The organism is Agarivorans sp. Toyoura001 (assembly GCF_005405585.1).
Taxonomy (GTDB): Bacteria; Pseudomonadota; Gammaproteobacteria; order Enterobacterales; family Celerinatantimonadaceae; genus Agarivorans.
In genome coordinates, this window is sequence record NZ_BJEQ01000002.1 from 403,700 (window position 1) to 450,582 (window position 46,883).

The following is a 46,883-nucleotide window of genomic DNA, read 5'->3' on the forward strand; positions in this document are numbered from 1 at the left end:
TGACCAGCTACCCACCATTCATCCAGATTGAATTTTTCCATATCTGTAGCAATGTTGGTTTTGATTACCCAGTTCATGTCGTTTAACACAAGACCATAATCAACGTGGAATTCAGCAAAGTTACCTTCGTTACCCAAACGACCCGTTTGAGCGTGAGGGTTACCTGCTGTTTCAATAATATTGAAACCGTTGTTGGCAAGATCTGAACGCAGACCTAAAACTTTATCTGTAGAAGTACCTGTACCGCCGCGGCCGTAACCCCAAAAGCGCGCGCCTTCTACAACTTGCGCACCTAAATAGTCTAAAGCAGACTCTTCTTGTGCGTGGGCCATACTGCAAGATATAGCCAAAGCAGATAGTGCAAAAATACGTGTTTTCATACGTTTACCTAACATCCTTATCTAAAATATAATTTTGATTACTTAAGCTGCTACTGTTTCTTGTTGATCTGTTGTAGTCAGCTTCTTGGTGGAACTTAGCGTGAACATTGCTAGCACTGTTGCCGCAGCAGCGAACACACCAAAATAGATATAACTGTGTGGGAATCCATGTTGGTCATACATCACGCCCATTACTGGCGCAGCAATCGCGGTCATTAAGTTGTTAACCACTTGGAAACCAAACATGTAAGTGAATGAATTTACTTTCTTGTCAAACTGCTCAGCCGTATAAGCAAACACCGACACAATGAGTAAGGGATTAACAATGCCGAACAGCAACTTGGCAACAATCGCCAAGTACAAGTTCTTCTCGCCAAGGCCAGCAAAGCCAATCATTAACAAGAATGAGGTAATACCCACAGCGGTAAGAATTAAGCTACCTTTCGCGCCAATTTTACGAATAATGAAAGGCACACCTGCACTGACAAAGAACAGGAATACAGCGGTTAAGCCGTCCATATTTGAGCTAAAAGAGATGCCTTCTTCTTGGGTGGGGAAAAAGCTAATAAAGTAACGCGTGAACTGGCTCATCGATGTCCAGAACACCACCGAAATTGTGCCTGCGTAGGTCATGAAAGCCCACATTTTCGGGTTCTTCAATAAGCGAATCACGTCTTCTTTTTGAATTTTGTCTTGCGATATTACGTCGTTATCAACGTCTTCTAAGTGGCTAACTCTAAGTGTCCAAGCACAAATCAGCATCAACAAGGCGGCAACACTACAGGCGTAAAAAATAAAGTCTGGATTAATATTGTACAAGTAACCCGCCAATACTGCAGATACACCCCAAGCAGCAATACCAAAACCGTTCACCAAACCGAAATCGTTTTCATGACAGCGCGCAAATCGGTCGCTGTAAGAAGCAATCACACCGCTTCCTGCTTGGAACAACATGCCTAAGTAAAGCGAGCCGGCAACAATGCCCAATACAAAGGTTGAATCATTACCCAATAACGGGCCGTAAACGTAGATATAAAACGGGCCAATCAATAAACTGAGGAAAGAGATAAAATAAATGAGATGTTTTTTAAGGCCTAACTTATCAAGAATGTAACCAAAAGCCGGTTTAAACAATACTGCTATGCCCGTTTGCAAACCAAACAACACGCCAATTTGAGAACCGTCAATGCCCACTTTGTCATTCAACCAAACTGCGAATAAAGAGCCAGAGCTTAATGACCAGAAGAAATTGTAAAAAAAGTACATAAGGCAAACTTTGCCCATGGCGACTCGGTTAGAATCGGTTTTCATGTTTACTCCATTAACTTTGCGATAGCTACTCAATGCTAAAACCACACTGGTAAACCAATATCTAAATAACTGGAGTAATCGTACATAATGATCAACCAATTTAAAGTGACACCGCTAACATTTCGGTATAAATCAGTACTTTGGTTGGCAGAAAGTCATACCAAAACAACAATTGGTTAATAGGTTAATAGCAGGTAAAATGCATGAGCCCTTTGGTGGCGGGGCTCGCAGGCCAACAAACTTGTCATACAAAACCTTTGTGTTTTTCACAATGGCTATTATGAAAGGTTAAAAGTAAGTTCTTAAAATGTGCTTTTGGTCACTTTTCTTTCATATTGATCCAAGAGAAACAGCAAGTTAATGTACCATTAGTTAAAATTGGTTTACCTTTTATACCAATATAGATTAAACACTTTAGATTAATGACGCATAGAGGTAGATATGTCAGGGATAAACAGCAAGCTAAGCTTGGCCAGTAAGCGCGCAATTGAACGCGGTTACGACAATAAAGGGCCAGAGTGGCTGATTGAGTTTGACGAGCAAACACTAAAGGGAGACTTTGCTTTTGAAGAAGGCGTTATTCGCCGCGACCCCACTGCAGTAATAGAAGTAGAGGGTGTTTATCATTGCTGGTACACCAAAGGTGAAGGCGAAACACTTGGTTTTACCGGCAACCCACAAGACAAAGTATTTCCTTGGGATTTAACTGAAGTGTGGCACGCTAGCTCTAAAGATGGCATCACCTGGAAAGAGCATGGTTGTGCTATTGCTCCCGGCGAAGCGGGTGCTTACGACGACCGCGCAGTGTTTACACCTGAAGTATTAGCTCATCAAGGTAAGTACTATTTGGTCTATCAAACAGTACAAGCGCCCTATACCAACCGCCAATTCGAAGAAATTGCCATTGCTTGGGCAGACAGCCCATTTGGCCCGTGGAACAAATCCCCAGCCCCCATTGTTAGCCCTGCTAAAGATGGTAAATGGCGTACCGAAGAAGACAATCGCTTTTTAGTGGAATCTAAAGGTAGCTTCGATAGCCATAAAGTTCACGATCCCTGCTTAATGTTTTTTAAAGGCGAGTTTTACCTTTACTACAAAGGCGAGACCATGGGAGAAGAAATGAACATGGGCGGACGAGAGATTAAACACGGTGTCGCCATCGCTAAAGATATTCTTGGCCCTTATGTGAAATCAGACTACAACCCTATTTCTAATAGCGGACATGAAGTGGCGGTATGGCATAAAGATGGTGGCATCGCCTCTTTGATTACGACCGATGGACCAGAAAAGAACACCGTACAATGGGCTGCAGACGGCATTAACTTTGAGATAATGTCGCAAATAAAAGGCGCTCCCGAAGCCTTAGGTATTTTCCGCCCTAACCAAGCCAGCGATATTGATTCACCCGGCTTGGAGTGGGGATTGTGTCACCAATATGATGCCTCTTGGAACTGGAACTTTATCTGCCGTTACCGAGTGAAAAAACAAGTGCTCGACGCCTCAACCTACCAAAACTCTAACTAACAAAAAACGGCCCACTTAATTGTGGGCCGTTTGTTTACATCTCAACATACCATCCTCTCAGTGAATCGCCTCGGCCACTAATAAACTGCGTCCATCAAACCACTTAGCCCGCAGCGCCTAAACGACTAACATACAAAAGTTCGTTTTCTGAATAACATGCTTCTAACTGGGCAACAAATGCTCCACGTACTTCTGCTTGCTCGGCAAACAAAAATGCCAAGGCTTGGCGTGCCATCGCCTCCACCGGATAAAACAGCGTACTGTAGCTGAGCTTGCCGCCAGGGGCATTATTTGAAGCGCCTATAAACTCAATCTGCCGGTTTAATTGCTCGGTTTGCTGTTGCACTTGTTGCCATATTGGCCAACTTAAGCGGGGTGATAAACACACCAGCGCCGAGCACTTATCAGAACCAACAACGCTCGATATACAATCGCTAGGGTCATGAGGCAAACAGTTCACCGTGAGCGTTGCCTGGCTAAAAGGGCTGTCAATGTTGACTAATTGTGGGCTTATTTCTTGATACTGCTGCGCATCACAACATACCGTAATATGGCTATGCCCACGCTCAACCAAAGATGTGATTGCCAGCCATAAACTGGCGATCAAGTCTAAGTGCAAACACTGACTAGCGAACTGACTTACATAACGCTTAGCCACCAATAAACGGGGATGCAAGCGCATAAACTCAGCTAGGCGTTGTTCGTCCATATGCTGACTTTCGAAATATAAAGCCTGAACACCTAAAGCAAGATAGTTTTCTAACAGGTGAATTTCCTGAGCTTCTGAGTGCGCGCCAGAGGCTAGGTGCAATGGTTGCGATAAACTTGATGCCCTAGCAGAAAGATCTTTCAGTAAACTGGCACTGAGTGGATCTTGGATTGATTGCACAATCATCCCAGGTCCAGTTTGTGGATTAACGGTGAGGTTTTGCGCATGGTAATTAGGCACAAAATTTAGTGCTTTAATCGCTGCCATTACCTTGGCCACTTTAGCCTCACTCACCGGCGTATTTTTATTAATAATGCGAGATACCGTTGCTACCGAGACACCCGCTTTGTTCGCAACATCTACAATTGTGGTCATCTGCTTCCCTACTTCGCGCTTAGTTATTTATTTTTATAATCGAACAGATAAAACAAAAGACGAGGCCAGCTCGTCTTTTGTTAATCAAGGTTTAGTGTTACTTAATAAGCTCCGGATAACGCTGTGAATACAGCGTTCGGTTTACTTCGGTTGCGCCTGCAACTAAGTTCTCGTAAGGAGAATCAGCTACCGTAACAAAGCCGTTATTGTAGTTTTCGCCATCCCAAGCTCGGCCAGTAGTTGGCGAGTCTAAGTATTGGAACCAATGAGCTCCCACAAAGTAAGGGTTGGCAATAACGCTATCCATGTAATGGGCGTATTTCTCTGCGCGACCTTGTTGCGTATCGGCGGCAACAAGACCGGGATGGAACATACCGCTATCGGTTGCCCCAAAGTGGAATTCACCAATAATGCTTGGCTTGTCTAACTCGGCTAAATGGCTCCAGTCGCCCTTCGACATATCATTGCCGTATAGGTTGTAGCTCATTACATCTACATATTGAGCTGCACTGTTGGCCGCTTCTGGAGTGATTCCCCACTCAGTAAAACGTGCCCCCAAATACAAGTGCTCAGGCATTACCTGCTTCATTTGCTGCTGTACAATGGCAAAGTAACGGTCGGAGTGATCGGCCAAGAACATACTGTAATCGGCTTTAATCGCGTCGTTCATTTCACCTTGATGTACATAGCCCTTAGCCAGCTCATCCCAAGAGGTAACTGCACTGCCCCACGCTTGGTTTAGTGCTGCGATATCTTTGGCATATTTAGCTTCTAATAAGTTAACAAACGCTGCTTTGGCATAGCTGTCTTTGGCATTACTCCGTAAAGCAGCAATCGCTAAGGCGTAGTGATTAGCCGCGAACTCGGTATTTCCCCAACTCATTTCGTTATCAACAAAGGTGCCTATACACCAAGGGTCTTGTTTAACTTCGGCGGCCACTTGTTCAGCCATGGCTTTTACCGAGCTAACAAACTCTGGGTCGTAAGGGTCGTGCATCGGTCCCCAGTAATCATTACCGGTATTAATCCGTTGGTGATCACCTACAATCCAGCCGTTGGCAACATAAGCCACTTTCTGGTTGCCATAAAAACTTGGATCGGCCCAGTTACCTAATGAGGTAAAACCCCAATCAAGCATTCGCGCTAAGGTGACATCTCGCCATACGCCAATCGCATCATCACGAGAATCCGGGGCGTATTTACGTTGTAAGTTAGCGCTGTAAAAACTAAATACTTCGCCATGCTCTAGTGGACCGGTGTGGATCATGGTGGAATATTGGTAATTTTGCGCTAAGGCATCACTGTACTTCGGCAACCAATTAAACATGCTGTTACGCAAATCAGAGGCAACCGAACGGGCGTCTTGATTATCGGTGTAACTGGCTTGCGAAATTTGACTGGGTCGCAAACTTAAGTCTTCAGACAACACCAAATCGGTAAAATTAACCCCGGTGGTAGTGTAGGTATCATCCATACGAATATTGTCTAAGCCGGTGGCAAAATATAAGTAACCACTTGGGTCAACCAGTGACCATTTACCGTCTACTTTCTCAGTTCTAAAATATCCAGTTGCGTCTAATTTAGGGCCACTTTTCCAACCACCGTAAGGCGTTCTGTCGGCCATAGGTTTAGCTGAGTCGATAAGCGCAACATCGGCTTTAGCATGCTTTTGTAATTCTTCTGCTGAATGAATTTTCTCGGCCCAGTCTTCATTAGTAAACTGGCCAAACTCATCCAACAAACCTTGGTAGCGACTGGTATCGGCGCTAAGATTTGGCACTAAACGAATGTTATCGATGACCAAGCTAAGGTCACTTTGTAGATCTTGCATGTACAGCTGAAAGCTCACGATATTAGCTAAATCTAGCTTGGCTTCACCCCAGCCAAAATTAATCGCTTGAGCTTGGTAAGACTTTTTGGGTGGCTCGCCACGCATGCCTGAGTCGAGGGTTTTGGCTAGCTCTTCAAGCGTAAAGTAGTAAGTACCCGCTTCGCCTGCAGGCAATTGTACGTAACCTGTTCGGCTATGAATTACGCCATTAGCGCTACCGCCTTGTTTTTCATTTACGTCATCATCAACGCGAATAAACAATTGTGCGCCTGCATCGCTCAGGTTCTCCACGTCAAAGGCTAAAGTAAAGTCACCATGCTCAGACCAATTCCACGGTTTATCAGCACTAAAGGTCACGCTTGGATAAGAGGCATCGGCAGCGTAATCAATTTTTAGACCTTTCCCCTCACCACGACTTATTGAAGTAAGCTTGGTGCCATGGGTATTACTGGCAATGCCTTTCGAACCATCATTAAAATCAGCTAAAGTGGCAATGGTTGGAATGGGCGCTGCAATCACTTCTGCTTCACGCGCCTCTGATTTAACAAAATCACCGGTGCGCTCAATAAAATTAATATCGTGAATAATCACTTCTTGCGCGGCGATAGGACCTACCGAATAAAACTGAATTTCGGCAATACTTTTTAGGTTAAGTTTACTGCCGCCTCGGTAACCTTCAATATTCATTTGAGTACCGTTAAACAAGAAATCTACGGTAGTGGTTTTGCCCGCAGGTAAAACAATTGGTAGATCAACTTGGTTATCGGCCGAGCCCATAATACCAATGTTATCGCTCACCTTCATTTCTATGCGAACGTCTGCTGCACCGGGGTTTTCTAACGCGACTTTCAAACCACCTTTGGTATTCCAATCCCATGGGCCAGCTTTGGAATGAATTTTCACGTTTGGCCATTTTGATTGCGCCTCCGCTTCGGAGATCGCATCAAAATTCATTTTCAATCCGTCTTTGCTTTGCTCGGCTGTTTTCTCTACTACAGAAAACTGACTATGACTGTGGGTGATTTTTTCTAAAATCGCCGCTTCAGTAAGATTAAGCGGGGTTGCCGCACTAGTCATATCACCCGATGTATTCTCGCTGGCGCTCGACTGCTTAGTGTCATCTGCCATAACCTTTGAAACTGAAACCCCAGCTAGTACAACAGACACTAGGATTGCTAAATTGTTCTTTTTAAACAGCACAATATTTCCTCCCTAAAAGGATAACCAAAACCAATATTATTGGACAACCACTAAGCAATATTGGATAACCAAAATAAAAGTTAGCATACCAATTAGAATTCTTATGTGAGCTATAGCGGTATTTTGGCAACAGAGATAAAGATAAAAACTCAATTAAATCAGTAACTAAAGAGATCAAAAGTACGCTGTAGTCAACGAAGAGCTACAGACATAAGGAAGGAAGAAACCTAGGCACTTGCGGAACCATTGCAGGATAGTACCTAGGCTAGTAGCAACACAGAGCGACACTATGCTGCTACCTTTACTGGTTTAGCTCACTAAGTAATCGTGAACTCCCTTGGCAACAGGGATCCCATTACGATCACACTCGGCGCGATAAGCCACTTGTAAATCGTTCGGTGCAAGCACTTTGTCAACACCAGGTACTGGCGGAACTTCGTGCAACTCTTTGACCATTGCAGCCATCATCACTGGGAACAACGCGTTACCCAGTTTAGTTGGGTCAATCACAATCACTAAGCTGGCCAGCTTACGCATTTTGTCGTAGTCGTCGTACATACGAACAATATGGTTACCGAAGTTAGCCCCCATCAACATGCCCGTTAGCGCATCAATAGCTAAGGCAATGCCAGAGCCTTTATGGCCACCAAATGGCAGCAAGTTGGCCACTTTATGAGGATCGGTTGTTTCGTTGCCTTCAGCATCAATGGCAAGGCCTTTACCAATCGACTGACCGGTTTCTTTGGCATGCAATAGCTTGCCATACGCGGTGGCACTGGTCGCCATATCAATAATCATTGGCGTAGAGCCCTCTACCGGGAAACCAAAGGCAATTGGGTTGGTCCCCAAAAACTTGGCCGCTCCGCCATGTGGGGCAACACATGTGTCGGTTTGCGTCATACCAATGGCAATCATACCTGCGCTTGTGGCTTGCTCCATAAAGTATGAAAGCGCACCACAATGCGAGGTATTCTTGACACTTACAAAACCTAATCCGGTATCAGAGGCTAGATTTATGGCGTGTTTAGTGGCAGCGATTAGCGCCGAATGGCCCATGCCATCATCTGAGTCAAGTACCGCCATTGAGGGTGATACCTGTTCAATTGAGAATGTAGCGGCGCGATTTAACCCGCCTTTAGCTAAACGCTGACAGTAATGCTCTACTCGCATAACACCGTGTGAATGCACACCGGTAGCATCTGCGTGTATTAATACTTCGGTGACTTCCTTGGCCGTTTGCTCGTCAAGGCCTGCAGCAATAAGTTTGTTTAGCGCAAGTCCTTTTAACTCGGCTTCCTTTACGTGTACTGTTGTCATAATTACCTGCGCGACTAAAAGTTGATAACGCCTTTAATAAGGCTTGAGTTGTTTACTACATCCTGTTGGTAAGAAAGACCTACAGTGTCGAAATCATAATCACGGTTTTTCATGATATTTTCGTCAATCTGGCCTTTGCTCATCAGCTCAATCACTCGCTCAAAGTCTTCGCGGGTTGCATTACGACTGCTTAACAAGGTGGTTTCTTTTTTGTGGAATGTTGGATCGTCGAGTACTAAATCACCGATATACAAACCAATAAATACGATTTTTCCGCCGTGGCGAATTAGCTCAACGCTGCGGCTCATAGAACCTTTATTGCCAGTAGCATCCATTAAGGTACAAGCTAATTTGCCACCAAATGCCGCTTTTAAATCCTCAACATAGTTCTCTGCTAGCGGGTTTAAGGTTTTAATGCCAAGCGCTTTTTCTACATGTGCGCGACGCTCGTCACTCACATCGGCTACAACTACTTCAGCGCCGTTCGCCTTAGCAATGGCTGCTGCCGCTAGGCCAATTGGGCCTGCGCCAACTTGCAGAACACGTTGTCCCGCTTTTACTTCAGCACGACGCACCGCATGGGCGCTAATCGCAAAACACTCGATCAGTGCGCCTTGGCTATCACTCACTTCTTCTGGCAATTTAACCAGGTTGCTTTCTAATACACTGAGGTACTCACTAAAGCCGCCATCTTGGTGAACCCCATATAAAGAGACATTTTCACAGCAGTTGGTTTTACCTTCTTCACAGGCGGCACACTCACCACATGGAATACAAGGGATCACAGAAAATCGCTCGCCCGCTTTGGCGCTAGAACAATCACTGCCAACCGCTTCAACAATGCCACTAATCTCGTGGCCTAATACGCGAGGATAACTAAAAAATGGCTGACGGCCGGCAAAGGCGTGAATGTCGGTACCACAAATACCTACGGCTTTTACTTTTAACAGTACTTCGTTAGCGGCAACAGCCGGCTTTTCACGCTCAACGTACTCAATGGAGAACGGTTCGTTACAGATTAGTGTTTTCATGTTGTTTCCTAATTCACTGCAATTGAGTCGATAACCGACGCAATGCCATATTCTTCAATAGATACAAAGGCTGATTCGACTTGCTGACTAAACTTGGCGTTATCGCTTGCATGAGTACCAAAAATTTTGTTTATTGCGAGCAGGGCTTTAGCTTGGGCTAAAGGCTCGGCTTGGCTATCAACGATGTGCTTAAACTCGTCTGCCAATGGGTCGACAATTTGCTCGCCCTTTTTCACTGCACCAATAATTGAGTGCATCCAACCGGCAATTAAAATAGGTAAGCAAGTCACTTTTAAGCCTTGCTTTTGCAGCTGCAACAAAGGATCAACCGCGCGCTGAGGAAGCTTTTGCGAACCATCCATCGCGATTTGTGCAGTTTTGTGTTTTACATTTGCGTTGCTAAAACGTTCGATAAGCAAACCGGCGTACTGCTCCAAATTTACGTTCAAATTCGGGCTTAAAGATTTAGCTTGCTCTTGGGTCATAAGCTTTAAGGTGGCGGCTTTAAATGTTGGGTCTTGCATACATTGGTAAATGTACTCGTAACCCGCTAAGGCACCGTTATAAGCCAAAAACGAGTGGCTACCATTTAACATGCGTAACTTCATTTCTTCGTAAGGCAAAACGTCGTTTACAAACATTGCCCCGGCCAAATCCCAATCTGGGCGACCCGCGACAAAGTTGTCTTCAATGACCCATTGGCGGAAGTCTTCACATACCACACCACAAGGGTCTGCATACCCCACTTCCACTTCAATGGCAGCAAATTCTTCAGCCGTCATCGCAGGACAAATACGATCTACCATGGTGCTTGGAAAGCTAATATTCTGCTCAATCCAGCTGGCCAATTGTTGGTCAAGTTTTGCGGCGTAAGCGAGTACCGCATTTTTGGTAAGGTGACCATTTTCTGGAATATTGTCACAAGACAGAATGCTAATTGGCGCTAAACCTTTATCACGTCTCACTCGTAAAGCTTCAGTAATTAAGCCTAAAGCAGAAACGGGAGCCTGCGGATTCGCTAAGTCGTGTTGAATTAAGCTATTTGCTTCATCCAGCAAACCCGACTGTGGATCAACGCAATAGCCTTTCTCGGTGATAGTCAGCGAAACAATGCTTACTTGTGGCTCAGCAATTTTGGCAATTGCTGCAGCTATCCCCGACACCGGTGTATGAATAGCCTCGGTAACGGTTCTCACTAAACGCGAACATACCGTGTCTTTAGATTTTTCGATAACCGAAAATAAGCAGTCTTGAGCAACTAAGTTGGCCACTAAATCTTCACTGCCAAACATGTTTATTTCGCAAATGCCCCAAAGCTCACCAGACGCTTGGTTAGTTAAATCGTTATATACAGCTTGATGGCCGCGATGAAATGCACCAAAGCCAATGTGAACAATCTTCGTGTCTAATTGTTCCCTGTTATATGTCGTTACTGCTTTAAACCTATCTTGAAACTGGCTTAAATGATTACTTACTGCCATTTACCCACCCAACTGTTCAACCAATATGGCATTTATACCGACAAAATAGCCAGATAGCCGTGATTACAATCACAAAATGGTAAACCAATTACCTTTAAATGGCTAACTAAAATAAGTAAATAGTTTATCCAAAGTGAGTTTATTATAATTAACCTTTTAATTAAAAAGCAATAAAATTCAAAAAAAACAATAAGTTAATAAGAATAAAAGACGCTTAATGAAATAATTGTATTTAAATATCCGTAAAACTCATTTTGGTTGACCAAAATTAATTCATCCCATACCATCGGTTTCATTAAGGGATTAGCCCTTCTATTAAGCAATCAAATAGGACAGGTCATGTTTAGCGAAATATTAAGTTTTGGCGAGCCGATGTATGAATTCAGTCAGATTAAGCAGTCTCAAGCGATGCAGCCTGACTTTCTAAGTGGTTTTGGTGGGGATGTTTCTAACTTTGCGATTGCAGCAGCACGCCAAGGTGCCAATGTAGGCATGATTACCCACCTAGGCGCAGATGAATTTGGTGAGCAGTTTAAAACGCTTTGGCAGCGCGAGTCGGTCGCTTTAGATCTAGTAGAAAGCAACGCCTCGGCGCATACCGGTGTTTACTTTATTACTCATAATGAAGAAGGCCATCACTTTTCATTCTTAAGAAAGGGCTCTGCTGCCAGCCTAATAAGCAAGCATCAGTTACCCGTTGAAGCCATTGCTAACGCTAAGTTATTACATACCACTGCGATTACCCAAGCAATTAGCGATACCAGTTGCGACGCGGTATTTGCGGCAATAGAACTGGCCCGCAAAACAGACACTCTGGTCTCCTACGACACGAATCTTCGCCTTAAGTTATGGTCGCTCAATCGCGCTAAAGCCATTATTAATGAAACCATTTCACAGGTAGACATCTGCTTCCCTAGCATTGATGAAGCCCAGCTACTCACAGGCCTAACACATGCAGATGAGATCATTGACCACTACTTAACATTAGGGGCAAAAATTGTGGTACTAAAGCAGGGTTCTGAAGGGGCAACTGTGGCAGACCAACATGCTCGCTTTAGCATTAAACCGCACAAGGTCACTGCGGTAGACGCCACCGCAGCCGGCGACTCATTTGCGGGGTCATTCTGTACTCACTATGTTCGCGGAGCAGAAATTCAAGATTGCTTAAAATACGCCAATGCCACAGCGTCTATCACTATTACGGGTTATGGCGCGGTCGCTCCTCTTCCTACTTTGGCGCAAGTTGAACAGCGTTTGAACCTTAACTAAATTCACAATGACTAAACGGATGTACCCATGGAAAATTTAAATGCACTACTAGAAAAATTCAAAGTGATTCCAGTTATTGCCATCGATAAGGCCAGTGACATTGTTCCGCTAGGCGAGCAACTGGTAAATAATGGTTTGCCCGTTGCCGAAATCACTTTTCGCTCAGCAGCTGCCGAAGAAGCAATTCGTTTACTGCGAGCCGCCCAACCAGAGATGTTGATTGGTGCTGGTACCATTTTAAACGAGCAACAAGTGGTAGCAGCTAAAGAAGCAGGCGCAAGCTTTATCGTGTCTCCGGGGTTAAACCCAAATACAGTAAAAGCCTGTCAAAAACACAACATTGCCATTGTACCGGGCGTGAATAATCCCTCGGGTGTCGAGCAAGCCTTAGAACTAGGCCTGGATACTGTTAAGTTCTTCCCGGCTGAAGCGTCTGGCGGAATTGCTATGCTTAAATCATTGTTAGGCCCTTACACCAACATTAAAGTGATGCCAACCGGTGGCATTAATCAAAACAACATTGAAAAATATTTAGCCCTACCAGGTGTATTAGCCTGTGGCGGTACTTGGATGGTGGATAAATCACTTATAAATAAAGGTGATTGGGATACCATTGGTAAACTGGTTAAAGAGATTGTGGCGCAACTAGCCGATTAAGAGAATACCCATGAATACAACAATTAAGTCTGTTAACACACGTTTGTTTAAGATCCCGCTTGCCGAGATCTTATCTGACGCTAAACACGGTGACCACGACCATTTCGAGCTAGTGACTACCACCATAACCTTAGAAGATGGCAGCCAAGGCACCGGTTATACTTATACTGGCGGTAAAGGTGGTTATGCCATTAAAGCCATGGTTGAACATGACCTAGGCCCAGCGCTAATCGGCAAAGACGCCAGCCAAATTGATGAAATCTATGATTTCATGGAGTGGCACATTCACTACGTAGGTCGTGGTGGTATTGCCTCATTTGCTATTTCATCGGTAGATATTGCTCTGTGGGATCTCAAAGGAAAACGCCTCAATCAACCTCTATGGAAAATGGCTGGCGGCGAAGGCTCTAGCTGTAAAGCGTACTGTGGGGGTATCGATTTACAGTTCAGTTTAGAGAAGTTACTCGGCAATATTCAGGGTTACTTAGATAAGGGCTACAACGCGGTAAAAATTAAAATTGGCCGCGAAAATGCCGAAGAAGATATTGCACGAATTAAAGCAGTACGCGAGCTGATTGGCAGTGATGTTACCTTTATGATCGACGCCAACTATTCGCTAACAGTTGAACAAGCGATTGCCTTATCTAAAGCGGTAGAGCAATATGACATTACCTGGTTCGAAGAACCCACCATTCCTGATGACTACCTCGGTTATGGCAGGATTGCCGACGCCACCAGTATTCCGCTGGCTATGGGTGAAAACTTACATACCATTCACGAATTCGAGTACGCCTTTGAGCGAGCTAAACTGTCATTTGCACAACCGGATGCGTCCAATTGTGGTGGTATTACCGGTTGGCTTAAAGCAGCTCGCTTAGCCAACCAGCATAACGTTCCAGCCTGCTCTCATGGCATGCAAGAGTTGCATGTTAGCTTAGTATCATCACAGCCCAACTCTGGCTGGTTAGAAGTGCATAGCTTCCCGATTGATGAATATACCAAGCGCCCATTAGTCGTAGATAATCACCGTGCTATTGCGCCAGATACACCGGGAGTTGGCGTAGAGTTTGATTGGGATAAGATTTCCACTTACGAGGTTTAACTCAGCCCATTTCTATCGATAAAACACCGCTGTCCTCAGCGGTGTTTTTTTAATCTTTTCTCAAGCACCACTTTCTCATGTTTGCTAATTAGCAATAAATTCATTAATAAACCTCACAAACAACGACCAATTTCAAATAAAGATCAACCAATATCGATCTTGATCGCCAAATTGGTTATCCAAAGGTGTTTAAATAGCTGTCGAATATTACCCCCTGAGGATAAGAAATGGACATAAAAACATGGAATGCCTATAAATATGCGTTAATCGTTGCTATCGGCGGCTTTGTATTCGGCCTAGATGCAGCCATTATTTCTGGCACAGTGCGCTACATAGCCTCTGAGTTTTCACTTAGCGACATTCAAATTGGTACGGTTGTTGGCGCGCCAAGCCTTGGCGCTATTATCGCGTTGTTTTTTGCAGGTAAAGCAGCCGATGCCTTAGGCCGTAAGAAAACACTGATTATTGTGGCAGTGTTGTATTTATTCTCGGCACTGATGTCGGCAATGGCAACCAGCTTTATGATGCTGACCATTGCTCGCTTTATTGGCGGCCTTGCCTTTAGCTCGTTGTCACTCGCATCAATGTACATTGGTGAAATTGCCCCCGCTAAACAACGCGGCAAGCTTGTATCGGCCAACCAGTTCAACATTGTGATTGGCTTATTAGCCGCTTATTTTATTAATTACTACTTAGTGACTCATGTCAGTGAAAACTCACTGCTGTTTTCGCCTAGCACTATTTGGCGGACAATGTTGGCCTCGGAACTTATTCCCGCTTTGGCTTGGGTAATCCTGTTATTTAGAGTGCCTGAATCCCCGCGCTGGCTGTCAATGAAAGGCCAACATGACCAAGCGCTAGTAGTATTAAACAAGATACTGCCGCAGCAACGAGCTATTGAAGTACAGGCAGAGATCCAACAGAACCTAAATGAGCATAAAGATACCGAAAGCGTTATCCAGCAACTTAAACTGTTGTTTTCATCACCCATGAAAACCGTTTTTGCGATTGGTTTTATTATGGCTGTGGTGCAGGGTATTACCGGCATGAATGCCATTCTTTTTTATGCGCCTACGGTATTTGAGCAAATTGGCTTTGGTCTCAATGCCTCATTTCAGCAAGCCATTTATATTGGTATAACCAGTGTTGTATTTACGGTACTGGCAATTTTCTTTATCGACAAAGTAGGTCGTAGACCGCTACTCATACTAGGTTTAGTGGCCGTGGTATTAAGCCATGCAGCCTGTTGGTACGGCTTTAGCAATGCCACTTATAGCGTTAACCAACAAACTATTGATAAGCTTGAAGAAGTGATTGATACCACCCCGCTCACTGCGCAAATAGGTAAGCAATTTGAAGACGACGTAAGCTTTAAAGAAATGCTCGCCAGCAACTACGACGCAAACACCTTAAGGTTAAACGAAGGGCACATTATTGAAGCAGCCATTAGCGTTAACCCAATGCTGATTTTGATTGGTATTTTGGCGTTTATCGCCGCTTTTCATATCTCAATTGGCCCTATTATGTGGGTATTGTTTTCGGAAATATTTCCCAACTCAGTACGTAGCGTAGCAATCCCAATGTTTGCTTTGGTGACCAGTATCGCGAGTTACCTCATTCAACAATTTTTCCCTTGGCAACTAGCAACCTTTGGCGCGGCCAATACTTTCTTAATGTATTCAATGTTTGGCTTAATAGGTTTAGTACTGTTGTGGCCCCTACTCCCAGAAACCAAAAACAAAACCATTGAAGAGATAGAAGGCACCTTGGTAGGCCAAAGCAAAAGGAATTCAGCCCCCAGTGAACAAGAAGAAGCCAGTTCTGGTGCGCCTGCTGCCTAGCTAGACGCAAGAAAAAATCATAAAAAAAGCCGCTAACGATTAGCGGCTTTCTTCATCTAAACAGGGCTAGCTTAATGGCTTTCAGTAAAGTTACTGTCGAACTCCATCGCAAAGAAATAATCGTCTAAATCCGTGTCGCTATTATCTGAGCTGGCAATTTTAAGTAGCTCTTGCTTACTGTTCTCTATGTGCTGCCATACCGCTTGTTTGGCATCTTCTGGGGAACGCTTTTGCAAGGCTAACAAAATACGTTTGTGGTCGTTAATCCACATTGACTGTAAACGCTCTTCATGTAGAAACTGGTGATTTAGCTCATTCCACAAAGGGTTGGTAGTACGTACCGTACTCCACATGTCTACCGCTTGATTTATTAATACTCGATTCTGAGTGGACTCAGCAATCAAGCTATGGAACTGCTGATCAAGCTCTTCAAACCTTTCACTATCGCCGTTAATTTCGCTTTCTTGTAACTGCAATACACGTTTTAACTCACGCAGTTCATTAAACTTAATCTGGGTGGCAGCAAACCCTGCAATACTGCTCTCAATAATTTGTCGAGCCTGCAGTAGTTCAAACGGCCCCACATCACTTTTTGGTAAAATGGTGCGTTTGCTGACTTTTTCCGGTGAATCGATAAAGTAGATACCCGCGCCTTGACGCACCACAACTAAACCTTTCAACTCAAGCATAATAACCGCTTCGCGAATGGTTGCCCGGCTCGTTTCAAAGCGCTCGCTTAGCTCTCGCTCCGATGGCAGTCGCTCGCCCGCTTTAAAAACTCCAGAAAACAACAGCTCTTCGATTTGAACGCCAATATCGTAATAGCGTCGCTTGGTATCCATCTTAGCCATAATGCAATTTAACCTTTGAAAAAAATTTAAACCACTTAGTTTTTGGTAAATCAATTCAACTAAGTTCTAGACCGAATCCGGAATAGTACCGCCTTTTAGCGCAAACTTGTAGTCAACCTTATCTACTCAGGTCTCATTTTGTCCGAAATTGTACTACTAATACAAAAATCTACATTAAACACATGATATTTCAAAAATACTTATCAAATCTCGGCGGGGCAAGTAGGCCATTGAAGCAAGATGTGACTCTCATCACTGAAAAGGTTAACCAGTTAAGCTTAAATACACAAATTGGTTTACCAGATTAATTCAACTAACAATCTAAAGGACGTTAGATGAACACAGTTTCACACAAAATGTTTATTGATGGCGAATGGCGAGTATCCGCAACAGGCAACACCATCGAAGTTGTTAACCCTACTAATGAGCAAGTAGTGGGTTATGCGCCGCAAGCCAGCCGCGAAGAAGCAGCACAAGCTTTACGTTCATCTGAGTTAGCCCAAAAAGAATGGGCCAGCTTACCCGCTCAAGCAAGAGCAGACTTAGTTAGCGCGCTAGCTGATGCCCTAGAAGCCGAAGCAGAACGCTACGCTGTAATGTTAACTCAAGAGCAAGGTAAGTTACTTAGCGATGCTCGCGGTGAAGTGGCAGGTTCAGTAGGCTTTTTGCGCTACGCAGCAGAATCAGCAAGACGTATCGAAGGCGAAATAGTTACTAGCGAAAACCAAGATGAGCAAATTTGGATCCAGCGTGTTCCATTTGGCGTAACCGTGGGTTTATTAGCCTGGAACTACCCTCTCGCACTGGCTGCTCGTAAACTCGGCAACGCTTTAGTCACTGGAAATACCATGGTAGTGATGCCGCCAGCAGACACGCCATTAACTGTATTAGAATTTTCTAAGTTGATTGCACAAGTCGGCTTCCCTAAAGGGGTGGTAAACATTGTCTCAGGTTTAGGCGGCGAAGTGGGTGACGAATTGGTTCGTAACCCTATCACCAAGCTTGTGACCTTAACCGGTAGCTCTGAAGTGGGCTCTATTTTGTACCGCTCTGCATCAGAGAACATCACCGCATTGAATTTAGAGCTAGGCGGCAAAGCTCCTTTCATTGTGTTGGACGACGCCAACGTAGATGAAGTGGTTGAGATTGCAGTTAACTCTGGCTTTGGCAACTGCGGCCAAATTTGTACCTCTAATGAGCGTATGTACATCCATCAGAGCATTTACGCTGAGTTCATGGATAAATTCATTGCCAAAGTTAAACAACTTAAGGTTGGCGATCCCATGCTTGAAGGCACTAATGTAGGGCCAAAAGTTAATGCTCGCGAAGTAGAAAAGCTCGTTGAAATGATCGCAAAAGCGAAGGCCGACGGCGCAACAATCGCCTGTGGTGGCAGCAAGCCTGCTGGCCAAGAGTTTACTAAAGGCTATTGGTTTGAACCTACCGTGGTGACCAATGTTACCAATGACATGGACATTATGAAGCAAGAGGTGTTTGGCCCAATAGTCGCAGCCATGCCTATCGATAGCCTTGAACAAGCGTTGCAATACGCTAACGATATTGATTTGGGTTTGTCTGGGTATGTATATACCAATGACATGCGCAAAATCATGCAAGTAGTAAATCAGTTAGAAGTGGGAGAAATATACGTAAACCGCCCGAACGGAGAACTACTAAACGGGTTCCACACTGGCTTTAAACGCAGTGGTATTGGCGGCGAAGACGGCAAGTACGGATTGGAGGGTTACCTGCAAAAGAAAACCATTTACTTGAACTACCAGTAAGAATTTCTATTCCTTTTTGACAATTGTTAGCACTTTGCCTTGGTAGTAATACCAAGGCCTTTTTGCTTTTAGCCCTCATGTTTAATGCCTGCTCCCATCAACAAAACCTTGTTTAGCTCACACCCACAAAAAAAGGTTAACAAAAACACAAAATTGATCGACCAAATCACAAAAATAGGTTAATAAGCATGCGATATTTGCTTGCACTTTAACCAGGGAGATAAACAATGAAAGGATTCACCAGACATTCAATCTTAATGGCGTGCAGTATTGGCTTAGCAATAAATGCAACAGCTGCTGATTGGGATAACATCCCCATTCCTGCCGAACTAGACGCAGGACAATCTTGGGAGTTACAACAAAACTATTCTGACTCTTTTAACTACTCAGGCAAAACCAGCACGTTTACCGGCAAATGGAAAGACAGTTACTTTCATAGCTGGACAGGCCCCGGCCTTACTCACTGGTCGAGCGATGAATCGTGGGTTGGTGACGGCAACCTCATCATTAGCGCTTCGCGTCGCCAGGGCACCAATAAAGTAAATGCAGGGGTCATCACCTCTAAAACCAAAGTAAAATACCCCATCTTTTTAGAAGCCAGTATCAAGGTGAGTAACTTAGAGCTTTCTTCCAACTTTTGGTTGTTAAGCGAAAACGACCAGCGTGAAATAGATGTATTAGAGGTATACGGTGGCGCTCGCCAAGATTGGTATGCCAAGAACATGTCGACCAACTTTCATGTTTTCTTCCGTAATAACGACAACTCGATAAAAAACGATTACAACGACCAGACGCACTTCACGCCCACTTGGGGAAACTACTGGCGTGACGGTTTCCACCGCTTTGGTGTGTATTGGAAGAGTCCAACAGACGTTACTTTTTACATCGATGGTCAAAAAACCACAAAAGGCGCTTGGAGCCAAGTGGTAATGAAAGACAAAGATTACACCGGTGCCATTCTTGATAAGAGCCGCTACAACATGGATCAAGAAGCCTTCATTATTATTGATACCGAAGACCACTCTTGGCGCTCTGAAGCAGGCCACATCGCCACTGATGCAGATTTAGCCGACAGTGATAAAAACAAGATGTATGTAGATTGGATCCGCGTATACAAACCAACGGGTGGCTCCACTACACCACCTACTGGCGATATTACGCCACCTAGTGGTTACACCAATTTACAACTGGCACACAGCAATCGTTGTGTTGATGTAATCAATGGCGCCTTATGGAATGGCAGTACTTACCAGCAGTATTCGTGTAACACGGGCAACAACAATCAACGGTTCAAGTTTACTAAAATAGCCAACAATCAATACAGCATTAATGCCAAGGTAAGTCAGCTTTGTATGGAGCTTGCGTCTGGCAGCTCGGCAAATGGCGCTAAGGTGCATCAATGGGTATGTAATCACGCCAACTCTAATCAAACATGGAGCCTAGAAGACAAGGGCAGTAATACGTTTGAAATTAGAAATAAACAAAGCGGAAAATGCTTAGAGGTCGCTAATAGTTCAAACGCAAATGGTGGACAGATTAGGCAATGGGCCTGCACTGGCGCGACTAACCAGCGCTTCAAGTTCTTGTAAGTACACTATTGCAAAATATTCACTACAAGCCACTCAACGTCATAAACAGGAGCGTTTGCCTCCTGTTTATGACGTTTGCTCAGCGCGTTAAGACCACATAACAATGTAACGCCCTTAGCAGCCAAACAGTCAGCTTTATCCCCTTAAACCAAAAACCTAAACAACAGGAAGTAGTAAGATGTTATTTGGAAACGTAAACAAACTCTCTTTAGTGAGTTATGTAAACCCGTCTTTTCCTAAGTGGATTGATGAGGCAATGGCCATTGCTCAGCAACAACCCGATGGTAAATATACCTTATCGGATGAATCAGTTTTTGTATTACTGATGTCCCCTGAAACTGAACCCTTTGAAAAACGTAAAGCCGAGATCCACAAGCAGTATCTTGATATTCAAGTGGTTCTAGAAGGTGAGGAAAACATTGGCTATACCCACGAACTTGCCGAAGACGCTCTGCACTTAACCGAGCTAGAAAATGATGTCGCTTTTTTTGAGCGAGCCAGTAACGAGCAATTGGTACATCTCGCAAAAGGTGATTTTGCCGTATTTTTCCCAAATGAAGTTCATCGCCCACTTTGCGCGGTATCAGCGCCGATGAAAGTACGAAAAGCCGTGATAAAAATTCCATTAACTGCACTGTAATACCTTGTATCTAGAGTCCCTCTTTAGCACCTCGCTCTAAATCTACTTAGAGCATGTGAAGATGCTTAGCTTAAACAAGCTAAGCGCTCTTTCGACTTATCTCGCATCCGCTTTTCTCAAAACACCACTGAAATAACTAACCCAAGATTCGCCTACAACGCGAGCCTTATTAAAGCCCATCAGTAGCGAAAACAACTCAAGCGGCTCGGTGTGAAAAACCAAGTCGTGCCTTGGTTCACAAATTAATAAAATTGGTTATCCAATTTTATTAATTTGGTTGACACAAAAGCCGTAAAAGCAATTAATAGACTCAGATAATTTTAATTCGCTTTAACGGCAGCACCTCAGCCTTAACAGTGACTAGCCTTGCGCTTATTATTGTTTAATCTTGTGGTTTAGTGACCACCTTAGGCCGAGCAGTAGCTTGCTTATATTACGAGGACAAGTAATGAATACACGCTTATCGGCTGAGGATGCTCGCGTTATCTCTGAGCACGAAACATCGATTTTGATTTATGATTTTGCCGATCAAATCCCTTCAGCATTTAGCTTCAGTAACGTAGACGTCGAGCTTGTTGGCAGCGGTCAAGGCGTTACCGCTGGCCAGCAAGCACTAAAAGTTAGTACACGCAGTAAAGAGAACTTCTACACCTCTATTTTTATTGAACCAGAACAGCCATTTGATTGGAGCCAATTGCCCCACTTTTGTTTTGCATTTGACGCCACAAACCTAGGCAAACGCTCTACGCAAATATTCATCAACATCTTTGATAAACAGGGGCAAATGCATAGTCGCAGTATTAACGTGCAAGGCAACTCATGTAAAACCTACCTTAATGAATTAAAAGGCGAATACCTTAAAGGTGGCCTTAATTATCAATCGGGTTTTCGCTCTAACCCTGCCTCTTGGGATACGCCATTTCACTACGCCACCTGGATGTGGGGAGAAATGAATATAGACCTCAGTGCAGTGGCTAAAATTGAATTAAGTATTCATGGCACTTTAATCGATCACCAACTGGTATTAGACAACTTTAGAGTAATTCTCACCCCCGATAGCAATCCCGACTTTCTTAAAGGCTGCTTAGATAAGTTTGGTCAAAATGCTGCAGTGGACACCGTAGAGAAAATTCATTCTGAAGAACAGTTACTCTCAGTCACTGCCGCCGAACTTAAAAGCTTAGAACAAGGTGCCATGCCGCAACGCTCTCTCTTTGGCGGTTTTACCGGCGGCCCGCAATTGGACGCTAGCGGTTACTTCCGCGCTGAAAAAATTGAGGGTAAATGGTCTTTGGTTGACCCGGATGGCTACCCTTACTTTGCCACCGGCTTAGATATTATTCGCCTAGCTAACTCATTTACCATCACCGGCGTAGATTACGACCACTCTACCGTTGCTGCACGCAGCAACGATGATGTGACACCTGAAGACTCAAAAGAAAAATTGGAAATTAGCCAGCAAGCTTTTGATTCTGCCTATGTCGCGAACCAAACCCGTAGAGACTTTTTTGAGTGGCTGCCAGATTACGATGACCCATTGGCGGAACATTACAGCTACATGCGTGAGCTGTTTGAAGGACCAGTAGATCGCGGTGAGATCTTTAGTTTTTACTCGGCAAACTTACAGCGCAAATACGGGCAAGATGGCCAAGACTACATGGCAAAATGGCGCGAAGTAACCATGGATCGCATGCTCAACTGGGGCTTCTCTTGCTTAGGTAATTGGACAGCACCAGAGTTTTACGATAATAAAAAAATCCCTTATTTTGCCAATGGCTGGATCATTGGTGAGTTTAAAACCGTCACCAGTGGGGATGACTTTTGGGCGCCTTTACCCGACCCCTTCGACCCAGTGTTTAGAGAGCGCGCCGAAGCCACCGTTAGCCAAGTTAACGCCGAGATAAAAGGTTCACCTTGGTGTGTAGGTATCTTCATCGACAATGAAAAGAGCTGGGGCCGCATGGACACGGTGAAAAGCCATTATGGCATCGCCACCCATACCTTGGGTCGCAGCGACCAAGACAGCCCAACTAAAGCGGTGTTCACTCAAGCTTTAAAAGACAAATACAGCAGCATTGATAAGCTCAACCAAGCTTGGCAAAGCGATATTAGCTCTTGGGAAGATGTGGCTGCGGGTCTCACCGACCTTGGCCATAACGAGGCTCAGCTTAACGACTACTCGATGTTATTAGAACTCTACGCCAGTGAGTACTTCAAAGTGGTAAATGAGTCCTTAAAAGCACAACTCCCAAATCACTTATACCTAGGCGCTCGCTTTGCCGACTGGGGGTGCAACCCTGAGGTAGTGAGAGCCGCAGCCAAACACGTAGACGTTGTTAGTTACAACTACTACAAAGAAGGTTTGCACCCTGAACCTTGGAAGTTCTTAGCCGAAGTGGATATGCCAAGCATTATTGGTGAGTTCCATATTGGCGTTAAAGAAGGCTTCTACCATGCTGGCCTAGTTACCGCGAACGATCAAACCGAGCGCGGGGAGATGTTTGAAGATTACCTTAATTCGGTGATTGATAACCCTTACTTTGTGGGCGCACATTGGTTCCAGTACATTGACTCCCCTATCACCGGTCGCTCGTTTGACGGCGAGAACTACAACGTAGGTTTTGTTGGCATTACTGATGTCCCCTACCAACCAATGGTAGATGCCGCTAAACGGGTAAATGGCAATATGTATCAACGCCGCTTTGGCAAAACCAAAGACTGAGAGCTGATTTAGGCAACAACAAAGAGGAGCTTGCTCCTCTTTTTTTTTTAGCTCGTTATATTTACTAGGGATACTGTACTGAGAGAGCTTTAAGGCGGAATTAGCAGCAATAAAAAAGCCCGGCACAAGGCCGAGCTTTTATCTGCTGAATGTTTGCGGCAAGAGGCTTAATTTATTGCACCAGCACCTGGCATCGCCTTACACACGTAAATGCTCTCTTTTAAACCGGTCACGGTTTGGTATTGCTGCTCCACTGCTTGGCATACCTCATCGACCAATTGAGGCGGCATAAGCGCCACAATGCAGCCCCCAAAGCCTCCGCCCGTCATGCGTACGCCACCTTGGTTACCCAGCACCTGTTTCACGATATCCACAATGCAGTTCACTTCCGGTACGGTGATTTCAAAATCATCACGCATCGAGGCATGAGATTGCTCCATCAGTACACTCAAGGTCGCCATGTCGTTGGCTTTTAGGGCCTCGGCTGCTGCTAAGGTGCGGGCATTTTCAGTTATCACGTGGCGGGCGCGTTTGGCCACCAATGGGTCTAGGCTGTGTTGCTTGTCCGCAAACAGGGCTTCACTCACATCTCGCAGTGAACTCACTCCTAAGCCTTTCGCGGCGGCTTCACATTGCTCGCGGCGGGTATTGTATTCACTGTCCACTAAACCGCGTTTTTTGTTGGAGTTGATTATCACCACCGCCATGTCTTCTGGCATGGCCACTGCTTGCGTCTCTAGCGAGCGGCAATCAATCAGTAGGGCATGATTGGCTTTACCTTCGGCGGAGATAAGCTGGTCCATAATGCCGCAGTTACACCCTACAAAGTTGTTCTCCGCCGCTTGGCCAATCAGCGCCAATTTCTGTTGCGAGACGGCTAGGTTAAACAGGGTTTTAAAGGTTTGACCAATTACCACTTCAAGGGCAGCCGATGAGCTTAAGCCAGCGCCTTGTGGCACATTACCACTCACCGCTAAATCGGCGCCGCCCAGGGTGAAGCCTTCTTTTTGTAGGCAATCAATGACGCCGCGAATGTAGTTTACCCACATGCAGTTTTCATCAAACTGTAGCGGTTGGCTAATATCAAACTCGTTCACTTGGTTATCGTAATCTACCGACACCACACGCACGATGCTATCGCTGCGCGGTGAAGCCGCTACCACGGCTTGGTAGTCAATGGCACAAGGCAGCACAAAGCCGTCGTTGTAATCGGTATGTTCACCAATTAAGTTTACCCGCCCAGGGGCTTGGATCAGCCTTGCTGGGGCTGAGCCCGTCATATTGATAAAGGCATTGCTGACCGTATCGATGAGGTGTTGTTGACGTTGGGTCATGCGCAGCTCCTTAGTCCTGTTGTTCTTTGTAATGCACGTCGCTAAGGTCGCGCAGTTTGCTGGCCGCTTGCTCAGCGGTTAAATCTCGTTGGCTTTCCGCTAACATCTCGTAGCCCACCATAAACTTACGTACGCTGGCTGAGCGCAATAGCGGTGGGTAGAACAAGGCATGTAATTGCCAGTGTTCGGTCGTGGTATCGCCCTCTTTGAAAAACGGCGCATAGTGCCAGCCCATGGAATACGGGAATGAGCACTGAAATAAGTTGTCGTAACGGCTGGTGAGTTTTTTCATCGCCAGTGCTAAATCATCACGCTGAGCGTCACTGAGCTCACTCATCCGGCGAATATGGGTTTTAGGCATGAGCATGGTTTCAAAAGGCCAAGCAGCCCAATACGGCACGACCGCTATCCAATGTTCAGTTTCCACCACGGTACGGCTGCCATCGGCTTGCTCTCGAGTGGCGTAATCCACCAGCAAGTTGCTGCCGTGCTGGGCGGTATAATCGCGCAAGTGTTGGTCTTTACGCTCAATCTCGTTAGGGAGAAAGCTGTTGGCCCAGATTTGGCCGTGTGGGTGAGGCTGCGAGCAGCCCATGGTTTCGCCCTTGTTCTCAAAGGCTTGTACCCACAGGTAGTCTTTACCTAACTCTTCGATTTGCTCATTCCAGGTATCAATCACGCCACGAATTGCCGTGGTGGATAACTCCGGCAGGGTTTTACTGTGGTCTGGCGAGAAACAAATCACCCTGCTTAAACCACGGGCTTCCATGCTGGTAAACAAGGGGTCGGTGGCAGTAGGTACACTGGGTGAGTCGGTCATCAGTGCAGCAAAATCGTTACCAAAGACATAAGTGCCCGTGTAATCCGGGTTTTTATCACCCGATACACGGGTATTGCCAGCACACAAAAAACAGCCGGCATCGTAGCTCGGCAAGGTCGCCGTAGACGGCGCTTCATCTTGGCCACTCCAGGGACGTTTAGCACGGTGCGGCGACACCAATATCCACTGTCCCGTTAAAGGATTATAACGGCGATGCGGATGCTCGGTAGGGTCAAAGTTTGTGTTTAACATGGGGTCTAACTCCGTTCAAAGCGCCCTTTTGAGGCGCTCATTATTTCTAAAATTCTAGTTGTCGTAACCGTTAGGGTTATTGGATTGCCAATGCCACGTATCTGCCGTCATATCTTCAACACTGCGGCTAGCCTTCCAGCCCAGCTGTTGCTCGGCTTTGTCGGTAGCTGCCCAACATTCGGCAATATCACCGTTACGGCGTGGGCAAATTTCATAGGCAATATCTTTACCGCAAGCGTTGCCAAAGGCCTTAAGCATTTCCAGAACAGAACTGCCTTTACCGGTGCCTAAGTTAAAGATGTGCAAGCCAGCTTGCTCGCCCACTTTGGTTAACGCGGCTACGTGGCCATCGGCTAAGTCCATTACGTGGATATAGTCACGAACACCAGTGCCATCAGGTGTTGGGTAATCATCACCAAATACTGATAGGCTTTCGCGACGCCCTACTGCCACTTGGGCAATAAACGGCATAAGGTTGTTAGGAATACCTTGCGGATCTTCACCCATTGTGCCGCTTGGATGGGCACCTACCGGGTTAAAGTAACGTAGCAAGGTAACGCTTAAGTCAGGTGCGGCTAATTGAATATCACGGTAGCACTCTTCCACCATGTATTTGCTGCGTCCGTAAGGATTGGTTACATCACCGGTAGGTGTGTTTTCATTAATGGGCATTTCGCTAGGTTCGCCATAAACGGTAGCTGATGAGCTAAATACAATGCTTTTCACGCCCGCTTTTCGCATTACGTCGATCAGCACTAAAGAACCATTTACGTTGTTATCATAATACTCAAACGGCTTTTGCACCGATTCGCCCACGGCTTTTAGGCCAGCAAAGTGAATCACCGAGTCAATCTTGTGCTCGTTAAATATCTTTTCTAGCACGCTGCGGTCTCGCACGTCACCTTGATAAAAAACCGGTTGTTGTTGAGTTAAGCTTTCAATACGCGCCAGCACTTCACTTTTACTGTTGCATAAATTATCCAGAATGATCGGAGTTAAACCGGCGTTAATCATTTGCACGCAAGTGTGGCTGCCAATGTATCCCATGCCACCAGTTACTAAGATCTTATTCATTTGCTCTCCTTATTGATTGAGCGCCTTACCCATACTTTATGGCCGCGTTATACGACCGTTCAGAACCAACTAACAGTATTTAATCACAAAAAGGGAAAACGTTTCCACAACTATTCAATGAAAAGTCAACGAATCCCACCATAAACTTGATCTTCTGCACAAATACACCTCACCAAAAAGGGAAAACGTTTACCCAAAAAGTCACAGTATTAAATAAAAACGGTAAGAAAACCGTGTTAGTGCTGCTCTTTGGTGAATCAGAATGATTATCCAACACCCACAATTAACCGTTTATCTGAGTTAATCCCCCTTTATCGCATTTACCCTGAGCTTTGCCAGCAGCGCTTTATGCTAAGGCTAAAAGGAATTGACCTAGGACGCATTTTGCTTGGTATTCGAATATGTAGTTACTGCTTTGCTGCTTTGATAAGCCTTAGTGCCCATGCAACTTGGCTGCAACAATGGCAATTAGAATTAGACAGCGGCTATGCTCAAGCGTCGACTAGCCCGGTATTTGCCAGCCAAGACCAATGGTTTGCCGATGCCGCCTTACGCTGGTATCCACAATACCATAATCTGCAAGGGCAGCTGGTCGCACTGAGTCAGAGCAAACAAAAACAAGACAATCAACATGACTTGATTCTTGCTGAGTTATTTTGGAAAACAGAACTGGCCGAACGTGACTTACTCGTTGGCAAGCAACGGATCGACTTAGGGGTGAGTTATGGATTCCGCCCGCTAGACATGTTTTTACCCTACCGGCGCAACCCTGTCGCGATTCAAGTAGAAGAAGGCGTAGGCGTGTTAAGCCTAAGCCAGTTTAGTGGCAATGGCGAATACGCTCTGTTTTACACTGATTCCTATTTGGCGACAGGTTCAGAAGGTTTACAACAACGCGGAGCAGGCTTGCGTTGGTACCAACTTAGCAATAATAGTGAATGGCAAACCCTTGCTTACTACGATAACCAACGGGCACTAAACTTAGGCGGCAGTTGGGTAAGCACCTTTGGTGATGCCTGGGAAGTGCATGCCGAGAGCCGTTACCAGCAACATTACCGGCGCATGGTAAGCCACTTAACACAAAACAACATTGGCCAAGTCGCCCCCATCTCTGAGCAAGAGTTTGATGATGGCATACAAGCGCTGCTGGGAATGACATGGGCAAACTTAGCCGGTGACAACCTAATAGTGGAATATTGGTTTGATAACCGCGCATTAAGCCAGCAGCAGTGGCAACAGGTAGCCGATGTTAGCCACTATTTAGCCCAACAGGATGGTGGTTTGAATCAACTACGCTATTCGCAGGGCGCAGTGTTTAACGGACAGAATATAATGCAACACAATGTGATGCTGCATTGGCATCGCGATATAGAAGATTGGCAACCAGCCTTTGATGTAATGTTAGCGCCTGAAGATGGCGGCGTGATCGCCACAGCAAGGCTGGACTATGAATTTATCCAAGGATGGACGCTTGGTGCAAGGCTGCGTTATCTTGGAGGTGCTGACAACGCCGTTTACCAATTATTACCAGAAAGTAGAGTTGGCTTAATAAAACTTGAGGGACGCTTTTGAAATCGAATTGCTATAAATCACTAAGGCGTTCACTAGCCATATGTGCATTGTTTTCTATTCCCATAGCATACCTTACCAATGCGATTTGGGGCGGCCCATACTGGATGCACTTTATTATTGCCTTAGTATTTGGCTGCGTGGGCACCATGGCCACCATGCTCATCGACTGGCTTTTCCCCAAACTAGATACCTTTTGGAGTTTTGTACTCAGCGCCCCTATCACTTTAAGCTTAGGCAGCGCCCACACTTGGTATTGGATCAGCCCTTATTACGACAATTTTAATTGGCCATTAATGTTAAAAGTTGTTTTGATTGGCCTGCTATTTTGCGCGGCAATTTACTACTACTTTTTTAGCCGAGAACAAAACCTTGAAATGTCCTCTGCCCTACAAACCGCCGAGTTAGAAAAGCTTAAAGCAGAGCAAGCACTTACCTACAGCCAGCTTCAGTTATTGCAAAGCCAAATAGAACCGCATTTCTTATTTAATACCTTGGCCAACTTAAAAGCCCTCATCGCAGTAGAACCCAAACAAGCTGAGGTGCTTTTAGATAAGTTTACCGAGCTACTCAGGGTCACCCTTAAAAAGAGCCGCCAAGAAAGCATTCGCTTAGAAGATGAAGTAGCAGGAATTAGCGCTTATTTGGCGATTCAGCAAATTCGCTTAGGCGAGCGCCTGCAGTTTAGTGTTGAACTAGATAGCCCTAATCTCACGCAACAACAAATCCCCCCCATGTTGTTACAACCGCTAGTAGAGAATGCAGTTTTTCATGGTATTGAACCCAAACCTGAAGGCGGCGAAGTGAGCGTTCACATAGCGATGCAAGACCAGCACTGGAAGATAACGATTAGTGATACAGGCATCGGTTTCCAAGCATCACCGAAGCAAGGTAATGGTATGGCATTGACCAATATTCAGCAGCGCTTGGCTAGCCTTTACCCTAATCAGGCAAGTTTGAGCATAAGCCCACAAGCAAGCGGTGGCACCCTAGCTACCTTGGAGTTTCCATGCGAGCAATAATTGTTGATGACGAACCGCTATTGCGCTTTCACTTAGACAAAATGTTAGCTGAATGCTGGCCAGAACTAGACATAGTAGATAAAGCCGGCGATGGACCAAGTGCACTTACCGCCGTGGAACAGCTCGGCGCCGACATTGTATTTTTAGACATTCGCATGCCCGGCATGACAGGCATAGAAGTCGCCCAAAAGCTTAATCAACTTGAGCAACCACCGCACATTGTATTTACCACCGCTTTTGATGAATACGCCGTACAAGCCTTTGAGCAGCAAGCAATTGATTACTTGCTAAAACCGCTTGATGAACAGCGTTTATTACAAACCTGCCAACGGATTCAGCAGCGCCAAGCTAGCCCGCAAGCCAAACCAGACTATGACTTACAAGCCCTAGTGACGGCACTGGACGACAAGCCGCAATATCTGCAGTGGATTAAAGCCAGTAAAGGTGAGTCGGTAGAGTTAGTGGCCATAGACAGTATATTGGCTTTTGTTGCCGAAGATAAATACACCACGGTGCGCAGTATGCAAGATGAGTATGTTATTCGCACACCGCTAAAAGAGTTGCTGGGACAAATTCAGCCAGGGCATTTTTGGCAAATTCATCGCTCCACCTTAGTCAAAGTGAATAGCATTAAGCGCGTTAACAAGAACATGTTAGGCAAGCTAACAGTAGAGTTAGTGGATGGCAGCCAATACCCCGTTAGCCGCAGCGCTAATCATTTGTTTAAAGCGATGTAAGCGCTGACTCATTATCGCCTCTAATACAAAAAAGCCCAGCTAATTAGCTGGGCAAATAACACAACGAACTAGGAATTAACCTGCTTCAACCTCTGGTTGCAGCTGCTTGCGTTTCATATGTCTAAAGAAGATCCCTACTAACATAATCAAGCCACAGAAACCGTAGGTTTGCATAATCGTTGGGTCGTCTGACATTAGGCCCACGTCAGAGAACATAATGAAGGCGCCTAGCACCATATAAAGCACCACGGCTGAGGCTTCAAAACGGAATTCCCACGGCGTAACGTCCATGCTTTCATTAATTGGCATCACATAGGCCTGCTCACGCGGTTTAATGGCGCCAATCACAAACATTAAGATGGTACACACCACAAACAGAATCGCTAATTGGTGTAAGAAATGTAGCGGCGTTTCAAATACCAACTGCATCGCTGCGTAAGAAGATACAAACACAACTAACGACACTTTAGCGGCAATAGCGGGTACCCGTTTTGAAATGTAACCTACAAATACAATGGTGAAAATTGGCACACTAAAGAAGCCGGCAACCATTTGTAAGTATTGGAATAGACCTTCTGGCGCAAACATAATAAACGGGGCAATACACACTGCAATAATGGCAATCAATACCCCAAAGATTCGGCCTTTAGCCACCAGTTCTTGGTCTGATTTACCTTCACCAAATAATGGTTTGTAAACATTAAGCGCGAACAAGGTCGTTGAGCTGTTCAGTACACCGTTAAAGGTACTAAGAATGGCACCAAACATTACCGCGACAAAAAAGCCCACTAATGGTTTTGGCAGTACTTCATTCACTAATCGGGTGTACATAGTGTCTGGGTTGCCTGCGTCAGCGCCGAACATATGAAATGCAATAATGCCTGGAATAATCAAAAATAGTGGCGAGATAACCTTAATGGCACCGGCTAAAATCACCCCTTTCTGACCCTCTTTAAGGTTTTTAGCACCTAAAGCGCGCTGGATAATCGATTGATCGGTTCCCCAGTAATATAAGTTGACTAATAGCAAACCGGTAAACAATGTTGAGAATGGCAGTGGGTCACTGGATGTGCCTACCGATTGTAACTTCTCTGGCGCAACAGTAATGATTTGGTGTAAACCATCACCAAAGCTGCCGCCACCTAGCACCATTAAACCAAACACTGGGATCATTAAACCACCAATGATCAAACCAACACCATTGATCGTATCGGCTATCACCACTGCTTTTAAACCTCCATAAATGGCGTAGAAAAAGCCGAGAATACCAATAGTGGCAGAGATAATCGCAATCGCAGCAAACTCAGAAACACCCAGTAAGGTTTGAATATCGAAGATCTCGCCCAGTACCACTGCACCTGCGTACAAAGTGGTAGGCAGAATGTTAATCACGTATTGGCACAAGAACAGCAAGGTAACGAACTTCTTCACCGATAAGTCGTAACGGCTTTCTAAGAAGTCTGGAATGGTAGTAATACCTTGCTTTAAATAACGCGGCACTAATAACAGCGCAATAATCACTAAGGTAACACCCGACGCTACTTCCCAGCCCATTACACTCATATTGTGAGTGTAAGCTTGGGCACTCATGCCCACAAAACTGGTGGCACTAAGGTTGGTTAAAATCAGCGAGCTAGCAATTAAGCCGCCGGTTAAACTGCGGCCACCTAAAAAGTAGCCATCTTGTGAATCGTGCTTGTTTTTCTTCACTTTGTTGTAGGTAAACACCCCAACAAAGCCAGTAAACAGCAAGAACGATAAGAACACTGTTATAGACATAGTTAATCCTTCATAAAGTTGGCGAGTGGCGGTCACTGGCCACTCGGTGAATACAAAAATTGTTGGTTAAATGCGTTTTAGGTGCACCATTAGTGCTGACTCTGGATCGAGAATCGGTAAGGTAAGGCCAATTTCTCGTAAGTTGTCGCCGCTCAAGGTGAGAGTTTTATCAAGCCAACTTGGGCGCTGCTTCATCAGTTGAAAACTGGTTTCTGGCATCTCTACTAGCTTTACTTGGTAGTGCGCATTTTCATCTACACAACTCACTCGTAAAGGAGCTGGCAAGGCGTAATCGGGCATGGCTAATTGGCAAACAGTAATCAACATTTCGTCGTCACTTTGCACCCCGTTGATATGCTGACGATGGTCTGAAGCATTTAAACGGAAACTACGGCCAGTGTGTAACAGCTGGCGATACTGCTTGTGCAAGGCAATGTAATGAGCAAATGCTTGTTTCTCTTGCGGGTCGACTTTGACAGGATCTAGCTCTACGCCCATATGGCCGCTAAGCGCGGTCATGCCACGCATATTGATATGGTGACAACGGCGAGTAGTGTGGCTTTCTCCAGGACCAATATGTGCGCCCATTACCTCTGGTGGGAAGAAATAGCTCATACCACGCTGAATAGTTTGGCGCTCTAAGGCATCGTTACAGTCAGAGGCCCAAAAACGGTGAGTACGTTTAAGAATTTCGAAATCGATTCGACCACCACCGGACGAACAAGACTCAATTTCAACTTCAGGGTGAGCAGCAAGTAGTTTGTCGAGTAAGGCATATAAGGCCTTGGTTTGGCCATTTACTGCCGGCCGACCAATATGGCCAGGCTGCACCAATTCTCGGTTCATATCCCACTTAAGGTAAGCAATATTGTAACGCGTCAGCAATTCACTTAAACGTTCAAATAAGTACTTAAAGCAGTCTTGGTTTTGTAGATCCAATACATACTGCCAGCGGCCTGAAGGCTGGTGATAACCCTTAAGCTCCAATACCCACTCTGGGTGCTCGCGGAACAAAATGGAATCTTTGCTGATCATCTCTGGCTCGACCCACAAACCAAATTCCATGCCCTGTTGGTTCACGTGTTCAATAACTGGCTCTAGGCCATTAGGATATTTTTTCTCATCTAGGTACCAATCGCCTAAAGCACTGCGCTCACCATCGCGGCCAATAAACCAGCCATCATCAATGATGAAGCGCTCTACGCCCATCTCGGCGGCTTCGCTAGCCATTTTCATAATGTATTCAGGATCATGTTCAAAGTAGATCCCTTCCCATGTATTAAGGTGCACCGGACGAGGTTTGTTCTCTGGGAAATGAATGATGTTGGCGCGAACATAACGGTGAAAGCGATCTGAAATGCCATTTAAACCGGTATTACTGCAACAAGCATATAACCACGGCGTACTGTAGCTTTGCATATAATCAAGGCGTACTTCACCAGCTAATAGCAGTTCACCGGCTTGAACAAACCGGCGGCCGTCACTTTTCACATCGGCGCGCAATTGGTGGTTACCGCTCCAGCCTAGGTGGAAACCCCACACTTGGCCATTTTGTTGGTCAAAGTTGTTACTGCCTGCAAATAGCCCTGGAAAGTTTTCATGCGATGTACGACCGCGACGATTCTCCTGCATAAATCCACCGTGAGAGAATGCTTGGCGATGGGTTTGAAACTCTCGGCTCCAGCGGCCATGAAAAGTCATTAGTTCGTTAGCATGGTGTGGCAACGGCAAGGTAGCAGACAACTTTGTGAGGTAGTATTTGGTATGAACCAAATTGGTCACAGTAATACGCTTTTTCACCACATCACTGTCGTAATCTAATTCAATCTCAATACTTAACTCTAGGTTAGCGACCTCATCGCGTAGGGTGAACACCGCGCAACCATCACTAGCGTAATGATTGGTGGTGGTAAACACCGGCGCCCAATCAAATCCATTGCGGTGTCCTTCAATACCCGGTGCATTAAAATGACCACTGCCTAGCTCAGGACATAGCGTTAAGGGTACATCTACGTCTAAACGAGCTTGTGAAATCGGCCGCTCAGTAGACAGCAGTAAATCTTCATCAATTTGTTCAATCTTGGTTCCCCAATGCAAAATTTCGGGAACACGTTCAACTTTAATAATCAGGCTGCAATTTTTGCTACTAAGGTGAATAATCTGGCTCATCGCTATATCCATGTGTTTGCGTAAACATTGAGCGCAATATGCGCTTTTATTGCTTAATAAACTAACAAACCGGTTTTAATGCGTGATGAAGATCAAAAGGGAAAACGTTTACTTGTGACAAAGATCAAGTAATGTTTACGAAAACATATGAGTGATAGGAAGCCTTATTCGCAGTTTAGGTGTATCGATAAGATTTCCTTAGATCGCAGTGTTACACTTTGCCACTATTAGCAACTAGGTCGGAAGAAGTAAGGGATTTACAGGTGAACGTGACATTCAAACAAGTGGCAGAATTAGCCGGCGTATCTACGCAAACCGTGTCACGAGTCACCAATGGCGCAAGCAATGTTGCCCAAGACACCCGCGACAAAGTGAATGCGGCCATTGAACAGCTAGGTTATGTACCCAACAAAGGGGCTCAGCTGTTAAGTGGGGCTAAATCAATGGTAATTGGACTAATTACTTTGGACGTGTCGTTACACGGTATTTCGATTATTGCCAACAACATCCGTAAACAAGCCAAATTGCGCGACTACGGTATTGCATTGTCGGTGGTAGACGAACACGCCTTTGACAAAATTGTAGAGGCCACTCGCGAACTAAAATCACAACGCATTGAGTACATTATTGTCAATCTGCCGCTTACCAAAGTGGAAGCCGAGCAACTTGTGATGTTATTTGCCGACTTACATTTTGTATTTATTGATGTGCCCTACGATAGCCAGGTAAACCTAGTTAGCGCCGCTCATCAGCAGGGGGCGGCCGATGCCGCCAGTGTAATGTTAAAACAGCAGCGCGCTCGCTTATTGCTGATAACGGGTCCCAGTGACTCCAGTGCTTCACAGTTGCGTTTGCAGGGTTGGTTAGAACAAATCCACCAGCACCAAGCTACCGTAGTAGCTCAGTTGGAAGGGAACTGGCTAGCCAGCAGTGGTTACCAACTAACCCGAGAGGCTTTAGCTAATGGCGCAAACATAAACGGAGTACTGGTAGCCAGTGACCAAATGGCGTTAGGAGTGTTGCGCGCCTTACACGAACAAGGCTTAAACGTGCCTCAACAAGTGGCGGTAATAGGCTTTGATGACAGTGCCGACAGCGCCTATTTTTACCCGCCGCTAAGCACCATTAAGCAAGATTTTGCTCAAATATCGGAGCAGGCCGTTGCCATGTTGTTTAGTGATGAAAGCAGCCCTCGGCCAATTAAGGCATCCATTGCGACTCAAGTTGTTGAACGGCAAAGTACTCAAGTGTTCACAGAAAGCAGCTACCAAAAATCAAATATTGAGCAATTACTTCAGCAAATTAAAAATGCCCTACCCGACTAGCTAAAAGCGGGTGCTAACAGCCTTACTTTTACGCTTTGCTCTTCGATAAGACTAAACACAGTGGGCCGAATATTGTCTATCCACCACTGATCATAAAGATTTTCATAAATCTCTTGGCGGCTCACTTCATCGTCAAATTCACGCAGCCAAACAAACCACTCTCGGTTTTCCTCATCTCGATATAGGTAGCTGTTAAGTAACTTAACCCCCTTGCTGATCTGGTAAGGCAGAATCTCTTGATTCATCAACGCCAACCATTGCTCAGTTTTACCCGCTTGTATTCGATACTCGCGTAACTCTATTACCGCCATATTCATTGTCTCTATTTAACTAAGCTATTGATATTAAAAGCATGTCAGCTTCTTTTACAAAGATAAATATTTGATGTGTAAAATAAAAGTTAATTCCCTTGATAATTATAAGGTTATAAACATCGGACCAGTTATTGCTTATAGACAATTGAATCAATATATTTGCTGATTTAGCAAAAATCAATTAATACCAATAACTTACCAATGGAATGTATAAAAATGAAATATTTCCCCTCTCTTTGTTCCGCATTACTATTAGCTGCTTCGAGTGGAGCAAGTGCGGTACCGTTTTACTTAGATTTGGGCGGTAATACCACGGCCACAGCAGACTACCTTACAACCAATGTTCAGGCTCAATCTACCTTACAAAATGGCAGTTGTTCAGCGGGTGTATGTGGGCCGAACGCTAACTCTACCTTTTCCGAAGAAGGTCATGGCAGCGCGACAGGCATATTCAGAAACCCAAATACGCCTTTGTATTCAGCTGGGCTAGGTAACAACTGGGCGATGTCATTTGACTACAACGATTTGGGTGGCAACTTCAATAACGATGGTAAAGTATTTTTTGATGCTGGCGGCCACATCAATGTTAGCTACAGCGAAATTTTAGGTTTTGACCAAGTCAGTGGCGAAGTAGTCTACGGCGACAGCATTAAAGTCGCTCAGCTAGTGGTTGATTCTGGTACCGCGGTAATGGGTGATGTTGCACTTAAAGGATCGTTAGATTACAGCTGGTACGACCAAGCCGTTGATGATGCCTTGGCTGAAGGGTTCTTTGGCACCGATTACGGCTCGTTATACGAGCTTTGGTTGAATGACGACAATCTAGTATGGCAGCTTAACTTTAACATTACCGATAATATGTCTAATCCTTACCTAGGTGACGAAAACAGTGCTGTTAGAAGCAGCTCACTAAACGGTAAGTTCGCCATTGTATCAGTAACAGAACCAGGCACTATCGCGCTATTTGGTTTTGGCTTAATCGCTTTAGGTTTACGACGTCAACACAGCAAATCCTAATCCTTTAGGCGTTGTTTACTTGCAGGTGCCACTATTTGTCCCTTTGGCATCTGCATTTTTTACTAAAATACACACTTCCCCCACGTTTTAAGCCAACCGCAATCTTCAAGAATCTTTACCTTTCCAGCGAGTTACCCCTAATCCGATAAACTGAATGACAATTCGCTGAACAGGTACTTTGTTTAATTTTCAGCCCTTCTTGGTTTGTTTTGCAAGCAGCATCACAAATTGCAATACAATATTAATACAAAGTATTACTCATTAAGCTACTGCAATGCTGCTAACACTTAAACGTTCAACATTGCACAAGGCAAAAAGTTTGTAAGGGCGGTGCCCGCCCGACTCTCCTCATTAGGGCACCGCTTTTACACCTTCATTACTCAACGGGCAAATGGCCAGTTTTCACCAAAATAATGGTGTCTTGTTCAACAAAAGGGTGGTGCTTGCTCATGTGCGGGCTACGCAGCCAAGTATGTTTAGGGTAGTCACCATGCTCGTCTTTAAATTCACCTGACAACACCATTATTTCTTCACCACCAAAATGACTATGGGGTTGAAAAACTTCACCGGCAGGCCATTTCACTAAGGCAACATGTTCATGTTCAAAGGCATGCAAGGGCATTACCTGTAAGCCTCCTATCCCCGGTAACCAAGCAGTACTTCTGGTATCTACCCTCACCTCTTCAAGGTCGTTGGTATTGAACTGATTGAGCTTTACAAAAATTACACAGCCCTGCTTGCTAAACGGGCTATGTTTACTGCCTGGTGGATTACGGATATAAGTACCCGCAGGGTAGTCACCCTGTTCATCAGAAAACACCCCCTCTAGCACAAATATTTCTTCGCCCATTGGGTGCGGATGTTCCGGAAAATACGAATCAGCGTGATACTGCACAACACTAGTCACGTGGCCTGATTCTTTCGCTTCACGCTCAAGCGGTTTACGCAGTACGCCTGCCGATGGGCTGGTTAGCCAATCCATTTGCTCGGTATCAATTGCCAAGGCTTGGCTAAAATCCATATTCAACATTACCGTTCCTCTTTTACAGCTGTATCTAATAGAGTCGACTTGTTAGCAACAAATTTCAAGCTCAGCCAAGATGACATTGACATTGCTCACCGCAATCCATTGACACGGTATTCTCCGAGCAGCATGCTAGCGCTTAAATAGCTGATGTGAATGAATACAAGGAAGTGAGATGTCTAAGTATTGCGCCACCATTGAATGGCAACGCCAAGAGCATGAGAACTACACCGATAACCAATACAGTCGCGGTCATATATGGCATTTTGATGGCGGCCAAAGTGTGCCAGCATCTTCTTCGCCGCATGTGGTTCCGCTCCCTCATTCAGTAGAGGCGAACGTAGATCCTGAAGAAGCCTTTGTCGCGTCTTTATCTAGCTGCCACATGCTTTTTTTCTTGTCGATTGCCGCTAAAAACCGCCTAGTGGTAAATAGCTATGTAGACCAAGCGGTAGGCATAATGGCGATGAATGAACACGGAAAAATGGCTATGACCGAGGTAATACTTAACCCTAAGGTAAGCTTTGCAGATAAAGAGCTTAGCCTCACAAAGCTGGAAAAGATGCACCATCAAGCTCATCAGCAATGTTTTATTGCTAATTCCGTTACCACCAAAATAACCACTCATATCGTGGCGTAGTGCTAAAACACTTGTGGCTAAAATAGATCGAAAAAGGGTTGGCCTATAGCCAACCCTTTCTTTTGCTCTCTATTATTCGTACTCAGAAGAATAGGTTTCTTCGTAGCTATGAGAGTAAAGCTCAAACAAGGTGCCAAACGGGTCTTCTAGGTACACCATTTTAGCTTGCTTGCTGTCATCTTCTGGGTGATAACGCATGATGTCCATTCTCACTTTACCGCCATACTGCTCGGTCTTTTTAATCACGCCTTCAAAGTCATCGGTTTCAAGGCTAAAGTGAAATAGTCCGATGCGAGAAAAATCTACCTCGTGGCGCTGTTCACGATCTTTCATTTCAAACAGTTCAAAACCAACACCGTCGCTGGTAACTAGGTGTGCAATATTAAAACCTTTAAACCCTTCACCAAATACTGCAATACACATACGGCCAATCGCCGTTTCATGCTCTTCCACGACTTCGCTTTTACCCATTACTACCTTTAGGCCTAGTACTTTGGTGTAAAATTCAACGGCTTTATCCATATCGGCAACCATGATACCTACATGACTCATTTTCATAATTTGCTCCACAATCTGTTGTTAATTCGTGACTTGTTTTGATGGGATGAGTATATGGAACAACGCCAATCACAGGAAATTATAAAAATTTATAAAAATGATAACGATTTGTTATTAATTGGTGGTGCGAATAATCATGAGGCTCGCAGCCGCTAAGCGCGACACCAAAACCTAGCGAGTAATTAAAGCCTGATGGTAGTGTTTATTGAAGCAGGCAAAGTTTGATTTCACTTATCAGCAAACCAATCCGTTGGTCAGGTTATGTCACCATTCATCGCATCGAGATGTTTAAACAAGGCGCTAATCGTAACCTTAGTCAGCAACCTCACACTGACAAGGAATGATCATGAAGACGCTAACTCTCGCCAGCCTATTACTCGTTTGCAGTTACTCAGCCACCGCCAGTATTAACGACCAGCAACTCGCTTCGTACTACCAGGCAGCGCAAGGTGACTATTCACAACTTGACCAACTGTATAAAGAGTTGCAGCAAGCTCACCAGCAGCAACCCACAGACCCTTGGACATTATTTTACCTAGGCGGCACCGAAACTTTTAAGGGAGATGATGCCTGGCTACCGTGGACAAAAATGAGTTACACCGAAGATGGCTTGGCTCGAATAGACAAAGCCTTAAACATGATTACCGAGCAGCAATGGCAACAACAATATCGCTACTTGCCTCAGGCCATTTATATGCAAGCAACTGCTGCGGTCACATTCACCAAAGTACCCGACTTTTTTAACTACCAACAACAAGGCATGAGTTTGTTTAAACAAGTGCTAAACGATAGCCGTTTTTTGCAATCTCCGGCGCAAGCCACCAGCTGGGTATTTAGCTACGCCATTGAAGCAGCATTAGATGCCGAGCAGCCAGAGCTCGCCGAACAATGGTTTAGCCAGCTAAAACAACGTGGCTTAAACGACAAGTTTGGCAAAAATGCTGAACAGTTAATGGCGCAACACGCCAAGGGTTAGGGATCAGTTATGTTGCAATTTAAGCAGGTATCTAAGTACTACCAAACTGGGCAAATACAACAGCAAGCACTGAAGCACATCAGCGAGCAAATTCAAACTGGCGAGATGATTGGTTTGTGTGGGCCTTCTGGCTCCGGTAAAAGCACGCTGCTAAATATTTGTGGCTTGCTCGACCTAAGCTATCAAGGAGAACTGTATTTTGATGGTCACAAGTTAGATAACGACCCACAACACTGCATGATACTGCGCAGGCAACAGTTGGGATTTGTCTTTCAGCGTTTCAATTTGGTACCGGTTATGAGTGCCTTCGAGAACGTTGAATACCCACTCATGCTAAACCAGGTAGCCATCCGCGAACGCAAACAGCGAGTGATGCAAATATTGGATGCAGTGGGTATGGCCGAGTTTGCACACTCAAAACCTGATCGCCTGTCTGGTGGCCAGCAACAACGTATTGCAGTGGCTCGCGCTTTGGTACACAAGCCTCGCTTGGTCATCGCCGACGAACCCACCGCCAGCCTAGATAGCCATACCGCGCATCAGGTAGTAGAGCTAATGAAAGACATTGGTAAAAGCCACCAAACCACCTTTGTGATTGCTACTCACGATAGCCGTATGAGCGAACATTGCAGCCGGCTGATTCAACTACAAGACGGACAAATACTGGCTAAGGAGACTGCCACATGCGTCGCTTAAAACATGCTTTACTCAACGTGCAACGTAATCGCCGCCGCAGCGTGATGTCGGTGTTAATTATCGCCATTGCGGTACTCGCTTTAGTCAGTGCTGGAGGCTTTGGATTATTCACCTATCAATCGCTAGCTGAGGCCGCCGCCAGAGATACCGGCCACTTAACCCTATCCAGCCAGCAATACTTTACAGAGCAAGAAGACTTCCCGCTGCAATGCGGCTTAGCTGACTGGCAACAGCAACGCCAAGCGTTAATGGCGATTAATGGCATAAAAGCCGTACAACCGAGAATAGAGTTTAGTGGGCTGATCAGTAACGGCGATAAATCAGCGATATTTATTGGCCAAGGTGTTCTCGCCAGCGAGTTCACTCAAAAAGGGCCATTTTTAGATGTAAAAGCAGGCCAACTGCTAAGCCCAGAAGAACGCCAAGAACAACCACAAGTTTTATTAGGCGAGGAGCTCGCTCGTAACATGAAAGCCAAACCGGGTAATTGGATTACATTATTAAGCACCACCACCGAAGGCGCGCTAAATGCTTACGACTTTATGGTGCAAGGTATTGTTTCTACTGGTGTACCAGAAATGGACAAACGCTTGGTATATGTATCATTAGATTTTAGCCAAGCCTTATTAGCCACCGATAAAGTGAGTTTGATGTCGGTATTTGCCTTCGCCAATCAAGACATAGAACAATTAAAACAACAGGTTGAGCAGCAACAAGCTAGCTTGTTAGTCACCCCTTGGTGGAAACAAGCTTTCTTCTACGAAGCCGTGAAAGGTTTGTATAACCGCATTTTTGGTGTAATGGGCATCATCATGGCTTTAGTGGTATTTGTATCGCTATTCAATACCTTAAGCATGTCGGTGACCGAACGCACTCGAGAAATTGGCACTTTGTCGGCACTAGGCACAGCTAACTCAGAACAACTAATAGGTTTTGTGTTAGAAGCGGTTGTACTGGCGGTTATCGGCAGCTTAATAGGTCTACTTTTAAGTGGGTCGGTATCGCTGTTTCTACTGTTCGCCGATATTCAAATGCCACCGCCACCTGGGCGCAGCGTAGGTTACCCCTTACATATTACTTTCTCTTTGTTTCTTGCCGCTATCGTCTCCTTCGGCGTGGTGTGTATTTGTGCGCTAGCCTCGGCTATTGCCGCGAACAAAGGTCTAAAGAAACCCATCACCGAGGCACTTATTTATGTTTAGTCTCTTTAAGTTGTGGCTGCTCGGCAGCTTATTTTCAATCGGCTTTGCTCAGGCCAATGATGAGGTCACGCTGCGCTTACTGGAAGCCGATAGTTATCGGCTGCAAAGCAGCTCGGCAAAAATAGTCACTCAAGTCAGCCAGTTTGAAAAGCAAACCTTAAAAAAGAAACACTATTACAACGTGTATATTCGCCCAGAACGGGAGTCTTTAGTGGTGTTTAAAGCCCAGTCGGAACTAGGACAAAAAATGTTGATGTTAGGTGATAACTATTGGTTATTGATGCCAAACAGCCGCCGACCGATTCGCATTACGCCAATGCAAAAGCTGCTTGGCGAAGCCTCGGTAGGTGATGTGTCTACCTTAACTTGGAGTGAGGATTACCAAGGTGAACTGGGCGAGACCAAACACATAAAGGGTGTGGCGGCGATTCACTTAAAGCTGGAGGCAAAAACCAGTGGCGCAAGTTATCAAAAAATTGATTTATGGCTCGCCCAAGACAGCAATTTTCCGCTGCAAGCCGATTTATATTTAAAATCAGGAAAACTCGCCAAGCAAGCTTACTTTGAACAAGGCCAACGACAAGGCCGCGCCGTAGTAAAAACCATGACCTTAGTGGATAGTATTCAAACCAGTAAAAGCACGGTGATTAACTATCAGTCGGTGGAACCCCACAGCTTAGCCGACAAATATTATAACCCGGCTTATTTGAGTAAACAGTCACTAGAGCAGCTCTAAACATCAATAAATCGTGAGGGGGTAACAGTTAAATGCCTCACGATTTAGCAACTTTAGCCTTATTCTTTGCTCTGAAACCGCGCCAGCCCTTGTTCCTTGCGTTTCAGCTGGTAAAATCCTCCTCAGAATTTTTAAGCATCGATAAAAAAGAGCATCCCAATGGGCAGAAGTTTTGAAGTACGTAAGGCCTCTATGGCCAAAACCGCTGGTGCAAAAACCAAGGTTTATTCTAAATACAGTAAAGAAATTTATGTTATCGCCAAAAACGGCGGTGCCGACATTGAAGCCAATCTACAGCTACGCAGCGTAGTAGACCGCGCCAAAAAAGATCAGGTGCCTAGCCACGTGATCGACAAAGCCATTGATAAAGCCAAAGGCGGCGCAGGCGAAGACTACGTGCCAGCCGTTTACGAAGGTTATGGCCCTGGCGGCTGTATGGTGATAGTAGAGTGTTTAACCGACAACAACAGCCGTACCTTTACCGACGTTCGCCAAGCCTTTGTAAAAACCAAATCTAAAATTGGTAACCAAGGTAGTGTGGCTCATATGTTTGACCACCAATCAATTTTTGCATTTAAAGGTGACGATGAAGACGCCATTCTAGAAATCCTTTTAATGGACGACGTAGAAGTGACTGACGTTGAGAGTGAAGACGGCATGATTACCGTATTTGCCCCGCACACTGAATACTTCAAGGTGAAAACCTCGCTGACTCAGGCTATGCCAGAGCTAGAATTTGAAATGGAAGAAATTAGCTTTATTCCGCAAAACTACACCACAGTAAGCGGCGACGACGTAGCCATGTTTGAAAAATTTCAAGCCATGTTAGATGACTGCGACGACGTTCAAAACGTTTATCATAACGTAGAGTTAGCAGACTAGTTAGTTTACCTCTAGTGACTTCAACCAAGCCTGTACCTCAGGCTTGGTGGCCACTCGGCCTTGCTTGATTAACCATCTCCATGCACACTGATTGTTCTACTTAATCATCTCGTTATGTTAATGACCCAGCCAGATACTCGCCAGCAATTACGCCAACAGGTTCGCCAACAGCGCAGCGCGTTAAGCCACACTCAACAGCAAGAAGCTAGCCAAGCGATTCTCGACTTACTGCAACACGAGCCTAACATCGCCAATATGCAACACATTGCCTTGTATTTAGCCTTTGATGGCGAAGTAAACCTCACTGGATTAATAGAATGGTTGTGGCAACAAAACAAACACGTTTATGTGCCACTTATCGACCCACATCAAGATGGCCAGATGTGCTTTCATCGCTATCAAGCCACCAGCCCAATGCAAACCAATCGCTTTGGCATTAGTGAGCCTGTGTTTGATAAAAGCCAAGTAACAACCAGCCAACAGCTCGACGTAGTGCTAGCGCCATTGGTCGCCTTTGATTCTCAAGGTAATCGCCTAGGCATGGGTGGCGGTTATTACGATCGTTTATTGGCCACAATAAACGGCGAGCAACCTTTGGTAATTGGCATGGCACATGATTGCCAGCAAATTAACCAAGTGCCCGTTCAAGCCTGGGATCAGCCTTTGAAACAAATAATTACTCCTAGCAAGCACTGGCGTTGGTAAGCGAATAATTTGTCATATTGCTTTACTAAAAAACCAGCAATCTCAATTGGCGTTAATTGCAACGCTTGGTTATAATCCGCGCCAAATTAGCCAGCTTATTGGCACCCCACTCTTCACTTTGCTCGGAGCACTGTAATGACACAAGATGAAATGAAAAAAGCCGCTGGCTGGGCCGCATTGGAATATGTTCAAGAAGACACCATTGTAGGCGTAGGCACAGGCTCTACCGTAAACCATTTCATTGACGCCTTAGCGACCATGAAAGACCGTATCCAAGGCGCTGTATCTAGCTCTGAAGCATCAACCGAAAAGCTACTAGGCTACGGCATTGAAGTGTTCGATTTAAATAGCGTTAGCGAACTATCAGTATATGTAGACGGCGCAGATGAAATTAACGAACATAACCACATGATTAAAGGCGGTGGCGCAGCGCTAACTCGCGAGAAAATCATTGCAGCGGTTGCCGACCAGTTCATTTGTATCGTAGACAATACTAAAGAAGTGCCGATTTTAGGTGAGTTTCCCTTACCCGTAGAAGTGATTCCAATGGCTCGTAGCTATGTTGCTCGCCAATTAGTGAAATTAGGCGGTGACCCGGTTTACCGTGAAGGTGTAACCACCGACAATGGCAACGTGATTTTAGATGTGTACAACATGAAAATCATCGACCCAGTGAAAATGGAAAAAGATATTAATGCCATAGTGGGCGTAGTCACCAATGGCTTGTTTGCAGATCGCGGTGCAAACCAAGTGATAATTGGCACCCCAGAAGGGGCCCAAAAACGCTAAACCAGCAAGCCATTGAGAAAAAAGAGCGCAGCAAGCGCTCTTTTTTTTGTGAAATATTCCAACACACCAAAGAATACTTCGGTAAAGCTTCAGGTAAACATAATATTTAAGCGATAAAGTTCACCAATTGCGACTTTAGTAGTGAATTATTCACAATGTGAATATATTTTGATGTAATAAAATTACATTCCCTAAGTGCTGCTTTTTTGCTAAATTTAGCCGCTCAGCGGTAACATGGGTATTAGGAAGCAAACATGGCAAAGTATTCGTTAGGCAAGGAAAAAATCAAAGTATTGTTGTTAGAGGGTTTACACCCTAGCTCACTGCAATCTTTCCAATCTGCGGGTTATGAAAATGTAGAAATGATCAAAACCTCGCTAGCAGAAGAAGAACTAATTGAGAAAATCAAAGATGTTCACTTCATTGGTATTCGCTCCCGTACAGACCTAAACGAACGTGTGTTAGCAGCCGCTAACAAACTGGTAGCTATTGGTTGCTTCTGTATTGGTACCAACCAAGTTGATCTTAAAGCAGCTCAACAAAAAGGTGTACCAGTATTTAACGCACCTTTCTCTAATACTCGAAGCGTAGCTGAACTCGTATTAGGTGAAATTATATTACTACTGCGCGGCATTCCAGAGAAAAACGCCAAAGCTCACCGCGGTGAGTGGATAAAATCTGCCGACAGCTCATATGAAGCGCGCGGTAAAAAGCTAGGTATTATTGGTTACGGCCACATTGGTACTCAGCTAGGTATTCTGGCTGAAACCTTAGGTATGCAAGTTTACTACTACGACATTGAAAACAAACTGTCGCTAGGTAACGCTACTCAAGTTGCAGACTTAGATCAGTTACTCGCCATGAGCGACGTAGTGAGCCTACACGTACCAGAAACGGCACAAACCAAATACATGTTTGGTGAAGCGCAACTGGCAGCAATGAAGCAAGGGTCTATTCTTATTAATGCCTCTCGCGGCACAGTGGTAGAGATTGACTCATTGGTGTCGGTACTCGAAAGCAAAAAGCTTGCGGGTGCTGCTATTGATGTGTTCCCAACCGAGCCTAAATCAAACAAAGAAGAGTTTGTGTCTGCATTACGCGGCTTTGACAACGTAATTCTTAGCCCACACGTAGGCGGCTCAACTCAAGAAGCACAAGAAAACATTGGTATTGAAGTAGCCTCTAAACTGGCTAAATACTCTGATAACGGTTCAACCCTATCAGCCGTAAACTTCCCAGAAGTAGCGCTACCAGAGCACACCGGCACCAGCCGTTTGTTACACATCCACCATAACCAACCGGGTGTGCTAACCAAAATCAACTTGGCCTTTGCGGAAGACTCAATCAACATTGCAGCTCAGTACCTACAAACCAACGACAGTATTGGTTACGTAGTGATTGACGTAGAAACAGCTCAAGCCGAGCAAGCAATTAACAAACTGAAAGAGATTGAAGGCACAATTCGCGCCCGCATTCTTCACTAAAAGCTAATTGCTATGACCCGTCCTAAAATAGATTGACGGTTTTTAGGCCAGCTCCAGTAGCTGGCCTTTTCTATTATGCACCTGATTGGGCGTTTCCATATTTAAACTCAGGTGCGGTCTCATCGTGTTGTATATCGCTATCGATTCTTTTACAAGTCTCTTTAG

At 45.1% G+C, this 46,883-nt stretch carries 39 protein-coding genes (1 of these 39 cut by a window edge); 23 read left to right on the plus strand and 16 right to left on the minus strand.

All coding sequences use genetic code 11. The features are described from left to right. Both FFR00_RS05110 and FFR00_RS05115 read right to left on the minus strand, forming a co-directional pair. Window positions 1–380, minus strand: the 5' portion of a protein-coding gene (locus FFR00_RS05110) for a carbohydrate porin (protein WP_161985093.1). The gene continues 1,033 nt to the left of window position 1, outside the view; only the first 380 of its 1,413 coding nucleotides appear in the window; the start codon lies at window positions 378–380; the stop codon falls past the left edge of the window. Between the two features lie 42 nt (window positions 381–422). Beyond that, the gene (locus tag FFR00_RS05115; protein ID WP_137672287.1) at window positions 423–1,691 is read right to left on the minus strand and encodes an oligosaccharide MFS transporter; all 1,269 of its coding nucleotides are present in this window, start codon (window positions 1,689–1,691) and stop codon (window positions 423–425) included. Between the two features lie 441 nt (window positions 1,692–2,132). Between FFR00_RS05115 and FFR00_RS05120 the strand changes: the two genes are divergently transcribed. Next, complete coding sequence (locus FFR00_RS05120) at window positions 2,133–3,215, plus strand: family 43 glycosylhydrolase (protein ID WP_137672288.1); 1,083 nt, start codon at window positions 2,133–2,135, stop codon at window positions 3,213–3,215. 103 nt (window positions 3,216–3,318) lie between these two features. Here FFR00_RS05120 and FFR00_RS05125 read toward each other — a convergent pair whose 3' ends face one another. From FFR00_RS05125 to FFR00_RS05145, 5 genes are all read right to left on the minus strand, one after another. Further along, the gene (locus FFR00_RS05125; protein ID WP_137672289.1) at window positions 3,319–4,299 is read right to left on the minus strand and encodes a LacI family DNA-binding transcriptional regulator; all 981 of its coding nucleotides are present in this window, start codon (window positions 4,297–4,299) and stop codon (window positions 3,319–3,321) included. A 97-nt stretch (window positions 4,300–4,396) separates the two neighbouring features. Beyond that, window positions 4,397–7,297, minus strand: a complete 2,901-nt coding sequence (locus tag FFR00_RS05130) for a beta-galactosidase (RefSeq protein WP_235836159.1) — start codon at window positions 7,295–7,297, stop codon at window positions 4,397–4,399. Between the two features lie 342 nt (window positions 7,298–7,639). Beyond that, window positions 7,640–8,647 carry an Ldh family oxidoreductase gene (locus tag FFR00_RS05135; protein ID WP_137672291.1) on the minus strand — a complete coding sequence of 336 codons (1,008 nt, stop codon included), beginning with the start codon at window positions 8,645–8,647 and terminating at the stop codon, window positions 7,640–7,642. Between the two features lie 14 nt (window positions 8,648–8,661). Then, the gene (locus FFR00_RS05140) at window positions 8,662–9,678 is read right to left on the minus strand and encodes a zinc-binding alcohol dehydrogenase family protein (protein ID WP_137672292.1); all 1,017 of its coding nucleotides are present in this window, start codon (window positions 9,676–9,678) and stop codon (window positions 8,662–8,664) included. A gap of 8 nt (window positions 9,679–9,686) precedes the next feature. Continuing rightward, on the minus strand, window positions 9,687–11,159 hold the full coding sequence (locus FFR00_RS05145; RefSeq protein ID WP_137672293.1) for a mannitol dehydrogenase family protein: 1,473 nt from the start codon (window positions 11,157–11,159) through the stop codon (window positions 9,687–9,689). A 339-nt stretch (window positions 11,160–11,498) separates the two neighbouring features. Here FFR00_RS05145 and FFR00_RS05150 point away from each other — a divergent pair, with 339 nt between their 5' ends. The 4 genes from FFR00_RS05150 to FFR00_RS05165 all read left to right on the plus strand — a co-directional run bounded on the left by FFR00_RS05150 (window position 11,499) and on the right by FFR00_RS05165 (window position 16,028). Continuing rightward, entirely contained in the window at window positions 11,499–12,428 is a 930-nt protein-coding gene (locus FFR00_RS05150; protein WP_137672294.1) for a sugar kinase, read from the plus strand. A gap of 27 nt (window positions 12,429–12,455) precedes the next feature. Beyond that, entirely contained in the window at window positions 12,456–13,085 is a 630-nt protein-coding gene (locus FFR00_RS05155; protein WP_137672295.1) for a bifunctional 4-hydroxy-2-oxoglutarate aldolase/2-dehydro-3-deoxy-phosphogluconate aldolase, read from the plus strand. Window positions 13,086–13,095: 10 nt separating this feature from the next. After that, window positions 13,096–14,187, plus strand: coding sequence for a 3,6-anhydro-alpha-L-galactonate cycloisomerase (locus FFR00_RS05160; RefSeq protein ID WP_137672296.1), 1,092 nt, complete (start codon window positions 13,096–13,098; stop codon window positions 14,185–14,187). A 227-nt stretch (window positions 14,188–14,414) separates the two neighbouring features. After that, window positions 14,415–16,028, plus strand: a complete 1,614-nt coding sequence (locus FFR00_RS05165; protein ID WP_137672297.1) for an MFS transporter — start codon at window positions 14,415–14,417, stop codon at window positions 16,026–16,028. A gap of 71 nt (window positions 16,029–16,099) precedes the next feature. Here FFR00_RS05165 and FFR00_RS05170 read toward each other — a convergent pair whose 3' ends face one another. Beyond that, on the minus strand, window positions 16,100–16,879 hold the full coding sequence (locus FFR00_RS05170; RefSeq protein ID WP_137672298.1) for an FCD domain-containing protein: 780 nt from the start codon (window positions 16,877–16,879) through the stop codon (window positions 16,100–16,102). 335 nt (window positions 16,880–17,214) lie between these two features. Between FFR00_RS05170 and aldA the strand changes: the two genes are divergently transcribed. The 4 genes from aldA (at window position 17,215) to FFR00_RS05190 (ending at window position 23,614) form a co-directional block, all read left to right on the plus strand. Next, the gene (aldA, locus tag FFR00_RS05175; RefSeq protein ID WP_137672299.1) at window positions 17,215–18,663 is read left to right on the plus strand and encodes an aldehyde dehydrogenase; all 1,449 of its coding nucleotides are present in this window, start codon (window positions 17,215–17,217) and stop codon (window positions 18,661–18,663) included. Window positions 18,664–18,890: 227 nt separating this feature from the next. Beyond that, window positions 18,891–20,252: an RICIN domain-containing protein gene (locus FFR00_RS05180; protein WP_137672300.1), complete on the plus strand. Its 1,362-nt coding sequence runs from the start codon at window positions 18,891–18,893 to the stop codon at window positions 20,250–20,252. A gap of 178 nt (window positions 20,253–20,430) precedes the next feature. Next, window positions 20,431–20,892 (plus strand): YhcH/YjgK/YiaL family protein, encoded by a 462-nt coding sequence (locus tag FFR00_RS05185; protein WP_137672301.1) that lies wholly within the window; start codon window positions 20,431–20,433, stop codon window positions 20,890–20,892. Window positions 20,893–21,340: 448 nt separating this feature from the next. Next, complete coding sequence (locus FFR00_RS05190) at window positions 21,341–23,614, plus strand: beta-galactosidase (RefSeq protein WP_137672302.1); 2,274 nt, start codon at window positions 21,341–21,343, stop codon at window positions 23,612–23,614. Between the two features lie 167 nt (window positions 23,615–23,781). Here the strand turns inward: FFR00_RS05190 and galK are convergent, their stop codons facing one another. The 3 genes from galK to galE are packed head-to-tail and all read right to left on the minus strand — an operon-like array spanning window position 23,782 to window position 27,094. After that, entirely contained in the window at window positions 23,782–24,948 is a 1,167-nt protein-coding gene (gene galK / locus FFR00_RS05195) for a galactokinase (protein WP_137672303.1), read from the minus strand. 10 nt (window positions 24,949–24,958) lie between these two features. After that, entirely contained in the window at window positions 24,959–26,020 is a 1,062-nt protein-coding gene (locus FFR00_RS05200; protein WP_137672304.1) for a UDP-glucose--hexose-1-phosphate uridylyltransferase, read from the minus strand. Between the two features lie 54 nt (window positions 26,021–26,074). Then, entirely contained in the window at window positions 26,075–27,094 is a 1,020-nt protein-coding gene (gene galE, locus FFR00_RS05205; protein WP_137672305.1) for a UDP-glucose 4-epimerase GalE, read from the minus strand. A 252-nt stretch (window positions 27,095–27,346) separates the two neighbouring features. Here galE and FFR00_RS05210 point away from each other — a divergent pair, with 252 nt between their 5' ends. Genes FFR00_RS05210 through FFR00_RS05220 form a run of 3 tightly spaced genes read left to right on the plus strand, consistent with a single transcriptional unit; the run spans window position 27,347 to window position 30,422 of the window. Further along, entirely contained in the window at window positions 27,347–28,666 is a 1,320-nt protein-coding gene (locus tag FFR00_RS05210; RefSeq protein WP_137672306.1) for a hypothetical protein, read from the plus strand. Further along, the gene (locus FFR00_RS05215) at window positions 28,663–29,685 is read left to right on the plus strand and encodes a sensor histidine kinase (protein ID WP_137672307.1); all 1,023 of its coding nucleotides are present in this window, start codon (window positions 28,663–28,665) and stop codon (window positions 29,683–29,685) included. Before FFR00_RS05210 ends, FFR00_RS05215 begins: the two co-directional genes overlap by 4 nt. Beyond that, window positions 29,673–30,422 (plus strand): LytTR family DNA-binding domain-containing protein, encoded by a 750-nt coding sequence (locus FFR00_RS05220; RefSeq protein WP_137672308.1) that lies wholly within the window; start codon window positions 29,673–29,675, stop codon window positions 30,420–30,422. The genes FFR00_RS05215 and FFR00_RS05220 overlap by 13 nt, the downstream gene beginning before the upstream one ends. A gap of 75 nt (window positions 30,423–30,497) precedes the next feature. Here the strand turns inward: FFR00_RS05220 and FFR00_RS05225 are convergent, their stop codons facing one another. Both FFR00_RS05225 and FFR00_RS05230 read right to left on the minus strand, forming a co-directional pair. After that, on the minus strand, window positions 30,498–32,201 hold the full coding sequence (locus FFR00_RS05225; RefSeq protein ID WP_137672309.1) for a solute:sodium symporter family transporter: 1,704 nt from the start codon (window positions 32,199–32,201) through the stop codon (window positions 30,498–30,500). A gap of 66 nt (window positions 32,202–32,267) precedes the next feature. Continuing rightward, window positions 32,268–34,370, minus strand: coding sequence for an alpha-galactosidase (locus tag FFR00_RS05230; RefSeq protein ID WP_137672310.1), 2,103 nt, complete (start codon window positions 34,368–34,370; stop codon window positions 32,268–32,270). Between the two features lie 263 nt (window positions 34,371–34,633). On the opposite strand from FFR00_RS05230, the gene FFR00_RS05235 reads away from it, so the two are divergent. Next, window positions 34,634–35,695: a LacI family DNA-binding transcriptional regulator gene (locus FFR00_RS05235; RefSeq protein ID WP_137672311.1), complete on the plus strand. Its 1,062-nt coding sequence runs from the start codon at window positions 34,634–34,636 to the stop codon at window positions 35,693–35,695. Here the strand turns inward: FFR00_RS05235 and FFR00_RS05240 are convergent. Beyond that, window positions 35,692–36,012, minus strand: coding sequence for a hypothetical protein (locus FFR00_RS05240; protein ID WP_235836160.1), 321 nt, complete (start codon window positions 36,010–36,012; stop codon window positions 35,692–35,694). The two genes, FFR00_RS05235 and FFR00_RS05240, sit on opposite strands and share 4 nt — an antisense overlap. Before the next feature lie 213 nt (window positions 36,013–36,225). On the opposite strand from FFR00_RS05240, the gene FFR00_RS05245 reads away from it, so the two are divergent. Further along, window positions 36,226–37,026 (plus strand): PEP-CTERM sorting domain-containing protein, encoded by an 801-nt coding sequence (locus tag FFR00_RS05245; RefSeq protein WP_161985094.1) that lies wholly within the window; start codon window positions 36,226–36,228, stop codon window positions 37,024–37,026. A gap of 376 nt (window positions 37,027–37,402) precedes the next feature. Here the strand turns inward: FFR00_RS05245 and FFR00_RS05250 are convergent, their stop codons facing one another. Next, window positions 37,403–38,056: a cupin domain-containing protein gene (locus tag FFR00_RS05250; RefSeq protein WP_137672313.1), complete on the minus strand. Its 654-nt coding sequence runs from the start codon at window positions 38,054–38,056 to the stop codon at window positions 37,403–37,405. 169 nt (window positions 38,057–38,225) lie between these two features. On the opposite strand from FFR00_RS05250, the gene FFR00_RS05255 reads away from it, so the two are divergent. Further along, the gene (locus FFR00_RS05255) at window positions 38,226–38,690 is read left to right on the plus strand and encodes an OsmC family protein (RefSeq protein WP_137672314.1); all 465 of its coding nucleotides are present in this window, start codon (window positions 38,226–38,228) and stop codon (window positions 38,688–38,690) included. A gap of 72 nt (window positions 38,691–38,762) precedes the next feature. Here the strand turns inward: FFR00_RS05255 and FFR00_RS05260 are convergent, their stop codons facing one another. After that, a complete protein-coding gene (locus tag FFR00_RS05260; protein WP_137672315.1) occupies window positions 38,763–39,248 on the minus strand; it encodes a VOC family protein in 486 nt (161 codons plus the stop codon). A 346-nt stretch (window positions 39,249–39,594) separates the two neighbouring features. On the opposite strand from FFR00_RS05260, the gene FFR00_RS05265 reads away from it, so the two are divergent. From FFR00_RS05265 to serA, 8 genes are all read left to right on the plus strand, one after another. Continuing rightward, window positions 39,595–40,224, plus strand: coding sequence for a hypothetical protein (locus FFR00_RS05265; protein ID WP_137672316.1), 630 nt, complete (start codon window positions 39,595–39,597; stop codon window positions 40,222–40,224). 9 nt (window positions 40,225–40,233) lie between these two features. Then, window positions 40,234–40,920 (plus strand): ABC transporter ATP-binding protein, encoded by a 687-nt coding sequence (locus FFR00_RS05270; protein ID WP_137672317.1) that lies wholly within the window; start codon window positions 40,234–40,236, stop codon window positions 40,918–40,920. Continuing rightward, window positions 40,908–42,122 (plus strand): FtsX-like permease family protein, encoded by a 1,215-nt coding sequence (locus FFR00_RS05275; RefSeq protein WP_137672318.1) that lies wholly within the window; start codon window positions 40,908–40,910, stop codon window positions 42,120–42,122. Before FFR00_RS05270 ends, FFR00_RS05275 begins: the two co-directional genes overlap by 13 nt. After that, window positions 42,115–42,858, plus strand: a complete 744-nt coding sequence (locus FFR00_RS05280; protein ID WP_137672319.1) for an outer membrane lipoprotein-sorting protein — start codon at window positions 42,115–42,117, stop codon at window positions 42,856–42,858. The genes FFR00_RS05275 and FFR00_RS05280 overlap by 8 nt, the downstream gene beginning before the upstream one ends. A 159-nt stretch (window positions 42,859–43,017) precedes the next feature. Beyond that, a complete protein-coding gene (locus FFR00_RS05285) occupies window positions 43,018–43,740 on the plus strand; it encodes a YebC/PmpR family DNA-binding transcriptional regulator (RefSeq protein WP_137672320.1) in 723 nt (240 codons plus the stop codon). Window positions 43,741–43,854: 114 nt separating this feature from the next. After that, on the plus strand, window positions 43,855–44,445 hold the full coding sequence (locus FFR00_RS05290; RefSeq protein ID WP_161985095.1) for a 5-formyltetrahydrofolate cyclo-ligase: 591 nt from the start codon (window positions 43,855–43,857) through the stop codon (window positions 44,443–44,445). A gap of 135 nt (window positions 44,446–44,580) precedes the next feature. Then, window positions 44,581–45,234 carry a ribose-5-phosphate isomerase RpiA gene (gene rpiA / locus FFR00_RS05295; protein ID WP_137672321.1) on the plus strand — a complete coding sequence of 218 codons (654 nt, stop codon included), beginning with the start codon at window positions 44,581–44,583 and terminating at the stop codon, window positions 45,232–45,234. A gap of 254 nt (window positions 45,235–45,488) precedes the next feature. Further along, on the plus strand, window positions 45,489–46,718 hold the full coding sequence (gene serA / locus FFR00_RS05300; protein WP_137672322.1) for a phosphoglycerate dehydrogenase: 1,230 nt from the start codon (window positions 45,489–45,491) through the stop codon (window positions 46,716–46,718). The last annotated feature ends 165 nt before the right edge of the window (window positions 46,719–46,883 follow it).

Bases quoted from the DNA above. Each gene is read 5' to 3' on its own strand.
- FFR00_RS05115 (WP_137672287.1), bottom strand. From the start codon at position 1,691: ATGAAAACCGATTCTAACCGAGTCGCCATGGGCAAAGTTTGCCTTATG.
- FFR00_RS05120 (WP_137672288.1), top strand. From the start codon at position 2,133: ATGTCAGGGATAAACAGCAAGCTAAGCTTGGCCAGTAAGCGCGCAATT.
- FFR00_RS05125 (WP_137672289.1), bottom strand. From the start codon at position 4,299: ATGACCACAATTGTAGATGTTGCGAACAAAGCGGGTGTCTCGGTAGCA.
- FFR00_RS05135 (WP_137672291.1), bottom strand. From the start codon at position 8,647: ATGACAACAGTACACGTAAAGGAAGCCGAGTTAAAAGGACTTGCGCTA.
- FFR00_RS05140 (WP_137672292.1), bottom strand. From the start codon at position 9,678: ATGAAAACACTAATCTGTAACGAACCGTTCTCCATTGAGTACGTTGAG.
- FFR00_RS05145 (WP_137672293.1), bottom strand. From the start codon at position 11,159: ATGGCAGTAAGTAATCATTTAAGCCAGTTTCAAGATAGGTTTAAAGCA.
- FFR00_RS05150 (WP_137672294.1), top strand. From the start codon at position 11,499: ATGTTTAGCGAAATATTAAGTTTTGGCGAGCCGATGTATGAATTCAGT.
- FFR00_RS05155 (WP_137672295.1), top strand. From the start codon at position 12,456: ATGGAAAATTTAAATGCACTACTAGAAAAATTCAAAGTGATTCCAGTT.
- FFR00_RS05160 (WP_137672296.1), top strand. From the start codon at position 13,096: ATGAATACAACAATTAAGTCTGTTAACACACGTTTGTTTAAGATCCCG.
- FFR00_RS05165 (WP_137672297.1), top strand. From the start codon at position 14,415: ATGGACATAAAAACATGGAATGCCTATAAATATGCGTTAATCGTTGCT.
- FFR00_RS05170 (WP_137672298.1), bottom strand. From the start codon at position 16,879: ATGGCTAAGATGGATACCAAGCGACGCTATTACGATATTGGCGTTCAA.
- aldA (WP_137672299.1), top strand. From the start codon at position 17,215: ATGAACACAGTTTCACACAAAATGTTTATTGATGGCGAATGGCGAGTA.
- FFR00_RS05180 (WP_137672300.1), top strand. From the start codon at position 18,891: ATGAAAGGATTCACCAGACATTCAATCTTAATGGCGTGCAGTATTGGC.
- FFR00_RS05185 (WP_137672301.1), top strand. From the start codon at position 20,431: ATGTTATTTGGAAACGTAAACAAACTCTCTTTAGTGAGTTATGTAAAC.
- FFR00_RS05190 (WP_137672302.1), top strand. From the start codon at position 21,341: ATGAATACACGCTTATCGGCTGAGGATGCTCGCGTTATCTCTGAGCAC.
- galK (WP_137672303.1), bottom strand. From the start codon at position 24,948: ATGACCCAACGTCAACAACACCTCATCGATACGGTCAGCAATGCCTTT.
- FFR00_RS05200 (WP_137672304.1), bottom strand. From the start codon at position 26,020: ATGTTAAACACAAACTTTGACCCTACCGAGCATCCGCATCGCCGTTAT.
- galE (WP_137672305.1), bottom strand. From the start codon at position 27,094: ATGAATAAGATCTTAGTAACTGGTGGCATGGGATACATTGGCAGCCAC.
- FFR00_RS05220 (WP_137672308.1), top strand. From the start codon at position 29,673: ATGCGAGCAATAATTGTTGATGACGAACCGCTATTGCGCTTTCACTTA.
- FFR00_RS05225 (WP_137672309.1), bottom strand. From the start codon at position 32,201: ATGTCTATAACAGTGTTCTTATCGTTCTTGCTGTTTACTGGCTTTGTT.
- FFR00_RS05230 (WP_137672310.1), bottom strand. From the start codon at position 34,370: ATGAGCCAGATTATTCACCTTAGTAGCAAAAATTGCAGCCTGATTATT.
- FFR00_RS05240 (WP_235836160.1), bottom strand. From the start codon at position 36,012: ATGAATATGGCGGTAATAGAGTTACGCGAGTATCGAATACAAGCGGGT.
- FFR00_RS05245 (WP_161985094.1), top strand. From the start codon at position 36,226: ATGAAATATTTCCCCTCTCTTTGTTCCGCATTACTATTAGCTGCTTCG.
- FFR00_RS05250 (WP_137672313.1), bottom strand. From the start codon at position 38,056: ATGTTGAATATGGATTTTAGCCAAGCCTTGGCAATTGATACCGAGCAA.
- FFR00_RS05255 (WP_137672314.1), top strand. From the start codon at position 38,226: ATGTCTAAGTATTGCGCCACCATTGAATGGCAACGCCAAGAGCATGAG.
- FFR00_RS05260 (WP_137672315.1), bottom strand. From the start codon at position 39,248: ATGAAAATGAGTCATGTAGGTATCATGGTTGCCGATATGGATAAAGCC.
- FFR00_RS05265 (WP_137672316.1), top strand. From the start codon at position 39,595: ATGAAGACGCTAACTCTCGCCAGCCTATTACTCGTTTGCAGTTACTCA.
- FFR00_RS05270 (WP_137672317.1), top strand. From the start codon at position 40,234: ATGTTGCAATTTAAGCAGGTATCTAAGTACTACCAAACTGGGCAAATA.
- FFR00_RS05275 (WP_137672318.1), top strand. From the start codon at position 40,908: ATGCGTCGCTTAAAACATGCTTTACTCAACGTGCAACGTAATCGCCGC.
- FFR00_RS05280 (WP_137672319.1), top strand. From the start codon at position 42,115: ATGTTTAGTCTCTTTAAGTTGTGGCTGCTCGGCAGCTTATTTTCAATC.
- FFR00_RS05285 (WP_137672320.1), top strand. From the start codon at position 43,018: ATGGGCAGAAGTTTTGAAGTACGTAAGGCCTCTATGGCCAAAACCGCT.
- FFR00_RS05290 (WP_161985095.1), top strand. From the start codon at position 43,855: ATGTTAATGACCCAGCCAGATACTCGCCAGCAATTACGCCAACAGGTT.
- rpiA (WP_137672321.1), top strand. From the start codon at position 44,581: ATGACACAAGATGAAATGAAAAAAGCCGCTGGCTGGGCCGCATTGGAA.
- serA (WP_137672322.1), top strand. From the start codon at position 45,489: ATGGCAAAGTATTCGTTAGGCAAGGAAAAAATCAAAGTATTGTTGTTA.